This window comes from uncultured Paraglaciecola sp. (genome assembly GCF_937123705.1).
Lineage (GTDB): Bacteria > Pseudomonadota > Gammaproteobacteria > Enterobacterales > Alteromonadaceae > Paraglaciecola.
Map to the genome: position 1 here is coordinate 1 of NZ_CAKZKO010000201.1, position 44,751 is coordinate 44,751.

42 protein-coding genes are annotated in these 44,751 nt (G+C 40.6%); 17 read left to right on the top strand and 25 right to left on the bottom strand.

The window, feature by feature from the left end; translation table 11 throughout:
* The 8 genes from Q0688_RS24665 to Q0688_RS24700 form a co-directional block, all read right to left on the bottom strand.
* Positions 1-255 (bottom strand): iron chelate uptake ABC transporter family permease subunit (locus Q0688_RS24665; RefSeq protein ID WP_299083661.1); only part of this gene is annotated, 255 nt, incomplete at its 3' end.
* A complete protein-coding gene (locus tag Q0688_RS24670; RefSeq protein WP_299083664.1) occupies positions 252-1,082 on the bottom strand; it encodes an ABC transporter ATP-binding protein in 831 nt (276 codons plus the stop codon). The genes Q0688_RS24670 and Q0688_RS24665, both read right to left, overlap by 4 nt.
* 213 nt (positions 1,083-1,295) lie before the next feature.
* Positions 1,296-2,627: an endo alpha-1,4 polygalactosaminidase gene (locus Q0688_RS24675; RefSeq protein ID WP_299083667.1), complete on the bottom strand. Its 1,332-nt coding sequence runs from the start codon at positions 2,625-2,627 to the stop codon at positions 1,296-1,298.
* Positions 2,628-2,850: 223 nt separating this feature from the next.
* Positions 2,851-5,124, bottom strand: coding sequence for a CehA/McbA family metallohydrolase (locus tag Q0688_RS24680; RefSeq protein ID WP_299083671.1), 2,274 nt, complete (start codon positions 5,122-5,124; stop codon positions 2,851-2,853).
* A gap of 137 nt (positions 5,125-5,261) precedes the next feature.
* Positions 5,262-5,834, bottom strand: a complete 573-nt coding sequence (locus Q0688_RS24685; protein ID WP_299083673.1) for an SCO family protein — start codon at positions 5,832-5,834, stop codon at positions 5,262-5,264.
* Entirely contained in the window at positions 5,821-6,597 is a 777-nt protein-coding gene (locus Q0688_RS24690; protein ID WP_299083675.1) for a formylglycine-generating enzyme family protein, read from the bottom strand. Before Q0688_RS24690 ends, Q0688_RS24685 begins: the two co-directional genes overlap by 14 nt.
* 2 nt (positions 6,598-6,599) lie before the next feature.
* The gene (gene nirK, locus Q0688_RS24695; RefSeq protein ID WP_299083678.1) at positions 6,600-7,997 is read right to left on the bottom strand and encodes a copper-containing nitrite reductase; all 1,398 of its coding nucleotides are present in this window, start codon (positions 7,995-7,997) and stop codon (positions 6,600-6,602) included.
* Between the two features lie 112 nt (positions 7,998-8,109).
* The gene (locus tag Q0688_RS24700) at positions 8,110-9,156 is read right to left on the bottom strand and encodes a hypothetical protein (protein WP_299083681.1); all 1,047 of its coding nucleotides are present in this window, start codon (positions 9,154-9,156) and stop codon (positions 8,110-8,112) included.
* Positions 9,157-9,491: 335 nt separating this feature from the next.
* On the opposite strand from Q0688_RS24700, the gene Q0688_RS24705 reads away from it, so the two are divergent.
* Positions 9,492-11,183 carry a hypothetical protein gene (locus Q0688_RS24705; protein ID WP_299083684.1) on the top strand — a complete coding sequence of 564 codons (1,692 nt, stop codon included), beginning with the start codon at positions 9,492-9,494 and terminating at the stop codon, positions 11,181-11,183.
* Here Q0688_RS24705 and Q0688_RS24710 read toward each other — a convergent pair.
* Complete coding sequence (locus tag Q0688_RS24710) at positions 11,180-11,608, bottom strand: PaaI family thioesterase (RefSeq protein WP_299083687.1); 429 nt, start codon at positions 11,606-11,608, stop codon at positions 11,180-11,182. The two genes, Q0688_RS24705 and Q0688_RS24710, sit on opposite strands and share 4 nt — an antisense overlap.
* Before the next feature lie 209 nt (positions 11,609-11,817).
* On the opposite strand from Q0688_RS24710, the gene Q0688_RS24715 reads away from it, so the two are divergent.
* Positions 11,818-12,480 (top strand): crotonase/enoyl-CoA hydratase family protein, encoded by a 663-nt coding sequence (locus Q0688_RS24715; RefSeq protein WP_299083690.1) that lies wholly within the window; start codon positions 11,818-11,820, stop codon positions 12,478-12,480.
* A 51-nt stretch (positions 12,481-12,531) separates the two neighbouring features.
* On the opposite strand, the gene Q0688_RS24720 is transcribed toward Q0688_RS24715, so the two are convergent.
* Entirely contained in the window at positions 12,532-14,436 is a 1,905-nt protein-coding gene (locus Q0688_RS24720; RefSeq protein ID WP_299083693.1) for a beta-ketoacyl synthase, read from the bottom strand.
* A 180-nt stretch (positions 14,437-14,616) separates the two neighbouring features.
* On the opposite strand from Q0688_RS24720, the gene Q0688_RS24725 reads away from it, so the two are divergent.
* Together Q0688_RS24725 and Q0688_RS24730 are read left to right on the top strand one after the other, a co-directional pair.
* On the top strand, positions 14,617-15,570 hold the full coding sequence (locus Q0688_RS24725) for a GlxA family transcriptional regulator (protein ID WP_299083696.1): 954 nt from the start codon (positions 14,617-14,619) through the stop codon (positions 15,568-15,570).
* A gap of 168 nt (positions 15,571-15,738) precedes the next feature.
* Positions 15,739-16,170, top strand: coding sequence for a DUF6491 family protein (locus Q0688_RS24730; protein ID WP_299083699.1), 432 nt, complete (start codon positions 15,739-15,741; stop codon positions 16,168-16,170).
* 214 nt (positions 16,171-16,384) lie between these two features.
* Here the strand turns inward: Q0688_RS24730 and Q0688_RS24735 are convergent, their stop codons facing one another.
* On the bottom strand, positions 16,385-17,035 hold the full coding sequence (locus Q0688_RS24735; RefSeq protein WP_299083702.1) for a PEP-CTERM sorting domain-containing protein: 651 nt from the start codon (positions 17,033-17,035) through the stop codon (positions 16,385-16,387).
* 699 nt (positions 17,036-17,734) lie between these two features.
* Between Q0688_RS24735 and Q0688_RS24740 the strand changes: the two genes are divergently transcribed.
* Complete coding sequence (locus Q0688_RS24740) at positions 17,735-18,529, top strand: nucleotidyltransferase domain-containing protein (protein WP_299083705.1); 795 nt, start codon at positions 17,735-17,737, stop codon at positions 18,527-18,529.
* A 38-nt stretch (positions 18,530-18,567) separates the two neighbouring features.
* Here the strand turns inward: Q0688_RS24740 and Q0688_RS24745 are convergent, their stop codons facing one another.
* From Q0688_RS24745 to Q0688_RS24755, 3 genes are read right to left on the bottom strand one after another with little or no spacing between them, the layout of a single operon-like run.
* Positions 18,568-18,894: a YdbL family protein gene (locus tag Q0688_RS24745; RefSeq protein WP_299083708.1), complete on the bottom strand. Its 327-nt coding sequence runs from the start codon at positions 18,892-18,894 to the stop codon at positions 18,568-18,570.
* A gap of 20 nt (positions 18,895-18,914) precedes the next feature.
* Positions 18,915-19,097 (bottom strand): YnbE family lipoprotein, encoded by a 183-nt coding sequence (locus tag Q0688_RS24750; RefSeq protein ID WP_299083710.1) that lies wholly within the window; start codon positions 19,095-19,097, stop codon positions 18,915-18,917.
* Positions 19,094-21,379 (bottom strand): YdbH domain-containing protein, encoded by a 2,286-nt coding sequence (locus Q0688_RS24755; RefSeq protein WP_299083713.1) that lies wholly within the window; start codon positions 21,377-21,379, stop codon positions 19,094-19,096. Before Q0688_RS24755 ends, Q0688_RS24750 begins: the two co-directional genes overlap by 4 nt.
* An 85-nt stretch (positions 21,380-21,464) precedes the next feature.
* On the opposite strand from Q0688_RS24755, the gene Q0688_RS24760 reads away from it, so the two are divergent.
* Positions 21,465-21,692: a cysteine-rich CWC family protein gene (locus Q0688_RS24760; protein WP_299083715.1), complete on the top strand. Its 228-nt coding sequence runs from the start codon at positions 21,465-21,467 to the stop codon at positions 21,690-21,692.
* Positions 21,693-21,761: 69 nt separating this feature from the next.
* On the opposite strand, the gene Q0688_RS24765 is transcribed toward Q0688_RS24760, so the two are convergent.
* The 4 genes from Q0688_RS24765 to trpS all read right to left on the bottom strand — a co-directional run bounded on the left by Q0688_RS24765 (position 21,762) and on the right by trpS (position 27,752).
* Positions 21,762-22,874 (bottom strand): PepSY domain-containing protein, encoded by a 1,113-nt coding sequence (locus Q0688_RS24765; RefSeq protein ID WP_299083718.1) that lies wholly within the window; start codon positions 22,872-22,874, stop codon positions 21,762-21,764.
* A gap of 88 nt (positions 22,875-22,962) precedes the next feature.
* Positions 22,963-24,957: a TonB-dependent siderophore receptor gene (locus Q0688_RS24770; protein WP_299083721.1), complete on the bottom strand. Its 1,995-nt coding sequence runs from the start codon at positions 24,955-24,957 to the stop codon at positions 22,963-22,965.
* Positions 24,958-25,192: 235 nt separating this feature from the next.
* Positions 25,193-26,647 (bottom strand): tRNA uracil 4-sulfurtransferase ThiI, encoded by a 1,455-nt coding sequence (gene thiI, locus Q0688_RS24775; protein ID WP_299083724.1) that lies wholly within the window; start codon positions 26,645-26,647, stop codon positions 25,193-25,195.
* Positions 26,648-26,747: 100 nt separating this feature from the next.
* Positions 26,748-27,752, bottom strand: a complete 1,005-nt coding sequence (trpS, locus tag Q0688_RS24780) for a tryptophan--tRNA ligase (protein ID WP_299083781.1) — start codon at positions 27,750-27,752, stop codon at positions 26,748-26,750.
* Positions 27,753-28,209: 457 nt separating this feature from the next.
* On the opposite strand from trpS, the gene Q0688_RS24785 reads away from it, so the two are divergent.
* Positions 28,210-28,791 carry a DUF502 domain-containing protein gene (locus Q0688_RS24785; RefSeq protein WP_299083727.1) on the top strand — a complete coding sequence of 194 codons (582 nt, stop codon included), beginning with the start codon at positions 28,210-28,212 and terminating at the stop codon, positions 28,789-28,791.
* Positions 28,792-28,828: 37 nt separating this feature from the next.
* On the opposite strand, the gene Q0688_RS24790 is transcribed toward Q0688_RS24785, so the two are convergent.
* The 5 genes from Q0688_RS24790 to Q0688_RS24810 all read right to left on the bottom strand — a co-directional run bounded on the left by Q0688_RS24790 (position 28,829) and on the right by Q0688_RS24810 (position 33,677).
* A complete protein-coding gene (locus tag Q0688_RS24790) occupies positions 28,829-31,237 on the bottom strand; it encodes an MMPL family transporter (RefSeq protein ID WP_299083731.1) in 2,409 nt (802 codons plus the stop codon).
* Complete coding sequence (locus Q0688_RS24795) at positions 31,234-32,124, bottom strand: VacJ family lipoprotein (protein WP_299083734.1); 891 nt, start codon at positions 32,122-32,124, stop codon at positions 31,234-31,236. The genes Q0688_RS24790 and Q0688_RS24795 overlap by 4 nt, the downstream gene beginning before the upstream one ends.
* Before the next feature lie 142 nt (positions 32,125-32,266).
* On the bottom strand, positions 32,267-33,232 hold the full coding sequence (locus tag Q0688_RS24800; RefSeq protein ID WP_299083737.1) for a mechanosensitive ion channel family protein: 966 nt from the start codon (positions 33,230-33,232) through the stop codon (positions 32,267-32,269).
* A gap of 32 nt (positions 33,233-33,264) precedes the next feature.
* Positions 33,265-33,408 carry an entericidin A/B family lipoprotein gene (locus tag Q0688_RS24805; protein ID WP_299083740.1) on the bottom strand — a complete coding sequence of 48 codons (144 nt, stop codon included), beginning with the start codon at positions 33,406-33,408 and terminating at the stop codon, positions 33,265-33,267.
* A gap of 77 nt (positions 33,409-33,485) precedes the next feature.
* Positions 33,486-33,677 carry a CsbD family protein gene (locus tag Q0688_RS24810; protein WP_299083743.1) on the bottom strand — a complete coding sequence of 64 codons (192 nt, stop codon included), beginning with the start codon at positions 33,675-33,677 and terminating at the stop codon, positions 33,486-33,488.
* Positions 33,678-34,115: 438 nt separating this feature from the next.
* Here Q0688_RS24810 and Q0688_RS24815 point away from each other — a divergent pair, with 438 nt between their 5' ends.
* A complete protein-coding gene (locus Q0688_RS24815; RefSeq protein ID WP_299083746.1) occupies positions 34,116-35,222 on the top strand; it encodes a DUF748 domain-containing protein in 1,107 nt (368 codons plus the stop codon).
* A 63-nt stretch (positions 35,223-35,285) separates the two neighbouring features.
* Here Q0688_RS24815 and Q0688_RS24820 read toward each other — a convergent pair whose 3' ends face one another.
* Positions 35,286-36,101, bottom strand: a complete 816-nt coding sequence (locus Q0688_RS24820) for a Spy/CpxP family protein refolding chaperone (protein ID WP_299083749.1) — start codon at positions 36,099-36,101, stop codon at positions 35,286-35,288.
* Between the two features lie 149 nt (positions 36,102-36,250).
* On the opposite strand from Q0688_RS24820, the gene Q0688_RS24825 reads away from it, so the two are divergent.
* The 5 genes from Q0688_RS24825 to trmL all read left to right on the top strand — a co-directional run bounded on the left by Q0688_RS24825 (position 36,251) and on the right by trmL (position 40,486).
* Entirely contained in the window at positions 36,251-36,946 is a 696-nt protein-coding gene (locus Q0688_RS24825; protein ID WP_299083752.1) for a response regulator transcription factor, read from the top strand.
* Positions 36,943-38,349 (top strand): ATP-binding protein, encoded by a 1,407-nt coding sequence (locus Q0688_RS24830; protein ID WP_299083755.1) that lies wholly within the window; start codon positions 36,943-36,945, stop codon positions 38,347-38,349. The genes Q0688_RS24825 and Q0688_RS24830 overlap by 4 nt, the downstream gene beginning before the upstream one ends.
* Before the next feature lie 99 nt (positions 38,350-38,448).
* Positions 38,449-38,880, top strand: a complete 432-nt coding sequence (locus Q0688_RS24835; protein ID WP_299083759.1) for a CBS domain-containing protein — start codon at positions 38,449-38,451, stop codon at positions 38,878-38,880.
* Positions 38,881-38,967: 87 nt separating this feature from the next.
* Complete coding sequence (locus Q0688_RS24840; protein ID WP_299083762.1) at positions 38,968-39,930, top strand: alpha/beta fold hydrolase; 963 nt, start codon at positions 38,968-38,970, stop codon at positions 39,928-39,930.
* Between the two features lie 91 nt (positions 39,931-40,021).
* Complete coding sequence (gene trmL, locus Q0688_RS24845) at positions 40,022-40,486, top strand: tRNA (uridine(34)/cytosine(34)/5-carboxymethylaminomethyluridine(34)-2'-O)-methyltransferase TrmL (RefSeq protein ID WP_299083784.1); 465 nt, start codon at positions 40,022-40,024, stop codon at positions 40,484-40,486.
* 32 nt (positions 40,487-40,518) lie between these two features.
* Here trmL and fre read toward each other — a convergent pair whose 3' ends face one another.
* Positions 40,519-41,217, bottom strand: coding sequence for an NAD(P)H-flavin reductase (gene fre, locus Q0688_RS24850; RefSeq protein ID WP_299083765.1), 699 nt, complete (start codon positions 41,215-41,217; stop codon positions 40,519-40,521).
* 119 nt (positions 41,218-41,336) lie between these two features.
* Here fre and Q0688_RS24855 point away from each other — a divergent pair, with 119 nt between their 5' ends.
* From Q0688_RS24855 to rnr, 4 genes are all read left to right on the top strand, one after another.
* Positions 41,337-41,573 (top strand): TIGR02647 family protein, encoded by a 237-nt coding sequence (locus Q0688_RS24855; RefSeq protein ID WP_299083768.1) that lies wholly within the window; start codon positions 41,337-41,339, stop codon positions 41,571-41,573.
* A gap of 119 nt (positions 41,574-41,692) precedes the next feature.
* Positions 41,693-42,322, top strand: coding sequence for a tetratricopeptide repeat protein (locus Q0688_RS24860; protein WP_299083771.1), 630 nt, complete (start codon positions 41,693-41,695; stop codon positions 42,320-42,322).
* A gap of 145 nt (positions 42,323-42,467) precedes the next feature.
* Positions 42,468-43,040: a hypothetical protein gene (locus Q0688_RS24865; RefSeq protein ID WP_299083774.1), complete on the top strand. Its 573-nt coding sequence runs from the start codon at positions 42,468-42,470 to the stop codon at positions 43,038-43,040.
* 91 nt (positions 43,041-43,131) lie between these two features.
* On the top strand, positions 43,132-44,751 hold a 1,620-nt coding region (gene rnr, locus Q0688_RS24870; protein ID WP_299083778.1), incomplete at its 3' end, for a ribonuclease R.

Genomic DNA, 44,751 nt, shown 5'->3' on the forward strand with positions numbered 1-44,751 from the left:
GGGATCGGCCAAGCCATTGCGGGTTACATTCTGCAATGTGGCACCGGCTACCGCTAACCCAGCCCCTACTAAAAAACCCACTAATACGCGAGGTGCGCGGACTTCCCAAAAAATCATATTATTGACGGGATCTTGGCAACCTTGGGAAATGCACTGGATGAGTTCAGCATTAGATAAGTCAGAAGCGCCAAAAAATAACGCGGCAATAGGCGATATAAAGGCCAAGACTAAAAACAAAATCCACTTCGGGTTCATAGTGTTTGACCTTTTACTTCAATTGATGGGTCTTCATCAAATTTTGGAGGGTAAAAGTCAACTCTAAAAGTGCTGGAGCTATTGGATATACGCACTTCACAGGGGATTTTAAACACTTGTTGTAAACGCTCGGCGGTAAACACTTGCTGAGGTGAACCATCAGCTACTATTTTACCTTGGTCTAATAAGCATACTTGGTCGCAGTAATTAGCTGCCAAATTTAAGTCATGTAGGCTCATCACAACCGTAATATTTAAAGATTTGGCTAAGCTTCGCAATAATCTAAGTATTTGATGCTGATAATAAATATCTAAATGATTGACGGGTTCGTCTAAGATAATCAGTGCCGCTTTTTGAACTAAAGCACGAGCAATCAAACCTCGTTGTTGCTCGCCACCCGATAACGAGCTAAAAGTTTGGTGGATCTTTGCATCAAGACCTACTTGCGAGATGGCATCTCGAATACTCTTTTCGTCTTCTGAAGTATGTTGACTCAGCAAAGATTTGTGAGGTAATAAACCCATACGCACAATTTGGTATAGATTTAACGAAAAAACGCTGTCGTTAAGCTGATTGACCACTGCAATTTGCCGCGCTAAAGACATCGCATCGTAGTCTGCCAACGTTTTACCTTTCCAACTCACATTATGATAGTTACCCAATTGCCCAGATATGATTTTTAGTAAGCTAGTTTTACCCGCGCCATTAGGGCCAAGTACTCCAACAACTTGCCCTACACAAAGGTGAAGACTTACATCAGATAATATTTGTTGCTCAGCAATTTTTAAACTAACACCATCGACAACAAGGGAGCTCGAGTTAGACATGCAATAGCTCACTGTGTTCCATTGTATTTATATTATTAATCAAGGTGTTAGCTCAAGTTTGCAAGCTAAAAGTTAGCCACGAAACATTATTTAAAGGCGTTGAAATATAGCAACTATGTAGATCATATTCGAGGGTTAATTTATTTGCAGAACAAATAATCCTCACTTGAAGCGAGGATTATAAAATTGAAAATTGTTTACTCTTTTTGAAGACTAATCGTAATCTTCACATCCCAGTCGCCAAGCGTTAAGGGATAATTTCTTTTTAAGCCAATTTAGATTTTGACTATGTGCTTGAGCACAAAACTGAGATGCATCGCCCGAATATTCTACCCCGAATACAGCTTTTCCAGCGTTAACGAACACATCGTATCCGTTACATTCATTGTATTGGAAACACTGTTCGTTGAGTGCCCAGTCAAAATAGTCAACCAATTCTGGTAGTTGTTCAACGTCATTTTTAAGGCCAACCGATAACCCATATTCGTGAGCGAGTTCGGCAATAAAGCGATTGTAATTCAATTGATCTTGAGCAGTTAAAGCAATACCTGTTTCGGCGCTATTAGAATAGGCGTCCATGTTGTCTGGCTCAACCGCATCGCAACCTTTTGCAACCGCGAGTTGCATGCGCGAACGCATAATATCTTCTAATAAATCGATACGACTTATATCCAACCAGCGCTCATCCCAATCGGCCATATTTCCGGCAAAAGGGGCTTGTGATCCCGAGTAAGCATCGCCTTCGATAAAGGGAAAGAAGGTTTGCCAATCTTCGCGCCATCCTTCATAGGTGCCAGCACTGAAGTAACATACAACAATGCGGTTTGACGCTTTAAGAGCCGCGATCTGCTCTGTGCTGGTATCAAACAAGTCAATATCGTACATGTCCACATTTAGACTGGTATCCAAAGTGCCATTGATTTGCCACTGCCAGGTAATATTTTCATCTGGCGAGGGTTGCCACCAATCTCCTTCACTTGGAGGAGGTGGGGGAGGCGGTGGCTCTACTACTTCATCTGTAACCAGTTCAATAGTGGCTAAGTCAACATTACTGATATCCACCGCGTTATTTGAGAGATAACGTAGTTTGATGTTGCCCGAACTATTGATAAAATTTTGGATATCTTGGTCGATACTAAAAGTCTGATGATGCCAAATCCAAGCATCGGCCTCATTATTGTCGCCTATGGTTACCCATTTGTTCCTTGAAAAATCGCGAAGTTGAAATTTCCAGCGCTGAGTGTCACTTGATTCACCTAGGGTATTCACGTTAACAATCATTTGTTGCCAGTCGTCATCGATAGGCTGATTGAAGTGAAATATACCCACAAACTTTTTGCTGTTTGGCGCCATTTCAAGGTAAGTATTCCAATTATCCTGTTGGCCAGATTGTTCAAGATTATCTAAAACACTAACTCCTTGATCGCTTACGTTGCCTTTGTTGGTGGTGATTTTTGTCACACTTAGTGTATTTGCTAAGGCCAAGTGACTGAAGATGGCTGATGTTAATATCGAGGTAACTGTTACCCATTTTTTAATGTTCATATTAATAGTCCTGTGGATTTTTCATATAGACTTATGCAATAAGTTTTAGTGTTTACCTAACCATATACTTACTTCATTAAATTTGTTTCTCGCTGTGGGTACGCTGCCATAACCCAGAAAAAATGTCTAAATTACGCTTATACATTAGTATATTTTGTTCGTATATGTTCGATGGATTAGATAGTGCAAGTTACAACTAACTAGGTTGTTTGGCTCAAAATTCTCAGAATTGTGTTTTATCAATCATTTTAAGCCAAATAGGATTCGAATAGGCTTTATGCCCTTTGCTGTCTTCTACAATTAAACTTAACCAGCCCGATCTTTGCGGTACTTCAAATTCAACCAAAACTTTGTCACCAGACAAGGTCTGTTTACTGATAACCCCTGCATTTCCCATTAAGGTTACAGATTTCAGTCCATTCACCGATAGCAGTTCAAAACGGATGGATTGTGTTTGGTTTGCAGTAAATTTTAAGGTATCGCCGAACATGATGTTTTGCGGATAGATGATGGGACCAAATGAAACATAAGAACGCCCACTTTTCATGGCCAAAGCAAAGGCTTTAGCATTGGGTTTGCTGGCGGTATACACAAACATACGGTTAAGGCCGCTGGTTTCGTTCCAGACATCATGGGTATCTGTGCCTGCAGTGTAATAATAGGGTAATCCCTGTGACCAAAATTTACGGGCTTTCTCAAGAGTCTTGGCATAGTCAACCCCTGCATTTATTTCAATGAGGTCGAAGCTAGGATAAAAGCCACTTGGAACTGTGCCTTTTTTAAGACTACTGAAATAGCCATAGGGAATAAAGGGATGATTAGATGCAATGGCTGTGGCGCCCATACGTCTAGCATCTTTGATAATACTTTGGATATCATCGATGCCAGGATCTACAGAAAGTTGCGCACCAATATCGATGGGGAAAGCATTAAAATGCCCCCAAGAAGGAGAAATCTCTATAGACGGAACAAAAGGCACGCCACGTTTATCCGATAATGTTTTAATAACCTTGTGGTTTTTGGTTGAGTCATGATCGCTTACAAAAGTCACATTTAACCCTGCCGCTAGCTGCGAACGCACTAAATATTCTGGTGGAGTTGAGCCTTCGAGTACATCGGCATGATGATGTAAGTCAGCGCTATACCAACCCTGTTGTGTGGGATAGGTAGCAACTAAAATTTCGCTATGTAATTGGGTTGTTTTGTTGGCGGCAACTTTTACCTCAAGCAATTGCGGCTGCGCAACAAAACCTGCGCCAGAGGAAATTTTTAGTTGGTAATCTCCCGGGGCCAAAGTAAATTTGGCCTTGCCAACTGGGTCTAAATTTGTAAAAAATGTTTTAGCACCCAAAAACTCAATAAGGGGTTTATTGCCTTTCTCGATTTGAATTTTGGCATCTAACGCCGCGCGGGTATGTGCATCTGTCACTTTAATGGCTATTTTACCCGGCGCCAGTAGATCATCAAATATTAGGCTTTGTGCCTGTTTATTTTTGATGTTGATATGATGTTTTTTGCTGTCAGAATAGCCTTTACCTGTGGCATACACTTGATAGTCTCCCACCGGTAAATCAATGCTAAACAGGCCATCTTTTCCTATCGTCCAAATAAAAGGCACATCATCTTTTAGTACCACAACAGCTGGTTCGTCGACAGGTTTGCCGCCTTGGGTTTTGACGCTGCCCGTTAAGGTACCGGCTGGTAGGTTTTTACGTGCAATTTCTTCATATATTACCGGCGATAAGTCACCACTGGCTAATACCTGATATTCACCTTTAAATGTCACTGAAGTGGCGTTTTTTAAATTATGTAAAGTGTACAGATCCCGTGATTGTTGTTTTACCTGAGTCATATAGGGTGCATGTAAGGCAATAGCCCAATTGCTGTCATAACCAACAAAACGGTCGGTGAGGTAATTTTCGATATCTGTTTGGGTGTTGTTGTTATCTTTCGGCACTGCAAATTTAAAACCTGCATCAGTCCATAAGGTATAACCGGATAATAAATCAGTTAATGACTCACCTTGGTTGTACATAGTGGTTTCAACTTGAATACGATCAGAGCCTGCCGCTAGGCTATAAACAGTGGTGATCACAATCTTAGAAAAATCACGGATAACCTTAACTATTGCTTGCTCCTTGCTGTCTTTAACAATCTCAACTTTTTGATAAGTATTGGGCCAGCTTGACCAGTTATTTGGAATAAAATCAGCAAAGGCGACGCGATCTTGACTTAAAGTTCCATCTGCTGCAACCACGGCAATATCAACAATACAGCCACGGGCAACACCCCAAGGCGGCGCTGAGCCTATCGCCAGTGAAAATGCCAATTTGTCATTTTTTATAGTTAAGTCTTGTTCTGATGTGGCATTGCCAGAAGGGATGATTGTTTTGCCATGAATAATTGAGACAGCCGCAGAAGTTTGAGCGACTAATAATAAGCTAGATATTGATATAACAATGCGTAGCAGCAAGGATTGATAAAGGAGTTTTTGCATGACAATGACCTAAGAGTGAAACTATCTTTCTGGAAAAAAGCGTACGCAGGGTAAACCCTGTTTCACAACTAAGCAATGAATAGAGGGGGATTAGTCAAAATGGAAGGCCTAGTTGCCAACCATTCTGCAAATTAATACTAAAATTTTTTAAGTGACTGCACTGCTTTTTCGGCGTTGCCAAGTTCGCCAATTTCTTGAAACTTGAGCCTGCCTTGACTATCTAGCCCAGATATAAGATTGGAATGATTAACTTCATTGTCGGCAACATTTTGATATCTAATATTTAAAACCATGGCTAAACTGCGCACATCTTCATCACTGCCGGTTAGCAAGCTCCAGTTGTCGGTATTCAGTTGCCTTTTTTGCGCGAATTCTCGCAACACTGCTGGTGTATCTGTATCCGGTGTTAATGAGACTAAGATAAACCCTAGATCCTGTTTTTCTGCCGCACTGAGCTTATGTTCTATGGCTTGCATGGTCGAAACTATAGTCGGGCAGGTATGTAAACAGTGGGTGTAAATAAGACTGACTATCTGTTTTTTACCAGCAAAACTGCTGAGGGCGCGTTTGTTGCCGTCTTGATCTATCCAAGAGCTATCTAGTTGATAAATCGAATCTTGGGGCAGCGACTTTGAATAGGCTTGGGGCGCCATCAGTAGCAGGGTTAGCAGCAACGGCTTAATTAGAATAGTGAGATTACATTTTTTCATAAGAGTTCTCCTTAGAAGATGCACAGCGAAAGCCTAGATTAGGTAAGGTAAATTTTGCCTGTAAACTAGAGCGAAATCCGAAACGCATAAAAGCAGCATAATTGCTGGGATCGGCTGCGCCTTGAGCGCCCGCCGCACAAAACAACCTTTGGTCAATCTTGCTATCACCACGAGATTCACCGCTGACCAGTGCAGAATTGAAATCTTGAGTCCATTCCCATATCAATCCATGTAGGTCGTGTACACCCCAAAAATTAGGGGGGGTACTGCCAACATCAGGTAATTGTTGGCTATTTGGCAGGCTATACCATTCCAAAATACGCTGATGGTAGTTTTTTTCCTGGCTTCCATCGGCCTGCGATTCACTGGCGCTTGCGACTCGCTCCCATTCGGCAACAGTGGGTAATCGTTTGTTGAGTGAGCGGCAATAGGCTTGGGCGGCAAACCAAGAAACATGAGTCACAGGACTGTTAAGCTGTTTCTTAGAGGGCTGTCTTTGCATATCTTTTTCTGCCCAGTGTTGCAGGTATTGAGGCTCGGCAAAAATCTGCGGAATGGACTGATATTGCCAACGGGGATTAGCCGCGACAAACAGCAAATACTGCCGGTTAGTGACTGGCATTGTATCTATTTTGAACGCCTTAACTTGTGTTTGAGGGCTGTCTTTGCTCATATAAAGGGGGCGATAATCGCCCCCAGGGATCTGCACCATATTCTGCCCAGCCCCCAACAAAACAGATAAAAATAGTAAAGAATGCAACATTCTTAATGACGCCTATTAGCTACTTCTTCTGCTGAAATTTGCCCGCCTTTGTTGTCCCAACTATTGAGTACAAAGGTCATGACATTGGCAATGTCTTGATCACTAAGTTGCATGGCGGGCATCACACCATCATAGTTGACACCATTCACTTTAATCGGCCCTGATAACCCTTTAATAATGGCGTTGACACCCAACATAGGATTGGCATTTAAGTAGTCAGATTTCGCCAATGGAGGAAACGCCGAGGGTATGCCTTGTCCTTTGGCCTGATGGCAAGCAAGGCAGTTTGCCTCGTATACCCTTTGGCCAAAGCGAATTTGCTCTTCTTTGGTTTTTGCGGTCGCCACCACATAATCTTCGTCTAAGGTCTGTACGGCTGAACCTTCTGGTAAATACACATTGTCAGCTTGCTTGCCTGAGTAAATACTCGGCTCGTCGGCACCATCGACATTCAGCATAGCCAAGGCCCCTTTGTTAAACGCCCTAAAAATAGAGTGGTCGACAATAATAAAAGTGCCAGGTACGTCTACTTTAAACTCTACAATTGCTGCACCTCCAGCGGGAATGATCGTAGTTTGAACATTGTGATTTTTTAGGTCTCCCCCTTCAACATAGACGGTGTCGAAAATCTCACCGATTACATGGAAAGATGAAACCAAATTAGGCCCGCCATTACCTACATATAAACGTACTGTTTCGCCTACATTGGCGGTTAAGGATTTTTCGTTAGTGGTGCTGCCCACAGAACCGTTAAATACCACGTAATCGGCATCTTCATCTATGGCTTTCTCCATATCAAAAGGCTGCAAACCCGCCTCACCGTATTCCCCTTTGGTATAAAAGTCCCCTTGCACCACGTAATATTCACGGTCAACTTTTGGTAAGCCTTCTTTTGGCTCAACTAAGATAAGACCGTACATGCCGTTTGCTATATGCATGCCTACAGGTGCCGTTGCGCAATGATAAACGTATAGACCAGGATTAAGTGCGGTGAAGCTAAATGTAGAAGTGTGCCCCGGTGCTGTAAATGACGATACTGCTCCTCCACCTGGGCCTGTCACGGCATGTAAGTCGATATTGTGGGGCATTTTTGAACTAGGATGATTTGACAGATGAAATTCTACTTCGTCGCCTTGTCTAATACGAATAAAACTGCCAGGAACCGTTTCCCCAAATGACCAAAAAACGTAATCAACGCCATCTGCAATTGAGCCTACTTGTTCTCGTGTCTCAAGGTTAATGACCACTTTTGCGTTGTGAGTTCGGTTGATTGGAGGCGGAACCATAGGCGGAGCGGTAAGTGTGGCCTGTTCAGTAACCAAATTTTTAGCCTGAATATTGATGCTTAAAAAAGCGGTTAATAATAACCAGCATGCACTTTTCATTTTACGAGTTTTCATAGTGTGAACCTCATTTTGTTTTTTGGAAGTGTGTCGCCCCTAGTATCTAGGGAACTGACTTATATGAGTTGATGTGGATCAAGCAACTGAAATTTAGCTAAGTGAGGAGCAATTACTTGGAAGGATTGGTATCAACTAGACAATCTTCTACCGAGCGCCTAACGGAAAACTCGGCAGGATCAGCTCGACCAATTCTCACCATGATTTGTGGATAGTCAGAAACACTAAATTCTTGCTGCAGAAGCTTGCGTAAAGATCCAGTTTCAATGCTTTGGTTTAAATAGGAGGCACTAAAACCTACAGAGGTAAAAATGAGTAGTACCTGGGCTAAGGCTCTACCTGTATTAATCCAGTCTTCTTGTTGGTCTTGAACCGAGGAAAACACGCCTAAAACAGGAGAGCTTTCTTGAATTTTTCGCTTGTTGCTTTGGGCGACTCGGTTTCCCAAATTAAAGGTTTTAATTATGAAGCTAGTTAGAGGAGTGAATACATCGGGTAATCCAAAACGGTAGGCAGACATTCCATCTTTCTCGCCTCTTTTATTGGAGTGCATCCAAGTGGCAAGTTCTATTCTAAACCAAGGTTTTGCAAACTGTCTTTTGTCTGCAAACATGGTCAATTTTGCTATTTCTGCCTTTATTTTTTGATTACTGTGGTACGAAAAATTCACTGCAAAATTTGCGGCTGTGTTAACGCATAACTTAAGTATTTCTTCAGATAATTTCTCAGAGGAAAAAGGCCGGCGATTTGTCTGACGAACAGTAATGGCTTTAAATAATGCAATATCACTTTCACTAGGTGCGCTGCCTTTAACGAGAGTTATTGTTGCTAGGCAATCTGGTGTGTTTTCGTAACTACTAAGTTGAATAACTGGCTGAAAACCAAAATAACGAGCAGCCACTTCTAGGTTACCTAAGGCCGCTCCACAACTGATTGTCATTTCTCGATTGTCAGGGTCGATCACAGCTAAGGCGCGGCTGCGATTAAAAATCAATTCGACACTGTTGTGGGTCATGCGAAAAAGCCAAGGTTGGGCATTGTGTCCAGAAGGCGCTAGTACCGCATAATTGAGCAAAAATTGCAGTTGCTGTTTAACCGTCCCGCTTTTAGGAAAATCTTCCGCTTTAACTAAACGAGGATCAGAATTAGAGGTCATCATCCTTACCGCTATTAGAGCAACAAATATAAACTTTATCTTTTGGTTTACTCTTCATCTTGATTTAGATCAATGAGAAGCTGCAATTTTTCTCTCTATGGGTGTAATACCATTAATCCATCCTAACAATTGATCACTCAGCGAGATTTAAAAGCACCTAATCAAGGCGCTCGAATGAAGCAATAGTTATTCTATTGTAAGTTCGGGCAACGCAGAGTAGGCGCTTTTAAACCTCGCCTGGGTGATTACTTATGGCGATTGGTATAAGCTAATGCCAACTAGGCTTTTAGTAAAAGCAGCATTCAGTTATTAACTCAATTATTTGTATGGAGACTATTATGTTTGCTTTTGTTACATCCTTTATAAATAGTAAGTTGCTGTGCACTCTTTGTGTGATGTTTGTGACAGTGTCTCAAGCAGCAGTGCATGACCCTCGAGCAATTGCAGCCGACCCCTTTACCGCGACTAAAGCGATTGCTCCTGCACTGGCTAACTTAGGTGATCATCAATTCATCGTGACCACTGATGTGGCCGCCTCGCAAGCCTTTGTTAATCAAGGTTATCGTCTTACTTTAGGTTTTAATCATTCTGAAGCTCTTAGAGCTTTTAAAGAGGCGGTACGTTTAGATCCCAATAACGCCATGGCGTACTGGGGCTGGGCATTAGTGTTAGGGCCCAATTTAAATTTGCCGATGCAGCCTAGTGTGCAAGATCAGGCGTTTATGGCAGTCTCAAAAGCAGAAAGTTTAAAGGACAAGGTCAGCTCTCGCGAAAAAGCCTATATCGAGGCGTTAGCGGTAAGATACTCAGATGATAAAGACGTTTCTCGTGAAAAGTTGGATACAGACTATGCCACAGCAATGGCAAAGCTAGTAAAGCAGTATCCAGAGGATTTAGATGCTGCAACCCTATATGCTGCCGCCATAATGAATACTAATCCATGGGATTATTGGTTCAGGGATGGTTCGCCGAAACAGCATACTCAAGTTATCTTAAGTACCTTGCAATCGGTTTTAGATCGCAATCCTAATCATGCAGGGGCAAACCATTATTTGATCCATACGGTGGAAGCCTTCCGTCCTGAATTGGGCGTAGCAGCGGCTGATCGCTTAGGGAAATTAATGCCCGGAGCAGGGCATTTAGTGCACATGCCTTCTCATATTTATATGCGAGTGGGACGTTATGCCGATTCTTATGCCGCCAATGCTGCGGCTATTGTTGCCGATGAAGGCTATATTACTCAGTGCCGCGCACAAGGCTTATATCCTTTGGGTTACTATCCTCACAACATTCATTTTCTTGTATGGTCGGCAATGTTTCAAGGTCGTTCCAACGCAGCGATAGCTGCCGCCCGTCAGGTTGCGGATAAAATCCCTAAATTTGGCGGTGAAAATACTTGGGGCCTGAATGAAGCCTTCTTAAGCCAACCGCTGTTTGTTTTAGTTCGCTTTGGTCAATGGAAAGCTATTCAAGCAGAACCCCGTCCACATAAAAATGCACGCTTTATAACAGGGGTATGGTTGTATGCTCAGGGCATGGCAGCTATCCATCAAGGACAATTAAAGCGAGCTCAAAAACATCTAGAATCGTTAAATGATATGCAGAAAATTGTGGCAAGCGACGCCAACTATTATGTGGGGTTTGGGGCTGCAGGACAGCTACTTGCTATAGCAAATAACGTCTTAGCAGGAGAGATTGAGGGCAAAAAAGAAAACTATACAAAGGCTATAAGTCATTTAGAAAAAGCGGCCCGTTTAGAAGACGCCCTCATGTACAACGAACCACCGGATTGGTACTTTCCAGTTCGCCATATCTTAGGCGCCTTATTACTAGAAGCAAACCTGCCAGCTGAAGCCGAGGTAGTTTATTGGGAAGACTTAAGACGTAATCCAGAAAATGGCTATTCCTTGTTTGGATTAAAACAAAGTTTGCTTGCCCAAGATAATATTGCGGTTGCAAAAGTGATCGATAATCGCTTTGTCAAAGCTTGGGCCGATGCTGACGTGGTATTGACCTCTTCGCGATTTTAATCGGGTTTAGGTGCGCGAATTAACTTTGCCACTGAACTAGCAGTGGCAGTAAGTTCATCGTCTTGGTTATAAATTCGACTTTCCATAAAGGCGGTTTTGTAGCTTTGTTTTATAACCCAGCCTTCTACTCTAAGTTTCCCAGCGCGGGTAGCGGCCAAGTAAGAGGTTTTAATCTCAAGAGATGAGACATTGACTATCTCTTGGTCACAAACAAACACAGCGTGGCTCATAGCTGCGTCTAACATGGCTGTCACAAAACCACCTTGCACTACATCTATAGAATGGCAAAAGTCTGTGCCGATGTTAAATTCAAAGGTGCAGGCCTTGTTATCCATATCTAGATCGACCAGCTTCCCTCCCATCATTTTGATAAACCCTGGCCCTTGCTGATTGATAGATTGGATTAATTTATTTTTGTCGCTCATAACTGCCTGCAAATTTTTAGAAAAAAGCTTGTATTCATAGTGAGTAATGCTACCAGTCTTCCAAAGCCATATGTTTTCTAATTCCTATCGGCATAAATCACTATTTAAAATATATCCTCAATCATCAAAGCCATTCCTATTATCACCATAAAACAGGTAGTATTCGTAATAATTACAACTTTAGATAGAACCGAGGAATGGCGAATACTATGAATTACGAACTACTTGAGGGCGGTATCGCCAAAATATCTCTGGATAACGGTAAAGCCAATGCGGTGTCATTTGAGCTTGCTGAAGAATTTATGGTGAACCTTGATCGCGCCGAAAAAGAAGCCAAAGGGGTACTAATTACTGGGCACGTAGGGATATTTTCTGCTGGCTTCGACTTAAAAGTTATGGCCACAGGCCCAGAAGCGGCGCAAAAAATGGTTGGCAATGGCATGTTGTTGTTAGAAAAAATTTATTCACATCCGCTACCTATTGTTGTGGCCTGTGAAGGTCATGCAGTGGGTATGGGCGTGTTTTTGTTACTGGCTGCTGATTACCGCGTCGGTGCCTTGGGTGAGTTTGTGCTTAAACTTCCCGAAACTGCAATTGATATGCCTTTTAACGAAACCTTAAGAGTGTTGGCGAAAACCCATATAGATCCTAAGTTTCATTCTAGAGCCATCATTCAATCAGAGGGGTATTCTGCCTCTCAAGCAGCAAAAATTGGGATGTTAGATGAAGCGGTTGATGCTGAACAGGTACAACAAACAGCTTTAGCAAAATTGGCCGAGTTAAGTGGATTGCCTAGCGCTCGTTATAAAGAAAATAAGCGGTTTATGCGAGCCAAAGAAATTAAAGAGATTTCTGAATCTCTTCACGGTTAACACTTACGTCTAACTTGCATCACAGTTCTCCTAATTTTTGAATTGGGAGAACTAAATCATATCTTTAAAACGATTGCTCATAGTTAAGTCGATAGAATTGGCGAAGCCTGGGATCCGGATTTCTTTATCAGTTATCTGAATATCGTTTTCGTCGATAAGATCCTGCCCAAAATGATAAATTGTATCGAAGTAACCTTGATTCGCAGCTAGGTTATAGGCAGTCGCTTTGGTACGTACTTGTTGCCTACGAGACTCATAATCTGCAATGTCTGCTTTGCTATAGCGTTTGGTTAGCATCTTATCCACAATCTGTGGTGACAAAACTGTCGCAGTGGCATTGTTGCCACCAAAACCTTTTGAGTTTAGAAACGCCACATCGAGGTTTCCCGCACCTTTTTCAGTATCGGTGGTGGAAATATTGAGCCGCTCGTCGTAAACATCTTCAGCTACTTTGTCTATGGTTTTAATGCCCGGAATAATGCCATATTTAAACACCCCTAAACTCACCATAAGTTGTTCAGCACTCGCTGGAGATAAAGAATGACCTACATATGCTTTGACCGCAGTGACGGGCCAATTTTGAATATCGAAGGTGCTGGCAACATCATGAAAAATTCGCGACTCAGTAATGCGATTAGCTGGCGTACTTGAACCATGAGCTTGAATGAATGAACGTTCGCGTACAGACTCATCACCTACAATGGCTCGCGCTGCAGCAACGGCTTTGGCCATGGTAATATAATTACCTGGTCCTGGGGCCGAAATGGATTTTTTGTAACCATCTGCATTAATAAATACATCGCTGATTGCGCCGTGAATATCGGCTCCGAGCTCTAAGGCAAGTGCATCGTCCATTAACACAACGTACTGAGTTGATTCGGCTATCGTAAAACCACAATTTTCGCCAAAAGGACGACTTGCTCGCCTATGATCTACTGCATCGCTTTGGTCTAAACGCTTCAAATTGTCGTCACTAGCTAAGGCCCCCATAGTGCCATAACCATCTATGACTTCTGACGTTATTGGTGCTTCGGCATTGCCCACTACAGCTACGCGACGTTTGCCATTATTGATGTCTTCGATTGCCGCCTTGAGATTGTAAAGAAAGGTTGCACATGCGCCAACAATAGCGCCTGTATGCCCAACGCTGCCAAGAACATAAGCATTAACAAAGTCAGCTGGCATGGTATTTAGCCCTAATGGGCATTGCTTAGTGCTAACACGGCCACCTTTTAGTCGTGACTGCAACATGCCACCAAAGCCATTCTCGTCAAGCTGCGACATCGCATTGCTGGCATAAACCCCTATTTCATCAGGCTTAACCGCATCCACAACCGTTTTCCATTCAATGCCCATTGAACGAATGGCATCAGACGCGCCCATTATTGCCATTTGTAAGGCGCGAGGATGAAAACGAGCATTGTAGTGATCGGCCGGTTCAAATCCACTTGGTAGTTGTCCTGCGGCTTTAACGGGTGACTCACGATAACTGTTTGCTTTGAATTCAGCGTCACCAATTATCTTAACGCTGACGTTTTCCTTATCAATATCACTCACTAGCCAGTTATTCGGGACAGGGTCTGGTAGCTGCTTACGCTTTACATCAAAACATATACCTTGGTCCTCAGAGGAGCGCATTGATACATTTTTTTGCCAGTACACAGCATCTACATCAAAGTGATTTTTTTCGATCCGACGAATAAGTGTCGAGTTTAAAATTTGCTCCGAATAGGTCTCAATTACTTGCTCTACCGTGAGTGCTTGTTCATTTGGATCTAAATAAATTCCATTTTCAAAACGCACAAGCTTCATCATGGTAGCTAAACCTAGTAAGGTTTCTTGACGATCATCTTCAGGCAAACTTTCAATCACCATCCGTTGATAGGCGTGATGAAATGAGCTGCGGCCAGCGGCATTAAAACCACCAAATCCAACGATAACGGGTAATGCAGACATACTTAAAATACCAAATTTGTAATCTGTAGGCAGTGTAGTACCTATACTCGAATTCTAGGAGGGCTATATTAGCCATATTTTGTGGTATTTCGGCCATTTTGCCGTTATTCTGGTCATTACCTAGCTAGATCAAAGCCATTTTTTATTGTGTATAAAATTACTTTTTTACTTTGCGACAACATGCTTGCAACCAGTGCAACTTTACCATTTGAAATGTTACAGGCGGCCGAAAGTGCTGCTCGCGGTAGAAAGGGGGCAAAAGAAAAGTCAGTTCAAATTCAAACTACCGCAATAAACAAACGGCCAATTAAAACCAGCGTGGGTTTTCAATTTGTGCCTGATACCATACTGCAAGAGGTAAACGACAGCGATATTATTTACTTACCTGCTTTGTGGCGCAATCCTCGGCCTATTGTGAAAAAACACCCCGAACTTTTGGAGTGGCTATTAAAGGCTTATGAAAACGGTGCGATGATTTCAGCGGTTGGGACCGGCAGTTGTTTTTTGGCAGAGGCAGGCTTGCTGAATGATAAAGCTGCGACTACCCATTGGCATTACTTTGACCAGTTTCAAAGGGACTACCCAAGAGTGCAACTAAAACGCCAGTATTTTATCACTCAAGCGGCAAGTTTGTATTGTTCGGCCAGTGTTAATGCCATGGCAGATCTCACAGTGCATTTTGTAAAACGTATATACGGTGAGGCTATAGCAAGTTTTGTTGAACGTAATTTTTCTCATGAAATTCGTCGTTCTTATGAGCACAACAGTTACTTTGAAGGCAGCACCCATCACCACCCAGATGAAGATATAGTACAAGCGCAAATATGGTTGCAAGATAATTATCATCGCAACATAAAAGTATCTGAAGTGGCAAAACGTTTTGATATGAGCGTTCGCAATTTTAATCGTCGTTTTAAACAAGCTACCGCCCAATCACCGTTGCAATACTTGCAGCAAAAACGTATCGACATTGCGAAAGATTTATTGCAAACCAGCAATCTGAATGTGAGTGAAGTAGCGGATAAAATTGGCTATCAAGATGTAGGGTATTTTACTGAATTATTTAAGAAACTGTTATCCACATCGCCTCGGGAATATCGCGAAACAGTACGTGCCAAACTATTTAGTGTGTGATCATGGATAGTTGAACAATAAGGATAAACTGAACCAAGCAAGTGCAACTAGTTGCATTAATGTATTTGTTACAATACCTCATATTCCTGTGGTTGATTGTTTTGCTAATGGTTGTATAGTTCTAGCTGTAACACTTTTTCAGTATTCTCAAATGAAAAGGAAAAACAAATGAAAAAATATTTATACAGCATTTTAGTCTTCGCTACTTGCAGTTTAGTTGGATGCACTAGTAGCCCATTAACAAACCATAAAAATGATATTGAAAGCTTTATAGTCGATCAAAATTTAGCGCCAGTAGACAGTTTTGAATCTTCCGAAGTGTTGCAATTTAGAGTGATGGATGATCATCACATTGCGATTAAATTGAAAAGTAAGCATTATTTTTTGACTACTCCGAGTCATTGCAAAAATATGTATCGTGCTAGCAAAATCATTTTAACAGAAGATGATGACGGAATTGTTAGAGTCAATGTTGATAAAGTTATTCGGCTTGGTGATAAGTATACCGAGTGTACAATAACGGGAATGTATAAATTGCACCCAGTGCAATTACAACAACTAACTGCTTCGCGATATGGACCTGAGCCTAATCCGTCATAATTTAATACTTATACAATGTAAAAGTTGTCAGGGGTGTTTAGGACGGGTCTAAACTACTAATAAATAAAAGCGCCAATTTCGGAAGTGGCGCTTTTATTTTATTTAGCTGTCATAAGTCATTGCAGTCGAGTTTCGCCATAATTATTTTTTTATCCACTTACCATTCATCCAAAAGAGGCAATTAAAGCCTCTAAATAAACAGCAATTCTTAAATTTATGCTCTGCGACGTGCAGCACCTATCCCAATAAGTCCTAATAACAATGTACTTAAAATCGCTGGCTCAGGAACATCAATTGGTGGTGGCACGACAAACAATTCTGGGTTTGATATTAACTGAAGGTCCATGTTCAAGTCCCAATGACCTGGTTTGCCAGTATTGTTAACATTAAACCAAGCCGAAGCGCCAAAATCTAACGTTTTATCGTTGGCACCCAGACCAATTTGTAAGGCCGGTCCAATGCGCTCAAGATTCGCTACAAAGCCACCCGCTTCCTGGGTAGAAATCCTACCCGAAACTAAGTTATGGTAATAAACCCATGAGTCTAACATTAGACCACCACCTGTTTTAACGCTTCCATCGGGGGTTACGTTAAAGCCATCCCAAATAACATCGATCAACCAAGAAACGCCACTATCTGAAGCATGACCATATAATCGTGCAGTGCCATCGTTGTAGGCAGTTAAGTACAAGTCATCATCAAAATTAAAAAAATTATCATTGTTAAATTTTAGATTATGCGTCCATAAACCATGGCTATTTATCGCATCATCTACTTTCCACTGATGAGTAATGATGGCAGCATTAGAGAAGAAAGATAAGCTTAAAGTAGCGATAGCAGTAAGTTGGATAATTATTTTTTTCACATTACACCTCAATCTAAAACGTCATTCTGTTGTTGCAATGGTGTGTAGTTTACCAAGTGGCAATATTGAAAATATGGCCAAAGTGTCCAATTTTGAAATAAGTGTTTTTAGCGATTAATAAACTTTCCCCAACAGCCTTATCGCTGCTTCAGGAATGTTATAGTATTTTCAGATGGTGGATAGATTGGCATAGGTAAAGCCAGTCAATTCTCTTTGTATCATCAATGCATGCAGGTTTTCAGCGATTTTTATTAGAAATAGCTAGTGTTCTTCTGGAGTTGCCAGTTTAGCTCTCTTTTTTTGATATGTATTGATTGAATCGTTTAGCTTTCTTCCGGCTCGACTTAGGGCAGAAGAATGCTACTTTAAGTAGCGCTAACTCAAGCTCTTGAAATTCACCATGTTTTTGAGTTTTTTGCTAATACGTTGTCTAAACTAAATTTTTGCATGGCTAATGATAATCTAAGTTTCTACTAGCTCACATCTAATCTAACACTTTGAGATGACAGGTTTCGACTTACTTCGATTGGCAGACATTAAATAACTCACCATAGATAGCAAAAACAACGCTTTCAATGGACTATAACGCAACCTATATCTATTGAACTTTAGTAAGTTTCAAATTAACCTAAGGTGCTGCGCTAATTTTACCGCACTAACTGCCACAACAGTTCTTAACATTAATTTGATAGGTAAAATATGAAATACCCAAACACCCTTGCGCAGGCACATAAGCGCCTTCTTATCCAGATAATCGAAACTTTTTCTCAAGACCATCGCATATTGGGCATTGGAGCAAGCGGCTCATATGCTTCGGACACAATGGACAAATTCAGCGACTTAGACCTTGTTATTGCCATTGACCCGATTTTTTTTGCAGAGGTGATGAGAGAGCGATTTCAGCTAATAGATAAAGTGGACGGTAAAATCGCTGCGTTTACGGGTGAGCATGTTGGTGAGCCACGCTTAGTTATTGCTTTGTATGAGCCCGATTTAGTTCATGTGGATTTTAAGTTTGTTTCTTTACCTGACACAACGACAAGAGTGGATGACACAAAAGTATTGTGGGAACGAGATGGGCAGTTATCGACCATATACAACAATTCCAATTATCAATATCCTCAACCTGATATACAGTGGATTGAAAATAGGTTTTGGATTTGGATTCATTATGGAGCGACTAAGATTGCCCGTGGTGAATACTTTGAAGCGATAGAGTTTTTATCATTTTTAAGAACCACTGCACTTTCCCCTCTAGCTCTTAAACAGCAAGGCTTAACGCCATCAGGTGTAAGAACGATTGAAAAACGTTTACCTGCTTTTACAAGTCGCCTAAAAGAAACCGTCGCTACACCAGATAGGGAGGCACTTATCCCCGCCTTTCAGATGTGCATTTCGTTATATATTGAGTTGAGAGATAAAGAGCAAGTAACAGTTAATGCTCAAGCTCAAAAACTTGCTTTGGAATATTTTAACCAAGAGATATTAGGTTAGGTGATTTAGAGGGGGGATCCCCTCACTATCAGCTAAAGCTACTTTTTACGCCACTTACCATTCATCCACAAGTAGTGACCTGTTTCAGTTTTTGAATAGGCTTTTTTGGCGGCTAGTTTTTCAACTTGTTCTATAGTAATGCCGTTTTCAGCAGCGAGGTCAGCATACACGGCTTTACGTTTAGCATTGATATCATTAACTAACTGTTGAATGTTGTTTTGCATAACCACAACACCTAAGTAGCCGTTGTCTTTTTCACCAATCAATCCTTGTTGTTTGGCTTCATCCAAACCAATCGCAAAAACCGAACTGCATACAAAAACACTCAGTATTATCAGTGATTTAAAAATTGTTGTCATTGTCATCGGGTCATTCCTCGTTTGGCTTAAAATAAGCTGCTGTCATCGCTAAATACATCATCTAGTTCTTTGTCCACTTTTACGCGGATTTCGTGATCAATTTTTACGTTGATATTGATTGTAATGGGCTCTTTGGTTTCAACTTGTACTTTGTGGGTACAAGCACTTAATAGCCCAATGGTTGCTATTAACAAAATTAGTGTCTTCAATTTTTATCACCTTGGTTGATTTTTTGTTCAATGGTTTTTTCTACCGAATTAATTAAGCGTATCGATTCTAACAAAGAAAATAAATTTTCTTGATGGCTATAGTTAAAATTAACTGCCTGATTTTGTACTGGGTTGTTACCTTTTATTGCGAAGTCAAATAACATTTCGCCATCTGGTTTTAATGTTACTTTGCTTTCCAATTGACTAAAATCGAGATTCTCTAACAAGGCAATTTGCGGTTGTTGCTGTTTGATAGAATCAAATGATGGGTTGTTTTCTATGGTTAACTTTCCACCTTTTAGACTCGACACCCAACCATCATCAATTCTAATACCCTGTTGGTTTATATTAATCGGCATATCGCCGTCTATGTTGCCAGTAATGGTTATCCCTGGCTGCTCTTGTAGTGCTACAACTTGAGCTAAATCAATGCCTTGAATATTAATGTTAATTTGTTGCTGTCGTCCATCCAACCATATGTCATTCAATAAAAACTGCCCACTGAAGATGTCACCTTGCACTTGCTTCAAACGTATAACGCTATCTTTGGCAATCACTTTGGCTTCAATCTGCTTAATTATTACCCCAGTATCAATTGAATCGATGTGTAGAGTAGACTCGGCTAACTGAAGTCCAGCTGAATCAAACTTAACGGGGGTATGATAAGTCATATTATTGAGTTGATAGTCTTGATATTTTCCCGATACATTTTGTAGTTGGGCCGTTCCAAATGCTGTAAACGCGTTATCTTCTAAGGGCAGTGTTAATTCAATCTTTGCCGAAAAGCTTCCGTCTTGAATATCCGCTGCATTTTCTAACTGTGAAACTATATGTCGCAAACTGACTATATCTTGCTGGAATATCTGCAAACTAGCGCTGGTTTGCTGTTGAGTCAGCTCAGCTAAAAAACCATTCTCTAGGTTGATCTTATGTATGCTTGAAAGGGTCATATTTGTTTTATTGCCATTTCCTAAATGGGTAATATTAATTGGAAGAGTGTCGATTTTGAATGCAGACACATTTGTGGCCTTGCTACTTCCAGAAAAGTGTAGGGCATTAAGATTGGTTACTTTGGCGTCTATGTGGTTGCTAATATTTTGTATGTTGATATCTGGAAGTTGCAACTGAGACAGCTGATTGTCAAACCGGAGGTGTAAGTCATTAATACTTTCCCCTGAAACGCTGAAATCACTACTCAGATTAGCTATATTAAGGTCGGCAAAGTGTATAGCGGAGCTATTAATTGTTCCTTTTAACGCAACTTTTCCTGTGGTTTGGTAAGTTGCATCATCAATCAGCAGTCTTCTTTGAGGATTTTGCAAATCTATGACTTGAAGGTGGGGCAGGACAATCTGGGTTTTATCTATCGCTATTTTTTCGGTAAACACTAAAGCCAATTGCGGCAAGTCATCTTTTGCAAAGTAATGTTGGGCTAACCGGCAACTGCTGGTTGAAACTTTATTTACTAGACCACGTAAATCCAAATGTATATCGAAGTTGCTAGTGTCTACAGCAATTAGTAAGTTTCCATTAACGACAGCGTCTAAAGCGCAATTCTCTATGCTCATTCGGCTATTGATAGCTAATTGGTTCGCTAAGCTAAATGTTGTGCCTTCAAAGTTTAGGCTGGTATTGATTTGGGCTTGGTCTAAGGCCAGCTCTTTAAACAACCTAGGCCTATCTTGGGATAGCTGATGCACTTGGGGGAGCCACTTAGTGAGATCAGACAAGCGCCAATCTATCTGCCCAGTCATAGGTTTTTGATATAAATTAATAACGCCTTGTAAGTCGCCAGCGAATCTCAATTCTTGTTTGGTTTTTTGACTTATGCTTAAGTTTATTGATTGTTGTAATGCATCTGAGTTAATTTGCAGTCGTGAAATATTTAGCTGGGGCAAAAAGTCGGGCAGATTCAAATCAATAAGTTGTTGCTCTGAGCTGGGCACTTTTTCGATCTTGCTGTTTTCCGCAACTTGTTGACTATGCTTAACTTTTATTAGCTTAATGTTTAATATGTTGGCCCAAGGCTGCCACTTGGCTTCAGTTACTTTAATACTGCCTAGTGGAGTCGCTATACATGCTTTTTGAATATGCAAAGTAAGCTGCCAGTCAACAGAAAAATTAAGGCAACTAAGGTGTATTTTTTGTGATTGTGTAAAGTATTCTATGCCTTTAATGGCGAGTGGGCGGCGGTAAAACAACATTAGCGCCAGCGTTACCACAAGCAATACAGCTATGAGTAAGGTTTTACTGGGGCGTTTTTTAGTAAAGAAGCCTGCCATTATTTTCCTGTAGTTGTTAAACGTTACTAAAAACAACTTAAATAATTGCTTTTATAAAATACCAAAATTCAAGATTGGAGTAGCTGTGAATTTAGAAAAAACGAGTTTGAGTCATTGCCCATTATGTGGCGATAATAATGGTTGTACCAACTCTAGCCCAAACAATAACACAGCCGCATGTTGGTGTATGGAAAGTAAAATTCCTTTTTCTGATGACCTATTAAACCAATTAACCGATGCCGCTAAAAACAAAGTGTGCATATGTAAAGCCTGTGCCATGGGAAATAAGGCCCAAGGTACCCCTTCAAACTAAGCTGACAGAATATAACAGTAAAAGCGATAGCAAAGGCTGATTCACCCAAGGTGGTGAACACTTAGTAGATTACTTCGCACGACTGTTTTGCCACCGCCTCCACGACAACATCACACCGGTATACACCAACAAGCAAGCAAATAAAGAGGCTATGCCAGCAATGGTTTGTCCGACTAAGCCAAATACTTCTCCGGTATGTAAAAAGCGAATATAGCTGCGGGCTTGTCTGTAGTCAGAAAGTTGCGAAAAACTTTGCTGTTGAATGAGCTCTCCTGTGATGGTGTGTTGCGCCACAGATACCCGTTTTTGTGGCTCGCCACCGTTGCCACTGTCAATTTTAAAAATTTGAACATTGCTAGGATGGTCACTTAAACTGAAGCGAATATTTTGCCAATCGGGGAAGTGCTGCTGAATAATGGCGAGTTGTTTGTCTATTGATAGCACTTTGGCAGCATCATGCTCAGGCAGTTTAACCGGCATTGGTAAAGCGTTCATTGCGGTAGAAGTATAGTGTTTGAGGGTTTGCCCCGGCCATTTAAATGAAAAGAATAAAGCGGTAACGGCCATCACTATAAGAGCAGGCATCACATAGAAACCGAACACATTATGCCACTGATAATGTTTAACCTGTTTTGTTGGGTAATGCCCGCCCAAGGTTAATTTTTGTTTAAAAGCGCGATAATGCAAGCGTTTGGGTAACCATAAATACAAGCCTGATAGTGCCAAAAAAACAAAAATTGTATTGGCAATTCCATTAACCCAGCGCCCTGATCCGCTAAATTTGCCGTCTAATGTTAACCAACGATGAAATGCCCTTAACCGACTAAAGAAAATTTTGGTAGGCGCACCGGGTTGCTGCATGGTTTCAGCTGTAAAGGGATGTAAATAGGCAATAGTTTTGCGGCCATCCTTTAGCAATATAGGGGCGGCATTGTCGCGCATTATAGTGATTTCTGGAGTGTTTTCAGTTGCATATTGCGCTGCCAAGGCAACAAAGTTCGCTATAGGTAATGCTTTCTGTGGTGCAGCTAAAACCACAGGGTAATCGGCTTGTTCTGCCATTTTGATAATTTGTCGTTCATAGGTGAGGGCAGCACCAGTAATAGACATTAAAAAAATAAAAACGGCGGCGCAGCAACCAACAATCAAATGCACCCAAAACAGTAGTTTTCTTATATTCATATTTACGCCAACGCCAGCACGTTAAGTGCTGGCCTATTTTAAAAAATTAAGTTAAAAATTACTCTTGATAAGCTTAGGTTACTGGGTATTAAAAGGCTGTTTTAACCTCTAAACGCGCCATGCGCTCAGCGCCTATAGTGACATTGTTTAAACCGCCACCGGCAAGGTAATCAGTATCCAATAGGTTTTCTATATTAAAACGGTAATCCACTGATATACCAGATATTTTAGTGCGATAAGTGGCGCCTATGTCGACGCGGGTGTAGGCATCTTTAGTGACAGTGTTGTTGCTGTCGGCATATCTTTCACCTTGATAAAACACACCAGCGTTGAGGGCAAGTTTTTCGGTCATTTCGTAGCGAGACCAAAGAGACGCAGACCATTTTGGTGCATCAACAGGCGTGAGTCCTTGATATTTGTTGTCTTTTTCATATTCGGCTTGCAGATACATGCTAGAGGCCATTACAAACAGTCGGTCGGTTACTGCGCCTTGTGCCGATAACTCGAATCCCTGGTGTCTTTGCAGCCCAGCTTGCGTGGTGATGCTTTCAAAGTCGGGTTCATTGGCTAGGCTTTCACTGATTAGCGCGCCACTTTTTTCAATATCAAAAATAGCGGTTTCTAGTAATAAGCGGTCTGATAGCTGCCATTTAGCGCCCAGCTCAACTTGTTTGGATGTGACTGCGCTTAGTGCCATGCCATGATTTTTGTCGGTTTCATCATTAAGGGTTTCACTTGATGCCGGTTCAAAGCCTTCGGCATAGTTAACATACAAGGTGGCATTGTCTTTAGGGTGATATAACACCCCAAACTTAGGAACAAAAGAGTCGCTGTCGGCACTGTCTTTATTTTGCTGGTCAAAACGGCCACCAAGCACCACTTGCCAATGGTGGTGTAAAGTGATTAAGTCTTGAAAATACACACCATAATAGTCGTATTCACTGTTATATAAACTATCGTCTGTAGCATAGTGAATATTGGGTTTAGATAAGGGCGTTTGGCCAGGTGTATACTGTTGCGCTGGGGCTAGTACTCTGAGTTGTCCGTAGTAATAATCTAAGCTGTTAACCCCTAGTAGAACATTGTGCTCAATACCTGCCAGTGAAAATTCACCCGTTAAGTCAAGATAGGCGGTTTTAAATTGCCAATCATCAAATCTGTCGTAAGGTTTGGAGGTATAGCTGTCTCCCAATTGATAATCTGCTGGTTTTTTAGGAGAGGATTCAAAGCGTTGGCGCTCAAAGGTTTGCTGGTTGTAGCCAAATTTTAAGGTCCAGTGAGGATTAAAGTAATAGCTGGCTTTTGCCCCGATATTATTAACTTTAATATCGGTAAAGGCCCAAGCAAAGTCATAGATAGTTTTATCATCACCTATGACTTTTCCATTGGCATCTAGCCAAGCGCCTGTATCTAATCCAGCTTTGTCTTGGGTTTGATCATAATAAAGGTTGATAGACAAATTATCCGAAACGAGATAATTCAAAGCAAGGGAGCCAAGAAAACGGTCCCGCTCACGTTGCTCTCCATTTTGATATTCACGGCTGTATGTAACGTCTTGCTTCACCAATACACTGCGAAAAGACAAATCTTCAACCAAGGCGCCAGCGGCATCTAACATAAAGCGCGATGACCCATTTTGGTCAATATCGGCACTTAAATCAAACAGACCCGTAGCGATCGGTTGTTTGGTGACCATATTAATCAGCCCACCCGGCGCAGACTGCCCATATAGAATACTAGAAGGCCCCTTGATAACTTCCACGCGAGACAGGGTTTCTATAGGTTGCTGGTAATGAGACCAATGTTGATGACCGTCACGTAAATAGCCCGTCGACGAACTTAGGGTAAAGCCTCGTGAGTTAAAAACTTCGCGGTTTCTCTGAGTAGATCCCGCAGACAAGCTGGCATCGTTTGCCAGTACTTCACCTAAGGTAGTAGCGAGTTGCTCATCAATGATGATTTCTGGAATAACGGTAACGGCTTGCGCCGTTTCTAAAAGAGAAGTGTTAGTACGTGTTGCTCCTGAGGCGTTATCCACTTTGTAATCGTTAAAGTAACTACCTGTTACTGTTATAGTTTCCATATTTCCATCATTCGCCAAAGCCTGTGAACTCAAAGACAAAAGAGTCACAACTGAGGCAGCAATTGATGTTTTTTGTTTGAACATAAAATCTTAACTCACATTGATTATTTTCTTACAGTGAGCAAGATTCTACAAAGATTAAATCTAAATGCAAGTAATTATCATTTAGATTTAATCTTTGTATTCGGGAAAACAAAGCGAAGCAACAACTAACCATCACATCGGGTTACTTAGCCTATTTACGATACACAGATACGTTACTAAAACCTTCTTCATGTAATAACAAGGCCTGCATTTTACTCATCACGCCTCTGTCGCAATATAAAAAGTAGTCTTTAGATTGGTCTAAATCACCAAAGGCGGTGGCGAGTCTAAAGAAAGGAATATGCTGTACTTCGGTATTAGCAAGTTTGAGTGGTGCAATTTCTTGCTCTTCGCGGCTGCGGATATCGAGTACGATAGCCCCTTTTGAAAGCTGCTCCACGGTTTCGACTTGTTTCACTTCTTGATTGGCCAATTCGGCAATGCGACGAATGTCCATGACTTCAACATTCTCAAGGGCTTGGTCGAGCAAATCAAAGTTAAACTTGGCTTCTTCAGCTTCGATTTTTTCCATCACTGCGCGTACTGTGGGCTTATTTGAAATCACGCCGCAATATTCAGGCATAGTACGAGCAAAATCTTCGGTGCCGATTTCACGAGCGGTGTTAATGATTTCTTGTTTATCGGCGCAAATAAGCGGGCGTAACACCAACATATCGGTGACTTTATCAATAACCGACAAATTGGCTAAGGTTTGGCTCGACACTTGCCCAAGGCTTTCACCGGTGACTAAAGAAGCAATACCAAAATGCTCAGCCACACGACTAGCCACTCGTAACATCATGCGTTTCAGAATAACGCCCATCTGGGAGTTCTCTACGTTTTCCAGAATTTCAGTGACGATATCTGCAAAATCGACGGTGATAAACTTCACTTTATGGGACGCGCCATAACGTTGCCACAGATAATGACTGACCTGCTTTACGCCAATTTCGTGTTGTTCGCCGCCCAGTTTAAAAAAGCAATAATGAGTGCGGGCACCACGGCGGATCATCTGATAACTGGCTACGCCCGAATCAAATCCACCCGACATTAAAGACAACACGTCATCTTGGGTGGGAATAGGCAATCCGCCTAAACAGAAAATACGTTGTTCCACCATAAACAGGTGGTTATTTTCTACTTCTAGGGAAATGGTAATATCCGGATCTTTTAGCTTAACGCCGCCTGTTTCACAAAATTGAAATAGGCCACCGCCTACGTAACGTCCTATTTCTGTAGAGCTAAATTCGTGATTGCCACGACGTTTAGCGCGCACTGCGAAGGTTTTATTGGCAAGTTTATCCTGCCAAACCAGCTTAACTTGCTGGTAAATGTCTTCAAGGCTGGTGAACGTGCTCTCACGTACTACTAAAATCTGCTCTATGCCCGGAATACGCTTAAGTTGGTCAATCACCTGCGCAGACTGCTCTGGAGTGTTGGTATGAGCCGACAACTCCAATTTATCCCATTTATTCATCACGCCCACATCAAAAGCATAAGGCCTGAAAATATTGCGAATATTCGATTCCAATATTTTAGTAAAACGCTTACGTACCGATTTACTTTTAATGGTGATTTCTGGGTGTAATTTGATGATAACTTTCATGGGTCTATTTGTACTGTGCATCGCTAAAACAAGTGGCTGCGGATTATACCTAAGCCACAGTTTGATGCAAAAATAACACTAAGCGGAGATCAACCCTTCTCTAGAAAAGATTTAAGCCAAACGCATTTTTTACCTGAGCGAGCACATCGTTAGTTTCGTCTTGTGAACGCTCGGTACCTTGTTTTAATATGGCAATCAGCTGTGACGGGTCGCTAGTCAATGTGGCTCTGCGCACTCGAATGGGTGCTAATAGATCCTGCAAACATTCTTCTAGTATTTTTTTTACCGTGCCATCACCTAAACCACCCGCTGAATAATGGGCTTTTAAATCTGCTATATAATCTTCGTCTTGATGAAACGCATCTAAATAAGTAAACACCACATTGCCCGCCACTTGCCCCGGATCGCTGACCCGTAAATGATTTGCATCGGTATACATTGACTTAACGGCCTTGCTAATGTCTTTTTGACTCGAACCGAGCATAATAGTATTGCCCATGGACTTCGACATTTTGCTTTTGCCATCCACGCTTGGCAGTCGTGACACCTTGCTCAACAAAGGCTTACACTCAAGCAGAATATCTTGTTGGGCAATAGTGTTTAAGCGCCGCACTATCTCATTGGTTTGTTCTAGCATAGGTAATTGGTCTTCACCTACTGGCACCAAAGTCGCCCTAAATGCCGTGATATCTGCGGCTTGGCTAATAGGGTAAGTTAAAAAACCAGCTGGGATAGATCGACCAAAAGACTTGCTGTTGATCTCTGTTTTAACCGTAGGGTTACGCTCCAAGCGAGCAATAGACACTAAGTTGGCGTAATACATGGTCAATTCGGCAAGGGCAGGGAGCGCTGATTGCAAACAAATTGTGGTTTTTAGCGGGTCGATGCCCACAGCTAGATAGTCGGCAACCACATTCAGAATATTCGAAGACACCTTTTTAGGATTATGTCCGTTATCTGTTAGCCCTTGCATATCTGCTACTAAAATAGTTTGAGCAAACTGATGCTGCAACTGCATACGTTGCTGCAATGAACCCACAAAGTGCCCTAAATGTAATGCCCCCGTGGCGCGATCACCCGTAAGAATTTTTTCTTGGTTATTGATAGGCTGAGTTGACTGAGAGGCAGAGGTTGCCGGTTCTGAAGTTGTGTTTTTCAATGTATATCTCCTTAATTAAATACCGGAGACATACTTACTTATTCATCAGTTGCCATCCGGCGATCTGTGAACAAAAGTATTCAACACCGCTCTTATAAAAGAGAGTGCCACCAAGATGTAGTAATAAATGTAGAGCTAGAAAGTATTTTCATGCCACGCAAAGTAGCAATCTGATGAGCTGAGCGCAAGAATTAATTTAGCCTAAGGTTACATGACTCCTATTTGCTCAAATCGCATCTGCAAAACCTAGAGACATAGCTAAATGAGCCCTTAATCTGATTCCTTGCTGTTTGGTCTTTGCCTTTAGTAACCATTTTAAGGTGAATATCGGACAATATATCGTCAACTATCTAATGAAGTGTTTTAATATCATTTAAATACTAGAATTGAATTAAGGATTATAGTGCTTAAAAACATACCATTAATCATGCTGCAAGGGCTACTTGCACTGTTACCAATCGCTTTAACCTTATACTTTTTGATTTGGTTAATTACGACGATTGAAACTAGCTTACTGCCGTTTATCCCCTCAGATTTTTATTTTCCAGGTTTAGGGTTGTTACTAGGAATAGTGGTTCTGTTTATTGTTGGGCTAGCCGTAAATGTGTATTTAGTGAGTTCGATAATTTCGTGGGGAGGCAGTCTATTAGAACGAATACCTATTGTTAAAACAATATATGGCGCAATTCACGATGCTATCAATTTAATCAATATTGGTAAAAGTCAAAAAATGCAAAGTGTGGTGTCTGTAAAAATTAACGAGAATATCCATCTTATTGGCTTTGTTACAAGTCAAGAAAGTGCCAAAACGATATTTAAAAATGATGACAAACTGGGAGTATATATACCATTGAGTTACCAAATCGGTGGCTATACTTTATATATTGATAGCGATCAGCTTACTCCGTTAGACATAGATGTAGAAACCGCCATGCGGATCGCTCTGACTGGTGGTAGTGTTGCAGGTGGTAAAAAAGTTAATTAAAAACAAGGTCGTACCAATTTAAATGGTCACGTTCTCATTAAGTAATATCATCGGTTCTAGTTGCAATGGGCTTAATAAAACGAGTAAGTAAGGCAGGCAATAATGTTAAATCGGTGATAAGTGCAAATAACATAGCTAAAGAAGTTAAAAGACCAAAAAGCATGCTGGGTACAAAGTCAGAAAAAGCTAACAATGCAAAGCCTGTACAGATAATTAGCGTAGTAAATAGCATGGCATAACCCACACTAAAATAGGCTTTATTAATCGCTTTTTGCGGGTCTTTATCGCCATAAAGATAGTGATGTACAAAATGTATTGTGTCGTCTACAGCTATTCCCATGGCGATGGCTGCTATGGTAATTGTCATTAAATCCAATGGTATATTGGCAATACCCATCACGGCTAAAATCAGTAACGTACAGATTATATTCGGCACCAAGGCCACTAAAGCAATTGAAAAACGTTTAAACAAAATCCACATGACTATAAGCAAAGCAATATAAACAATTCCTAACGTCAAGATTTGTGATTTGAACAACCGTTGCAAAATGTCCTGATAAAGCACAAACAAATTAGTCAATTGATATTGTTCTTTGGGGATACCGTTGGTTTCTAATTCTTGACGTAAGTTTTCTAAATACTCTTTTCGGTTAAATCCTTGGGTACTGTCCTTCACTCGGCTACTTAATCGCAGTTGTTGGTGCTCAATAGAAAAATAGCTACCTAAAAGAGTTTTTCGTAAATTTTCGTCAACAAGATTATAAATAGCCGTTAGCTCATATTCTGTGAGTGGCTGACCTTGGTTTAGTTTTAGTGCTAGCTCGGTAAAATTAACCACCGAAGTAGTGTTACCGCTTGCAGGGTATTGATTAAGAATAGTTTGTGCCACTTGCAATTGTTGGATACTTTCAGCACTTAAGGCAAGGTCAGTTTTTTGCATGTTTTGTGGGATATCAATCACTATGTCAAAGGGTGTGGATCCTCCAAACTGCTGGTCTATAAAGGTTAATTCTTGATGGGCTTTGGTGTCTTCTGCGAAGTAATTAAGAAAACTATTCTCTACACTGAGTCTAAACAGTCCGAAAATCGACAGCACAACTAACACTATAAATGCGCTTATAATTTTCCCAGTGTGATTTTTTGTTAGGCTTGAAATCGCTTCAATAAATTTTTGGCTAGTTTTATTCAAAGGTGCATTTTGGCTACGCGGAAACAAACTCAGCAATGCCGGTAAAAAAATGAGTGAAATCATAATTGAAACAAACATAGCGATAATCATCATAAAACCAAAACTTACCACCGGTTGAATTCCACTAAAAATAAGTGAACCAAAACCAACCGAAGTAGTAATCCCAGCGTAAAAGCACGGTTTAATTTTTTGTTTTAAAGTTTTAGTGATTAATTTTGCTTGGCTCGCTTCTGGATCGTCGTTCGAATATTGCCTATATTGCACGATGATATGCACGCTAATCGCTAACGTTAAAATAAGCTGTAGCGCGATGAAATTTGAAGAAATAACGGTGGTTCTTAAGTCGAAAATGCCAAAAAGACCAATGGTCATCACCACGCTTGAAAGACAACAAACAATGGGGATTAACACCCAGCGCCATTCTCTAAATAATATTAGCAACATCACACAAATTGTTAATCCAATGGCGCTACCAAATAACTTCAGATCGGTTCGAATAATATTGACGAGTTGATGACCTAAAACATATGAACCACCTAAATAGATATTGGCATCAGCTGCAACTGATTCAGAAAATTTATAGATCTGAGCAATTTCTTGTTCTCTCTGTTTATTAAGAGTTTGTCTAATTGGATCTGCTTCTGCTTTTAACTCAGCAACTTTGATTTCATCTTTATCTGTAAATTCATTGGTTAAACGCTTTTTATCTAAATTTATGATTTGAGAGTCAATTTCAGATAAGGCTTTATTCTTCTTAAATACAATTTGAATGGATGTAGCAGACTTAGCCTTATTCACTAATAAATCGGTAAAAATTGGGTGGTTTTCGAATATTTGACGCATTTGTTGATAGCTAAATTGTTTACTTTGCCAAGTCCATTCGTTTGGGTTTAGGTTAGGATCTAACGAAGACATTTGTGATAATAGGGGGACATTTAGTATGTGTGTTACCGATCTAACTCTTGGTATTGTTTGTAATTTCTTACTTAGGATCTGAATGTCGGTAAAGGTTTGCTCGCTAAAAACATCATGTTCTTTAGGCTCATAGGCCAATAATATAAATTCATCAGGTGAAAACCTTTCATTCATTAATTGGCTTTGAATATATAGTTCATTGTCTTTGACTAACAATGTTTCAGCAGATGCATCTATTTTAAAGTGCTGCGCAAACCAGCCCAAACTAAGTGTTAGTATCAGCATGGCTATCACCACAAGTCGCGGTTTTTTGGTCAACCATACCGTATCTTGGTTATTCATTTTGATTGGCCTTCTGTTTTCTCGCCAGCATCGGCGGCGCTCTTTGGCTCATCACTTGCTTCTGAAAACTCCTTATCGCGCAAAACGGATTGCATATACATATTGCGAAAAAACTCATAAGGATCGTCACTTTCTTGATATAAAGTTTCATAACTCTTTGCCCTTGGAGAGAAATCATGAAATCCATCATATCCTTGAATATATTGAGTTTGCGGCGATTCAGTTAGATAAGTTATGGGCGCAAAAGTGGTTTCGGTGAATGTCGATAGTCCGTTTCTAACATCACTTTGACCCAGTATTGGGATAACAATATAGGCACCATAACTAATGTCCCAGCTAGTTAAGGTATCATTTAAGGTTGACTTGTCTGCCTCTATCCCAAACCAGGCATCTGCTGGGTCGAATAGTCCAAGTAAGCCCACTGTACTGTTGATTAAAAAACGCCCTAAACTACTGGCTGATTGGGTGCCATTTGCTTGTAATAAGTGATTGATTGCATTAAGTGGTTCACGCAGATTACTAAAAAACTGGGTGACACCCGACTCAAAAGGATCGGGCATTAGGTGTGTATAACTTTTAGCTAAAGGGTTAAGCAGCCAAGTATAGACTACATGATTAAACGAAAAAATTGCGCGATTGACAGGTTCAAAAGGGTCATCAAACTGAGCAGGGGTATAAGCTACTACATTGGGCGTAATTGCCACTTGGCCATTTTGGGTTTGGACCTCTATAACATCCAAATTGCCGCTAACAGCTTGTTTTTGTTGAATGCCTGTTTGAAATAACTGGCTCTGCCGATTGGTTAAGTCTTCTTTGCTGGCACACCCTGAAACTAATATCACCATAGTTAAAATTAAAGTGGAAAATATATTGCCGCTGCGTTCCATTTTGAATTCCTTCAGTTCAATATTCACTCAACTTCAAGTGGATTTATTAATAAAACTTGTTCCTGTAAAAGCCCTGTCGTTCTGTAATACGTTCAATATTGCCTTATAGACAAATGAATATAAGGCATACTTCAACTATTTTTTATTGAGAGTCCGGCGTCTCTTGCATTTGTTGAATTGTTAAGGGCTCTTTAAATGTCATAGTTCGATAAGGGAAAGGAATTTCAATTCCTGCATTATCTAGTGCTCGTTTAACTGCTCCAACAACCTCTCCTCGAGATTTTCTTTGTCCAAGAGGAGTAGGGTCCGTCCACCAAGTTACTTCAATATCAATGCTGCTAGCGCCAAAACCGTTTAAAAATACTTCAATTGGCTGGTTCTGATTGATGGTTTTGCATTCCTGCAAAGCATTTTCGATTATTTCTACTGACTCATCGGCGTCTTCTGAATAGGCAACACCTGTCATGATGGTGATCCTTCTCGAATTTAAATCTGTAAGCACCTTAACAGGGTTTTTAAACAGAAAAGAATTAGGCGTAACAACCAATTCACCGTTAGTGCGTCGAATTTGAGACATGCGAACCGAGATATCTTCGACCTTGCCGGTAATGGATTCGCATTCTATAAAATCACCTTTTTCGAAAGGGTATTTCCACAGCAACATGATGCCAGCAAAAAAATTCTCAAAAATTTCTTTAAAAGCAAAACCAATGGCAACCGATGCCAAACCTAATCCACCTAAAGCACTAGCTGGAGTTAAACCTGGAAATATGACCATTGCAGTGAGGAGTAAACCTAACAACCAAACAAGGATACTAGTTAGTCGTTGCAATAAATCTCGAAGTGAACCGCGCATGGTACTGCGTTTCGACATATTAACTACAACTCTGCTCACTACAAATGACATTCCCCAAGTAAGCAGCAAAACCACCAGCCCTGCCAAAATATAAGGAGTGTGACCAACAAAGTCATAGGTGATATCAGATAAAGTACTGCGAAGGGTTTGCAAGGCAGATTGTAAATCTATTCCTTCGGCTTTTTCACTAGCATGGGCTGCTTGTGACGCAACAGGCGCAACTAGTGCTGATATTTTGACTTTACGCCACATAAATAACTCCTCTTAAATAACAAGTTCAAGAATTAATTATCAGCTGCATCTTGTACCGCTTGACCTGCAGTTTCGATATCCTCACCAAAACCTTCGACTGTTGCACAAGCGTTTAGAAAGGCTCCGATTGCCATTATAATAAGCATTGATCTAATTTTCGATTTAAGGGTATTCATAATCTTTTGCTCCCTAAAATTAATTGTGGCTAAAAGCTACTGTTCATTTTTACTTAATAACATGTCTTATTCGAAATCTATGACGTGATATTCTCAAACTCTTTTTTGGCATCCTCTTTGGCCATGCCGTACTTTTCCTGCATTTTGCCTTGAAATTTTTCGAGATTACCGTCTATTTCTTGCAAATCATCGTCAGTTAACTTACCCCAATTGGCTTTTAGTGAACCTGATGCTTGTTTCCATTTACCTTTAATTGTGTCTTTATTCATTGTCGATATCTCCAAATTTGATTAAAAAGTAAAGGCGGTTTTCGCCTTGTGATGATAGGAATACAAATCCCATACCAAAGTATAAGTGATTGATTAATATATATTTAAATTTTACTGGGGCGTATCAAACCTAAATTCCTTGTAAATATTACACAGCCAAGTGAGTTGCTATGAAAATTTTATATTCATATGCCAAAAATTAGGAAGTGAGTTTTGATTAGAGAAATAAAATCTCTTTAAAATCAAATGAATAACTATTTTTATTCGGGCAAGCGCCTTAGGCGTCATGTTTGCATACCTGTAGCTAGAAGAGTCGAAACAAAGCGAGTAGGAATTAACATCTCCCAAGCCTTGTTTTAGCCTTGCAATGGCAGGTTTTTTCTTGAACTCACATATAGAAGCACACAAAAATGATGTATCCGTACAAAGGAATATTCAATGTATAAAATTGGGCTAAATAGAACCTCGAAAATAATGTTAATGGTGCTAGTTTTGGTGCTCCTTATTGTGAGGTTTTCTGCACCAAGTTTTATGACATGGTATGCAAATCAAACAATTAAACGAACTGACGCAATAGTAGGCAGTGTCGCCGATGTAGACTTAGGGATACTAGATGGCGGGTACACTATACATGGGATTAACATTCGCCAAGCTGGAGACAAAAAAGACTTTCCGCTAATTGTCGCCGACAAAATCGAAATATCGATATTTTGGAGGGCGTTATTGAAAGGTAGGTTGGTGACTGAGATATCGATTGTTAACCCTACAATTGGTTTATATGACCGCCCACAAGACAAGGTCATTGAAAACCAAGCCATTATAAATGAAAAAACTTGGCTTGGTTTAGCCCGCGAACTGACACCTTTTGATATTGATAAATTAACGATAATCAATGGTTCAATTGCTATAGATGCCGAAGCTCAGTTAAAGCGGACCGAATTTAGTATTGATAATATTCAAATGCTTGTCACTGACATTGTCATTTCAAAAAATTCAGCTACTTTGGCCAAGGCTCAGTTGAGTGGTGATATCCAAAATCAAGCAAAGGTTACTTTAACGGCTGAATTTGACCCAAATACTAGCAAGCCGACTTTTGATGTTAATTTAGAGATGGCCAAGCTCCCTGTTTCCTATTTCAAATCATTAATGGAATTTTATGCACCATTCGATTTCGAAGCTGGAGAAATTGACTTAGCTTGTGAGTTAAAGTCTCAGGCAGGAGAGGTAGAAGGTTACATTCAAATTGGCTTTTACGAATTAGATGTATTTTCGTGGCGAGAAGATATTATTAACGATGACGCCAATCCATTACGCCCTATTTTTGATGCGATAGGAGGGGTGCTGGTGAGTGTTTTGGAAAAAGGTGACCGAAATCTACTTGCTACTAGAGTCGACATAAAAGGTAGTTTGGACAACCCCAAAATATCCATTATTGATGCGTTTGCAGCCATGCTCAGAAACGCATTTATTGAAACCTATGATCTAAAGTTAGAACATTCTGTAATTGGTCTAAATGAGCAACCAAATAGCAGTCCTAAAGAATAGCAGCTCCAATTGTGTGAAACAGAAGCTGCTATTTATTCAATGTGTTGCTCGAATGATCAGAGGCTAAGCATTTTGCTGTCTATGCATTTTTCTTTTCTTAGATTTCCTTTTTTTATTCGCGCTTTGTTTCGATTTTTGCTGTTGTTCAGGTGTTAACAGGTTCCAGACGTCATGTCTGGATTTTGCTTTTAAAATCGCCAGTGTCAAAAAATCTGCTTGGTATTCTGCGTGTAACTCACTCCATGCTTGTATATTAAACTCACTACTTTGTATCAGTTTTCGCTCAGCCGCGTTATAGGATTTTAGTTTAAATTTGCTATCTTTAGCCGATGCTTTGGTGGAGCTTTTAACTTTCTGTATTGCGGTTAATTGTTGCTCTGTAAAATCTAATCGTTTCGCTCTTTTTCCTGTGGGTTTGTCTTTAGATAAAGTGTTTTTCTTGCTTCTTAATGCTGTTTGGCGTAACTCAGCTTGAGCTACAAATTCAGATTGCTGAGCCGCAGTTAATAAGTTCCAAATCTTATTTTTAATGACTGCTCGTTGCAATGCTTTTTGTTGTAGTAAGTCTTGGTGTTGACCAATGGCATTTTGAACTGATTGTTGATCCCATTGGTCCGTTCTTACGAGTTGATTGAGTTTTAATTTGAGTGATTTTTGTTCTGCTTTAAACAGGTTATTATCATCGCGAGTTTGTTTTAGTATTTGCTTTACATCTTGCTTTTGGGTGTCAGTTAGCGATACCTCTGACAATATATGGTGCATACCAGCCGGCATTTGATGATGACTTCTTTTAGCTACTGCAGGGCTCGAACATATCAAAGTTACGCACAGAGCTATAGGAGTTAAAGTTGTTTTAAATAAAACCTTAATTTTAGACATTTCATTTCCTCTTGTTGACTTGTTAACAAGTCTAGCAACTGGAATCTAAAGAAACGCAAAGGTAATGTAAAGCTTGTGTAAAGGTATGGTAGTACTCAGTATTTGCAGGGTTATAGTACCCTCTACATTCAAGCTAACTAAGGAACCTGATGTCAGCTAAGAAAATTTTATTAATCGATGATGATGTAGCGTTAACCGAGTTGTTAGTGGAATATTTAACGCCACAAGGTTACGAATTGGAAGTTGCTTTTGATGGGGAAAGCGGTGTAGCCCTTGCCACATCAAATAAGCATTACGACCTTATTTTGTTGGATGTAATGTTGCCTAAATTGGATGGCTTTGAAGTATTAAAGAAGCTCCGTCTTAGTCATTTAACCCCCGTTTTAATGTTAACCGCTAAAGGTGATGATTATGACAAAATATTAGGGCTAGAATTGGGAGCTGACGATTATTTGCCTAAGCCTTTTAACCATAGAGAGTTGTCGGCACGAATAAAAGCGTTAGTAAGAAGGATGGCATTATTATCTAGTAACAGAATGCATCAAAACTTAACCTTAGGGAATGTCGAGATTATTCCCGCTGCGCAAGATGTTTTTTGTGCTGGAAAACTGGTTGATTTAACCAGCACAGAATATTCCATTTTGTACCTATTAATGGTTAATCAAGGCTCGTTAGTGAGCAAGCAGGACATCAGTAAAAAAGTATTAGGAAAAAATCTATCTGCTTTTGATCGTAATATTGATATGCACATTAGTAATCTACGCAAAAAATTGGCTGTTTTTAGTTCAGATGAAAAAATTAAAACACACCGTGGTGCAGGTTATAGGTACTTGGTTCAAGCATGAAAAATTTAGGTCAATTCAATCCAGCTAAGAGTTTATTTGTCAGAGTTTTTTTATGGTTTTGGTTAGCGTCATTAGTGATTTTTTTAGGTTCTATTTGGCTGGTAAAGCAGCTTGATTCAGATGTTGAATATCACCCTATTAATCGCAAGCAACAAAGAGACCTAACAATGTTAACAAGGAAAGTTCAAAATCACCTTTCAAGAGGCAACCCAGAATTTGATCTAAATAAACGTATAAATAGAATAAGAAACGGCACTCGTTTTGATTTTGTATTAATCGACTCTACAACCAGGAAAATGACGCATAATCTTCCGCGGCGATGGCAAATAAATCATCAAGTATTTGATGATTTCACTATCAACAATTCTGCTTTAGTTATGGACGTAAAAGGCACAAACTTTATTGGCCCTAGCTTAGTTAGAGTCAATAACCAAGACTATTTGCTGTTTTTAGTAAGGCCAAGACCAAAAGGAGATTTACGTCTTATTCGCTATGAATACCCCGAAGTATTTGTTTTGTTATTACTCACACTAAGTGCGAGTCTATGTTACTTATTTGTTCGAGGGATATTAACGCCTATTAAGCAACTAAGGCTTGCTTCAAAACGAATGGCAACCGGTGAAATGGGCGTCAGAGTGGCTAACGCAAGTAAACGTTTGGATGAAATTGGTCAGCTAGGCCGCGACTTTAACCATATGTCTGAGCAAGTCGAGAATTTGTTAAGCAGCCAAAAAAGGCTATTGGCAGACATCTCTCATGAGTTACGTTCGCCTTTAACCCGTTTACAGTTGTCAATCGGAATTGCGCAACAACAAAGCGAGCAGGATATGTCTTTTAAAGTTCGTGATGCTTTAACTCGCATAGAGAAAGAATCACAGCAGATAGAAGACATGCTTGCTAGAGTATTGTTGTTGTCTCGATTGGAAAATAATCAACCTACTCTAAACCTTCAAGTCATCAATCTTGAAAAAATAATGGCTCCTATTATTAATGATGCTCTTTTCGAAGCTGAACAGAAAAATAAGACTCTGGTTTATCAGGCCGCTGAAGACATCAGTATTCGAGTCGACCCTCAACTTTTAAGTAGTGCAATAGAAAATGTTATACGTAATGGGATCCATTATTCTAACCAGCAAGTTAAGGTGTCAGTGTTGATTCAAAACAAACATTTGGTATGGAACATCGAAGATGATGGTAATGGCATTGAGGAAAGTCATTTATCCAAAATATTTGAAGCTTTTTACCGAGAGTCCTCTTCCCGAGACAGATATTCAGGTGGAGTTGGGTTAGGATTGGCGATTGCCCTTTATGCCATACAAAGACATAAGGGAGTTATTCTGGCAAGTAATAACATTAATGGCGGGTTGCTTGTTAAAATACAGGTCCCTTACTTAAAGCCTTAGTTGCCTTTTAGTATTAAATTTCTTCTGACTTTATTGCAACTGCTACAAAGTTACGGTTATTTTCCTTTTAATTGAAATTAAAGATGTGTAAGACATTATATGCAAATTGAAAAAATTATGAGTAAAACTGTGGTGACAGTATCAATGGATGACACTCTAAGTGTGGTCAAACATATCTTTGAAAATGCTAAGTTCCATCATCTGCTGGTGGTTGAAAATGGTAGATTGCAAGGTGTGATATCAGATCGAGATTTACTTAAGTCTATTAGTCCTTTTATCGGAACAGTCCAAGAAAAGGCAAGTGACACTTTTACTTTGAACAGAAAAGTTCATCAAATTATGAGTCGGCAGCCAATTACTTTGACTTCGAATGCCGATGTATACGAGGCCATCAGTTTATTCAATCAACATAATATTTCCTGTATTCCAGTGGTGAATGAAAACGGAGCGGCCGTTGGGGTATTAAGTTGGCGTGATATTCTTAAAGTGATTGAAGTCAATCACAATAACAAACTAAAACAAGCCAAATAGGTCAGCCTATTGCTTACTGTTTTGCCGTTAACCTGAACTCGGTTGTCGGGGCTATTTTTGTATCAAATTTAATTCTAGGATCATGACATGTCTCAATATTTACTCTGCTCGGAAGACGCATTAGCAACTACTTATTCTGCGGCTATTCAGCCTTTCTGGCAAAATACTGTGCAGCAGGGAAGGTTTGTAGGCGCAGGAAAAATCGATATTGCTTACGCTTTTGTATTGCACCCACAAGCAATAGGGACTGTGGTGGTGTCATCGGGTCGCATTGAGAGTTTCATCAAATATAAAGAAGTGGTGTACGACCTGTATCAAAATGGTTATTCGGTATTCATTCACGACCACAGGGGGCAAGGCTTATCGGGACGTATGTTAGACAACCCACATATCGGTTATGTCGAAAACTTCTCTAATTATGTCGCTGACTTTAAACAGTTTATAGATCTAGTCGTCTTAAAAAAAACCGAACAAAAACCTCAGTTATTATGTCATTCAATGGGTGGCGCAATTGGTGGCTTGATGGTTTTACGTTACCCAGAATTGTTTGAAAAAGTCGCGTTTTCGGCACCTATGTTTGGCATTCGTCCAGCACTACCAAATTGGTTGGCTAACACTTTGTTTTCACTGCATGGCTTGATAAGTAACAAAAACGCCTATTTTTTTGGTCAAGAAGATTATGAAAGCCAAGGTTTTGTCGGAAATGATTTAACTCAGAGTGAAGTGCGTTATCACATTTTCCGTCAAGAATACCAAGAGTCACCTCAAGTGCAGTTAGGTGGAGTGAGTGGCCATTGGCTAAGTATGGCTGCGCAAGCGATGGATCAAATAGAAAAAAATGCAGCACATTTCCCCATCCCAGCTTTAGTTATTCAAGCAGGAGCCGATCAAATTGTTGACAACAAAAGACAGAGTCGAGTAGCGGCATGTATGGCCCAAACAAAACTAATGGTGATTGACGGCTCAAGGCATGAATTATTAGAAGAGCAAGATAGCTACCGAGTGCCGTGTTTAACCGCCATCTTGGATTTTTTTAAAGCCAGCAGCTAGGACGAAAAACTTGGATTAATAGTATAAGTGTTCAATCACTTGGCGCTTTTTTGTTAGAATGAATTTTTAACTAGTGACTGAAAATATACTCATGCTCGATATTGTTTTATACCAACCTGAAATTCCGCCAAATACTGGTAATATTATCCGTCTCTGTGCGAATACTGGTTTTGCCTTACATTTAATTGAGCCTTTGGGATTTGATTGGGACGATAAAAAGGTGCGTAGGGCTGGTTTGGATTATCACGAGTTTGCTAAAGTTCAACGTTATGCCAATCTCGACGCCTATATTGCAGCACGTTCACCCAAACGCATCTTTGCCTGTACAACTAAAGGCAAAGCCTTTTTTGCAAAGGCTAAGTACCAAGCGGGTGATGCCTTATTGTTTGGTCCAGAAACCCGTGGATTGCCCAATGAGGTGATTGAGTCACTACCACCGGAGCAAAGAGTACGCATCCCCATGTTGCCTGAAAGTCGCAGTATGAACTTATCTAATGCCGTGTCAGTGTTTGTATATGAAGCATGGCGGCAAATGGACTTTGACGGAGCGGTGTAAGCAAGTCGTTTAAGGTACGTAAACTCGCACGCCTAAATATAGGCGTAGGCATCCCCGAATAAGGACGTAAGCGGCAAGCCTTGGCTGGTGAAATCGTCGCGTACCACTTTTGCCATTTCAAAGCGACCCGCAACATAGACCTGATAGTTTGCTAAATTTGGAATGTCTTCAAGTACAGCTTTATGTACCCATCCCGTTTTGCCGCTCCAATTTGTTTCAGCTTGTTCTACAACAGGTATAAAGCTGAAGTGTGGATGTTGCTGTGCCAATGTATTGAGTTCGTCGAAGGCATACATATCTTGTTTGGTGCGCGTACCCCAGTATAAAAGTATAGGGGCACTTTTTGGCTGGCTAAGAAGTTGTTGAAGTATCGACAATGTATATGAAAAACCTGTGCCGCCAGCCAGTAAAATAGTGGCTTGAGTGTCGTTTTGAACAAAGCATGCTTCTCCCAATCCGCCTTCAACTAGGATTGATTCACCTTCTTGCATTTTTTCTAATACTTGCCCTGCATATTGATTGCCGGGTTCTGCACCAATATGTAATTCAATGCTGCCATTTGCACGCGGCGCATTAGCAATAGAGAAAGGTCGCTTGTCATTTTCATTCATCACTACCTGTAGATATTGACCGGCAACAAAGCTAAGCGGAGTGATGGGTGTTAGGACTATACGTTTAACTGTGTCTGTAAGGGACTCAATTTTTTCTACCTTACATTGAATTGCTTGCATGGACTTCTTCTGGTTATATGGATACGGTTTGAATATGATTATTTGAAATAACCTTTGATATTCATCGGTTTGAGCTTTAGTCTCAGGAAGTGATTATACTTAATTTGTGAGGAATAAAAATGACATTTACGTCTGAAATGGTTGCAGAACTAAACTTACTTCTAAAGTTTCCAAATAAAAGCCTGATGCAAGGTTTGAAGATCCATAATGATGCTGAACCCGAAGTGATTGCAGCAGCTACTAGATTACATGCTAAGGGCATTGTTACTTTGCCTGATGGGGGATATTTAACCGACTTGGGTCATGATTTATTTGAACATGCCCAAGTAGTGAAAATGGCGTTAATGGAGAAATAACTGTCGTCGGCAACAAATATAAAGGTGACTCAATGTTATTTGGGTCAAACACTCAAATCATTTATAAAAATGCCTTTGTTGCCGATACAAAGAAAAGCCTAACCTTTAGATAATTTATTATGCATGTATTCAAGTCTGTATCTTTATTTTGTAGCGCCTTAGTTTTTGTTGCTGGCGTAAACGCTGCAGGTGAAATAAAGGCTGTTCAGTTATATTCGCAGGATGAATTACTCAATCTCATCAATAAAAATGAACATTTAAGCCGTGTGGTGTTAGATGATTGTCAGTTAGTACAAGACATTAAAGCTCGAGCAGAAACACTCAAAATACCCAGTTATCAGTTTTTGTGGGGTGATATGTTGGCTTGGGGCGTCTGTGTTAAAGCCGATCCTGAAAGGGGTATTAGCTTTATACACAAAGCTGCAGAGCAAGGGCTTGCGGCGGGATTAGAACAGCTAGGCCGCTATTATGCACAAGGCAAGCTAGTACAACAGGACAAAGAAAGAGCCGTGGTTTTTTTACGTGAGGCGTCAGTACTCGGGTATTTACAAGCACAAATTCAGTTAGCTGAATTGTTTATAGCAGGATATGGCAGCCCGTACGATTATGAAGATGCGTATCACTGGTTGTATAATGCCATTACCGCAGATAAAACAACGCACAAAAAGATAACTAGTTGTATGCAAGGTCTCGAAAAACTGATGCACCCTAAAGCCGTGCGCAAAGCTAAAAGGCCTCTAAATTCGTAAGTATTGCTACTTACCTAGAGTACGGCTTAAGTAGATTTAATATTTACCATTTATCTTATTTGTAGGTCACCTGTCTTAGAATATTTCACTTCCTAAAATTGATGACGTAACGTCTAAATTCTATTAATGATTTAGAGAGACTATTATGGTTTTTTTTAAACTAGTGCCGTTCGTTGCGATAGCATTGTTTGTCTTTACGGCTCATTCCAAAACCCCCGAAACAAAATTTAACCAAGATGCACCTGAGCAAGTCAGGCACTGGCAGAAGATGCTAGGCAGTTGGCGGACTACTGAAGAGAGCTTAAAACCCGATGGCTCAGGATGGAAACAAGCGGGGAGTGCAGATTGGCATTTTTATACAACCTTGAACGGTTGGGCGGTACAGGATGAATATTTCTCTCCCCCCCTGTCTGAAGAGGTAGCGCCAGCCAGCAAACGGCAAATGGGCACCAATATTCGGGTTTTTGATAATGATAAAAAGCAGTGGTTGATGATTTGGACAACCACGGCTGGTAAAGCAGTTAATTTATTTAGCGCAGAGTCCAACGACAAACAAATAGTGATGCGTTCTAAACAGAAAACACCCCAAGGAAAATATTCTCGAATCACGTTTTTTGATCTGCAAAAAAACTCCTTTGAGTGGAAACTGGAATGGTCAAATGATGGTAAAAATAACTGGTTAGAGGTACATCGTATTCATGGATTAAGAGTTAAATAAACCACTAACTGTTAAAAAGTGATATTTGCTGGGGCGCATTTAGTTATACTTAACTTAATTAAACATATTAAGTTAGGAATTTCATCGCCCCATGAGCGACGACCCACATTATCAACGGGAAAAAGAGAAATACCAGAATCCTGTTGCCAGCCGAGAATACTTGCTAGAACTTTTAGTGAAATCTGAAAAACCTTTGTCTTTTTTAGAGTTTTGTCAGTTGCTTGATGCCAAAGACGAAGACAGTCGCATTGGCATTCAGCGTCGTCTTCGCGCCATGGAGCGTGAAGGGCAAGTAGAATTTAATCGCGATAAAAAATATGCCAAGCTCAAAACCGAAGATCTTATACAAGGTCGGGTGATTGGACACCGCGACGGTTTTGGTTTTTTAAAGCGCGACGACGGCGAAAAAGACTTATTTATTCACAATGCGCAAATGTCCATGGTATTACATGGCGACTTGGTGATGGTGAAAGAAAGTGGCACCGATAACCGTGGTAGGCGCGAGGCGCGAATCGCTAAAATTGTTGAGCCGCGCACTGAGCCCATTGTAGGTCGCTATTTTTTTGAAAATAATGTGGGGGTGGTTATTCCTGATGATGCCCGTATCAACCATGAAATTATGATCCCCAAAGAACAAACTAATGGTGCCCGTCAAGGGCACATTGTTGTTGTTCAAATAGTGCAACGGCCTCGAAAGCGCGTCAATGCCATAGGTAAGATAGTAGAAGTATTGGGTGAACATATGGCGCCTGGTATGGAAATTGATATGGCGCTGCGTACCTTTGATATTCCCCATCAGTGGCCAAAGGGAGTGGATAAACAAGTCAAAGGACTCAATGAGCAGGTGCCTGAAGAAGCAAAAGCAGGGCGCATAGACCTAAGGCAATTGCCCTTAGTGACCATAGACGGTGAAGATGCGAGAGATTTTGATGATGCAGTGTTCTGCGAACCGTTAGATGAAGGCGGTTGGCAACTTTGGGTGGCCATTGCAGATGTCAGTTATTATGTGCGTCCGGGTACGGCGCTTGATAGCGAAGCACAGAATCGGGGTAACTCAGTGTACTTCCCGGAACAAGTGGTTCCTATGTTGCCTGAAGTATTATCCAATGGTCTATGTTCACTGAACCCCCAAGTTGACCGTTTGTGTATGGTGTGTGAAATGACCATCAGCAAAACTGGCAAGCTGGTAGAGCATCAATTTTACGAAGCGGTGATGAACTCCCATGCAAGGTTAACCTACACAAAAGTGTGGGACATATTACAAGGTAACCCCGAGCTTCATAAACGCTATGCCGAGCAAGTGCCTCACTTAAAAAATTTACATGATATGTATCGCGTATTAAAACGTACCCGCCATCAGCGGGGTGCTATTGAGTTTGAAACCCAAGAAAGTAAATTTGTGTTTAATGCCCAGCGTAAAATTGACAATATAGTGCCCGTCACCCGTAACGACGCCCATAAACTCATCGAAGAATGTATGATTTTGGCGAATGTCTCGGCGGCACAAACTTTGACAAAACATCAAGCTGAAGCCTTGTATCGAATTCATGATGAACCTGATTCAGATAGACTCGGGGCTTTTTTGTCCTATCTAGGCGAAGTGGGGATCACTCACAAAATTGGCAGCGAAGTGTCTCCTCAAGAATTCACTGACGTTATCGAGAAGATCCAAGGCAGAGCCGATCAAGAGCTTATTCAAACTATGTTGTTA

Bases quoted from the DNA above. Each gene is read 5' to 3' on its own strand.
- Q0688_RS24720 (WP_299083693.1), bottom strand. From the start codon at position 14,436: ATGTCTGCATTACCCGTTATCGTTGGATTTGGTGGTTTTAATGCCGCT.
- Q0688_RS24855 (WP_299083768.1), top strand. From the start codon at position 41,337: ATGACATTTACGTCTGAAATGGTTGCAGAACTAAACTTACTTCTAAAG.
- Q0688_RS24680 (WP_299083671.1), bottom strand. From the start codon at position 5,124: ATGCAAAAACTCCTTTATCAATCCTTGCTGCTACGCATTGTTATATCA.
- Q0688_RS24820 (WP_299083749.1), bottom strand. From the start codon at position 36,101: ATGTCTAAAATTAAGGTTTTATTTAAAACAACTTTAACTCCTATAGCT.
- nirK (WP_299083678.1), bottom strand. From the start codon at position 7,997: ATGAAAACTCGTAAAATGAAAAGTGCATGCTGGTTATTATTAACCGCT.
- Q0688_RS24755 (WP_299083713.1), bottom strand. From the start codon at position 21,379: ATGGCAGGCTTCTTTACTAAAAAACGCCCCAGTAAAACCTTACTCATA.
- Q0688_RS24840 (WP_299083762.1), top strand. From the start codon at position 38,968: ATGTCTCAATATTTACTCTGCTCGGAAGACGCATTAGCAACTACTTAT.
- Q0688_RS24685 (WP_299083673.1), bottom strand. From the start codon at position 5,834: ATGAAAAAATGTAATCTCACTATTCTAATTAAGCCGTTGCTGCTAACC.
- Q0688_RS24830 (WP_299083755.1), top strand. From the start codon at position 36,943: ATGAAAAATTTAGGTCAATTCAATCCAGCTAAGAGTTTATTTGTCAGA.
- Q0688_RS24805 (WP_299083740.1), bottom strand. From the start codon at position 33,408: ATGAATACCCTTAAATCGAAAATTAGATCAATGCTTATTATAATGGCA.
- fre (WP_299083765.1), bottom strand. From the start codon at position 41,217: ATGCAAGCAATTCAATGTAAGGTAGAAAAAATTGAGTCCCTTACAGAC.
- Q0688_RS24700 (WP_299083681.1), bottom strand. From the start codon at position 9,156: ATGATGACCTCTAATTCTGATCCTCGTTTAGTTAAAGCGGAAGATTTT.
- Q0688_RS24705 (WP_299083684.1), top strand. From the start codon at position 9,492: ATGTTTGCTTTTGTTACATCCTTTATAAATAGTAAGTTGCTGTGCACT.
- Q0688_RS24725 (WP_299083696.1), top strand. From the start codon at position 14,617: ATGCTTGCAACCAGTGCAACTTTACCATTTGAAATGTTACAGGCGGCC.
- Q0688_RS24860 (WP_299083771.1), top strand. From the start codon at position 41,693: ATGCATGTATTCAAGTCTGTATCTTTATTTTGTAGCGCCTTAGTTTTT.
- Q0688_RS24835 (WP_299083759.1), top strand. From the start codon at position 38,449: ATGCAAATTGAAAAAATTATGAGTAAAACTGTGGTGACAGTATCAATG.
- Q0688_RS24710 (WP_299083687.1), bottom strand. From the start codon at position 11,608: ATGAGCGACAAAAATAAATTAATCCAATCTATCAATCAGCAAGGGCCA.
- Q0688_RS24730 (WP_299083699.1), top strand. From the start codon at position 15,739: ATGAAAAAATATTTATACAGCATTTTAGTCTTCGCTACTTGCAGTTTA.
- Q0688_RS24815 (WP_299083746.1), top strand. From the start codon at position 34,116: ATGTATAAAATTGGGCTAAATAGAACCTCGAAAATAATGTTAATGGTG.
- trmL (WP_299083784.1), top strand. From the start codon at position 40,022: ATGCTCGATATTGTTTTATACCAACCTGAAATTCCGCCAAATACTGGT.
- Q0688_RS24795 (WP_299083734.1), bottom strand. From the start codon at position 32,124: ATGGAACGCAGCGGCAATATATTTTCCACTTTAATTTTAACTATGGTG.
- Q0688_RS24690 (WP_299083675.1), bottom strand. From the start codon at position 6,597: ATGTTGCATTCTTTACTATTTTTATCTGTTTTGTTGGGGGCTGGGCAG.
- Q0688_RS24745 (WP_299083708.1), bottom strand. From the start codon at position 18,894: ATGACAATGACAACAATTTTTAAATCACTGATAATACTGAGTGTTTTT.
- Q0688_RS24670 (WP_299083664.1), bottom strand. From the start codon at position 1,082: ATGTCTAACTCGAGCTCCCTTGTTGTCGATGGTGTTAGTTTAAAAATT.
- Q0688_RS24770 (WP_299083721.1), bottom strand. From the start codon at position 24,957: ATGGAAACTATAACAGTAACAGGTAGTTACTTTAACGATTACAAAGTG.
- Q0688_RS24810 (WP_299083743.1), bottom strand. From the start codon at position 33,677: ATGAATAAAGACACAATTAAAGGTAAATGGAAACAAGCATCAGGTTCA.
- Q0688_RS24825 (WP_299083752.1), top strand. From the start codon at position 36,251: ATGTCAGCTAAGAAAATTTTATTAATCGATGATGATGTAGCGTTAACC.
- Q0688_RS24675 (WP_299083667.1), bottom strand. From the start codon at position 2,627: ATGAACATTAAAAAATGGGTAACAGTTACCTCGATATTAACATCAGCC.
- Q0688_RS24765 (WP_299083718.1), bottom strand. From the start codon at position 22,874: ATGAATATAAGAAAACTACTGTTTTGGGTGCATTTGATTGTTGGTTGC.
- Q0688_RS24800 (WP_299083737.1), bottom strand. From the start codon at position 33,232: ATGTGGCGTAAAGTCAAAATATCAGCACTAGTTGCGCCTGTTGCGTCA.
- thiI (WP_299083724.1), bottom strand. From the start codon at position 26,647: ATGAAAGTTATCATCAAATTACACCCAGAAATCACCATTAAAAGTAAA.
- Q0688_RS24740 (WP_299083705.1), top strand. From the start codon at position 17,735: ATGAAATACCCAAACACCCTTGCGCAGGCACATAAGCGCCTTCTTATC.
- Q0688_RS24790 (WP_299083731.1), bottom strand. From the start codon at position 31,237: ATGAATAACCAAGATACGGTATGGTTGACCAAAAAACCGCGACTTGTG.
- Q0688_RS24865 (WP_299083774.1), top strand. From the start codon at position 42,468: ATGGTTTTTTTTAAACTAGTGCCGTTCGTTGCGATAGCATTGTTTGTC.
- Q0688_RS24715 (WP_299083690.1), top strand. From the start codon at position 11,818: ATGAATTACGAACTACTTGAGGGCGGTATCGCCAAAATATCTCTGGAT.